The sequence below is a fragment of the Dolichospermum sp. UHCC 0260 genome (assembly GCF_009711985.1).
Taxonomy (GTDB): domain Bacteria; phylum Cyanobacteriota; class Cyanobacteriia; order Cyanobacteriales; family Nostocaceae; genus Dolichospermum; species Dolichospermum lemmermannii.
Window position 1 is genome coordinate 1 of record NZ_VIKZ01000023.1, and the last position, 50,824, is coordinate 50,824.

43 protein-coding genes and 4 pseudogenes are annotated in these 50,824 nt (G+C 36.7%); 22 read left to right on the forward strand and 25 right to left on the reverse strand.

Annotation, left to right across the window (positions count from 1 at the left end; translation table 11 throughout):
* The first annotated feature begins 78 nt into the window (after positions 1-78).
* From glyQ to FJR08_RS10835, 4 genes are all read left to right on the forward strand, one after another.
* The gene (glyQ, locus tag FJR08_RS10820) at positions 79-963 is read left to right on the forward strand and encodes a glycine--tRNA ligase subunit alpha (protein ID WP_148761621.1); all 885 of its coding nucleotides are present in this window, start codon (positions 79-81) and stop codon (positions 961-963) included.
* A gap of 481 nt (positions 964-1,444) precedes the next feature.
* Entirely contained in the window at positions 1,445-2,539 is a 1,095-nt protein-coding gene (locus FJR08_RS10825) for an SMEK domain-containing protein (protein ID WP_168633160.1), read from the forward strand.
* Between the two features lie 338 nt (positions 2,540-2,877).
* On the forward strand, positions 2,878-3,366 hold the full coding sequence (locus FJR08_RS10830; protein ID WP_148761625.1) for a DUF4079 domain-containing protein: 489 nt from the start codon (positions 2,878-2,880) through the stop codon (positions 3,364-3,366).
* A gap of 106 nt (positions 3,367-3,472) precedes the next feature.
* Complete coding sequence (locus FJR08_RS10835) at positions 3,473-5,827, forward strand: ComEC/Rec2 family competence protein (RefSeq protein WP_168633161.1); 2,355 nt, start codon at positions 3,473-3,475, stop codon at positions 5,825-5,827.
* A gap of 119 nt (positions 5,828-5,946) precedes the next feature.
* Here FJR08_RS10835 and FJR08_RS10840 read toward each other — a convergent pair whose 3' ends face one another.
* Positions 5,947-6,420, reverse strand: coding sequence for a TspO/MBR family protein (locus FJR08_RS10840; RefSeq protein WP_015079478.1), 474 nt, complete (start codon positions 6,418-6,420; stop codon positions 5,947-5,949).
* Between the two features lie 157 nt (positions 6,421-6,577).
* Here FJR08_RS10840 and FJR08_RS10845 point away from each other — a divergent pair, with 157 nt between their 5' ends.
* Entirely contained in the window at positions 6,578-7,864 is a 1,287-nt protein-coding gene (locus tag FJR08_RS10845) for a glycosyltransferase (RefSeq protein WP_168633162.1), read from the forward strand.
* A 60-nt stretch (positions 7,865-7,924) separates the two neighbouring features.
* Here the strand turns inward: FJR08_RS10845 and FJR08_RS24015 are convergent, their stop codons facing one another.
* From FJR08_RS24015 to FJR08_RS10855, 3 genes are all read right to left on the reverse strand, one after another.
* The gene (locus FJR08_RS24015; RefSeq protein ID WP_256369719.1) at positions 7,925-8,050 is read right to left on the reverse strand and encodes a hypothetical protein; all 126 of its coding nucleotides are present in this window, start codon (positions 8,048-8,050) and stop codon (positions 7,925-7,927) included.
* A 52-nt stretch (positions 8,051-8,102) separates the two neighbouring features.
* Entirely contained in the window at positions 8,103-9,488 is a 1,386-nt protein-coding gene (locus tag FJR08_RS10850) for a cytochrome P450 (RefSeq protein WP_015079480.1), read from the reverse strand.
* A gap of 73 nt (positions 9,489-9,561) precedes the next feature.
* The gene (locus tag FJR08_RS10855; RefSeq protein WP_168633163.1) at positions 9,562-10,350 is read right to left on the reverse strand and encodes a TIGR01548 family HAD-type hydrolase; all 789 of its coding nucleotides are present in this window, start codon (positions 10,348-10,350) and stop codon (positions 9,562-9,564) included.
* A gap of 163 nt (positions 10,351-10,513) precedes the next feature.
* On the opposite strand from FJR08_RS10855, the gene FJR08_RS10860 reads away from it, so the two are divergent.
* The 3 genes from FJR08_RS10860 to FJR08_RS22980 all read left to right on the forward strand — a co-directional run bounded on the left by FJR08_RS10860 (position 10,514) and on the right by FJR08_RS22980 (position 11,589).
* Entirely contained in the window at positions 10,514-10,849 is a 336-nt protein-coding gene (locus FJR08_RS10860) for a hypothetical protein (protein ID WP_015079482.1), read from the forward strand.
* Between the two features lie 20 nt (positions 10,850-10,869).
* Positions 10,870-11,106 carry a DNA-directed RNA polymerase subunit omega gene (locus FJR08_RS10865; protein WP_015079483.1) on the forward strand — a complete coding sequence of 79 codons (237 nt, stop codon included), beginning with the start codon at positions 10,870-10,872 and terminating at the stop codon, positions 11,104-11,106.
* A gap of 114 nt (positions 11,107-11,220) precedes the next feature.
* Positions 11,221-11,589 carry a hypothetical protein gene (locus FJR08_RS22980; protein ID WP_174783066.1) on the forward strand — a complete coding sequence of 123 codons (369 nt, stop codon included), beginning with the start codon at positions 11,221-11,223 and terminating at the stop codon, positions 11,587-11,589.
* Positions 11,590-11,676: 87 nt separating this feature from the next.
* Here the strand turns inward: FJR08_RS22980 and FJR08_RS10875 are convergent, their stop codons facing one another.
* A complete protein-coding gene (locus FJR08_RS10875) occupies positions 11,677-12,579 on the reverse strand; it encodes an alpha/beta hydrolase (RefSeq protein ID WP_168633164.1) in 903 nt (300 codons plus the stop codon).
* A gap of 366 nt (positions 12,580-12,945) precedes the next feature.
* Between FJR08_RS10875 and FJR08_RS10880 the strand changes: the two genes are divergently transcribed.
* Positions 12,946-14,442: an HlyD family efflux transporter periplasmic adaptor subunit gene (locus FJR08_RS10880; protein ID WP_168633165.1), complete on the forward strand. Its 1,497-nt coding sequence runs from the start codon at positions 12,946-12,948 to the stop codon at positions 14,440-14,442.
* A gap of 285 nt (positions 14,443-14,727) precedes the next feature.
* Positions 14,728-15,504 (forward strand): alpha/beta hydrolase, encoded by a 777-nt coding sequence (locus tag FJR08_RS10885; RefSeq protein WP_168633166.1) that lies wholly within the window; start codon positions 14,728-14,730, stop codon positions 15,502-15,504.
* Positions 15,505-15,586: 82 nt separating this feature from the next.
* Here FJR08_RS10885 and FJR08_RS10890 read toward each other — a convergent pair.
* From FJR08_RS10890 to FJR08_RS23620, 7 genes and pseudogenes are all read right to left on the reverse strand, one after another.
* Positions 15,587-15,820 (reverse strand): annotated as a pseudogene (locus FJR08_RS10890) (carotenoid oxygenase family protein); the annotation flags it as partial.
* A 42-nt stretch (positions 15,821-15,862) separates the two neighbouring features.
* Complete coding sequence (locus tag FJR08_RS10895) at positions 15,863-16,570, reverse strand: DevA family ABC transporter ATP-binding protein (RefSeq protein ID WP_168633168.1); 708 nt, start codon at positions 16,568-16,570, stop codon at positions 15,863-15,865.
* A 36-nt stretch (positions 16,571-16,606) separates the two neighbouring features.
* A complete protein-coding gene (gene devC / locus FJR08_RS10900; protein ID WP_168633169.1) occupies positions 16,607-17,776 on the reverse strand; it encodes an ABC transporter permease DevC in 1,170 nt (389 codons plus the stop codon).
* A 41-nt stretch (positions 17,777-17,817) separates the two neighbouring features.
* Complete coding sequence (locus FJR08_RS10905; protein WP_168633170.1) at positions 17,818-19,125, reverse strand: ABC exporter membrane fusion protein; 1,308 nt, start codon at positions 19,123-19,125, stop codon at positions 17,818-17,820.
* Between the two features lie 415 nt (positions 19,126-19,540).
* A complete protein-coding gene (locus FJR08_RS10910) occupies positions 19,541-22,912 on the reverse strand; it encodes an SDR family NAD(P)-dependent oxidoreductase (protein WP_168633171.1) in 3,372 nt (1,123 codons plus the stop codon).
* 35 nt (positions 22,913-22,947) lie between these two features.
* Entirely contained in the window at positions 22,948-25,191 is a 2,244-nt protein-coding gene (locus tag FJR08_RS10915) for an acyltransferase domain-containing protein (protein WP_371415554.1), read from the reverse strand.
* A pseudogene (locus tag FJR08_RS23620) lies at positions 25,168-25,988 on the reverse strand (beta-ketoacyl synthase N-terminal-like domain-containing protein); the annotation flags it as partial. The pseudogene FJR08_RS23620 and the gene FJR08_RS10915, both read right to left, overlap by 24 nt.
* Positions 25,989-26,495: 507 nt before the next feature.
* Between FJR08_RS23620 and FJR08_RS10920 the strand changes: the two are divergent.
* Positions 26,496-27,869 (forward strand): annotated as a pseudogene (locus FJR08_RS10920) (RNA-guided endonuclease InsQ/TnpB family protein).
* Here the strand turns inward: FJR08_RS10920 and FJR08_RS10925 are convergent.
* Positions 27,800-28,087, reverse strand: a pseudogene (locus FJR08_RS10925) (IS701 family transposase); the annotation flags it as partial. The pseudogenes FJR08_RS10920 and FJR08_RS10925 overlap by 70 nt on opposite strands.
* 87 nt (positions 28,088-28,174) lie before the next feature.
* On the opposite strand from FJR08_RS10925, the gene era reads away from it, so the two are divergent.
* The gene (gene era, locus FJR08_RS10930) at positions 28,175-29,149 is read left to right on the forward strand and encodes a GTPase Era (protein WP_168633172.1); all 975 of its coding nucleotides are present in this window, start codon (positions 28,175-28,177) and stop codon (positions 29,147-29,149) included.
* A gap of 16 nt (positions 29,150-29,165) precedes the next feature.
* Positions 29,166-29,699, forward strand: coding sequence for a dihydrofolate reductase (locus FJR08_RS10935; RefSeq protein ID WP_168633173.1), 534 nt, complete (start codon positions 29,166-29,168; stop codon positions 29,697-29,699).
* Position 29,700: 1 nt separating this feature from the next.
* On the opposite strand, the gene FJR08_RS10940 is transcribed toward FJR08_RS10935, so the two are convergent.
* A complete protein-coding gene (locus tag FJR08_RS10940; RefSeq protein WP_168633174.1) occupies positions 29,701-30,501 on the reverse strand; it encodes a tetratricopeptide repeat protein in 801 nt (266 codons plus the stop codon).
* Positions 30,502-30,661: 160 nt separating this feature from the next.
* Here FJR08_RS10940 and FJR08_RS10945 point away from each other — a divergent pair, with 160 nt between their 5' ends.
* Positions 30,662-30,961, forward strand: a complete 300-nt coding sequence (locus FJR08_RS10945) for a 30S ribosomal protein PSRP-3 (protein WP_015079494.1) — start codon at positions 30,662-30,664, stop codon at positions 30,959-30,961.
* Between the two features lie 52 nt (positions 30,962-31,013).
* On the opposite strand, the gene FJR08_RS10950 is transcribed toward FJR08_RS10945, so the two are convergent.
* The gene (locus FJR08_RS10950; protein ID WP_168633175.1) at positions 31,014-32,756 is read right to left on the reverse strand and encodes a protein kinase; all 1,743 of its coding nucleotides are present in this window, start codon (positions 32,754-32,756) and stop codon (positions 31,014-31,016) included.
* Between the two features lie 198 nt (positions 32,757-32,954).
* Between FJR08_RS10950 and FJR08_RS23625 the strand changes: the two genes are divergently transcribed.
* Positions 32,955-33,197, forward strand: a complete 243-nt coding sequence (locus tag FJR08_RS23625; protein WP_254435737.1) for a hypothetical protein — start codon at positions 32,955-32,957, stop codon at positions 33,195-33,197.
* 246 nt (positions 33,198-33,443) lie between these two features.
* Here FJR08_RS23625 and FJR08_RS10955 read toward each other — a convergent pair whose 3' ends face one another.
* Positions 33,444-36,107, reverse strand: a complete 2,664-nt coding sequence (locus tag FJR08_RS10955; RefSeq protein WP_168633176.1) for a DUF3536 domain-containing protein — start codon at positions 36,105-36,107, stop codon at positions 33,444-33,446.
* Between the two features lie 349 nt (positions 36,108-36,456).
* On the opposite strand from FJR08_RS10955, the gene cax reads away from it, so the two are divergent.
* Both cax and FJR08_RS10970 read left to right on the forward strand, forming a co-directional pair.
* Entirely contained in the window at positions 36,457-37,554 is a 1,098-nt protein-coding gene (gene cax / locus FJR08_RS10965; protein WP_015079498.1) for a calcium/proton exchanger, read from the forward strand.
* Between the two features lie 510 nt (positions 37,555-38,064).
* On the forward strand, positions 38,065-38,625 hold the full coding sequence (locus FJR08_RS10970; RefSeq protein WP_254435738.1) for a peptidoglycan-binding protein: 561 nt from the start codon (positions 38,065-38,067) through the stop codon (positions 38,623-38,625).
* Positions 38,626-38,788: 163 nt separating this feature from the next.
* Here the strand turns inward: FJR08_RS10970 and map are convergent, their stop codons facing one another.
* Complete coding sequence (map, locus tag FJR08_RS10975; RefSeq protein ID WP_168633194.1) at positions 38,789-39,616, reverse strand: type I methionyl aminopeptidase; 828 nt, start codon at positions 39,614-39,616, stop codon at positions 38,789-38,791.
* Positions 39,617-40,336: 720 nt separating this feature from the next.
* Between map and FJR08_RS10980 the strand changes: the two genes are divergently transcribed.
* Positions 40,337-40,516, forward strand: coding sequence for a hypothetical protein (locus FJR08_RS10980; protein ID WP_168633177.1), 180 nt, complete (start codon positions 40,337-40,339; stop codon positions 40,514-40,516).
* Here the strand turns inward: FJR08_RS10980 and FJR08_RS10985 are convergent.
* A complete protein-coding gene (locus tag FJR08_RS10985) occupies positions 40,474-41,076 on the reverse strand; it encodes a hypothetical protein (RefSeq protein WP_096666057.1) in 603 nt (200 codons plus the stop codon). The genes FJR08_RS10980 and FJR08_RS10985 overlap by 43 nt on opposite strands.
* Positions 41,077-41,194: 118 nt before the next feature.
* Positions 41,195-41,512, reverse strand: coding sequence for a helix-turn-helix domain-containing protein (locus FJR08_RS10990; RefSeq protein ID WP_168633178.1), 318 nt, complete (start codon positions 41,510-41,512; stop codon positions 41,195-41,197).
* A gap of 51 nt (positions 41,513-41,563) precedes the next feature.
* On the opposite strand from FJR08_RS10990, the gene FJR08_RS11000 reads away from it, so the two are divergent.
* A complete protein-coding gene (locus tag FJR08_RS11000) occupies positions 41,564-41,740 on the forward strand; it encodes a hypothetical protein (protein ID WP_168633179.1) in 177 nt (58 codons plus the stop codon).
* Positions 41,741-41,853: 113 nt separating this feature from the next.
* Here FJR08_RS11000 and FJR08_RS11005 read toward each other — a convergent pair whose 3' ends face one another.
* The 4 genes from FJR08_RS11005 to FJR08_RS11020 form a co-directional block, all read right to left on the reverse strand.
* Entirely contained in the window at positions 41,854-42,267 is a 414-nt protein-coding gene (locus FJR08_RS11005) for a cupredoxin domain-containing protein (RefSeq protein ID WP_371415553.1), read from the reverse strand.
* An 89-nt stretch (positions 42,268-42,356) separates the two neighbouring features.
* Positions 42,357-45,188 carry a pitrilysin family protein gene (locus FJR08_RS11010; RefSeq protein ID WP_168633181.1) on the reverse strand — a complete coding sequence of 944 codons (2,832 nt, stop codon included), beginning with the start codon at positions 45,186-45,188 and terminating at the stop codon, positions 42,357-42,359.
* Positions 45,189-45,339: 151 nt separating this feature from the next.
* Entirely contained in the window at positions 45,340-45,762 is a 423-nt protein-coding gene (locus FJR08_RS11015) for a VOC family protein (protein ID WP_041458305.1), read from the reverse strand.
* Positions 45,763-46,011: 249 nt separating this feature from the next.
* Complete coding sequence (locus FJR08_RS11020; protein ID WP_148761658.1) at positions 46,012-46,527, reverse strand: TIGR02652 family protein; 516 nt, start codon at positions 46,525-46,527, stop codon at positions 46,012-46,014.
* 238 nt (positions 46,528-46,765) lie between these two features.
* Here FJR08_RS11020 and FJR08_RS11025 point away from each other — a divergent pair, with 238 nt between their 5' ends.
* The 3 genes from FJR08_RS11025 to FJR08_RS11035 all read left to right on the forward strand — a co-directional run bounded on the left by FJR08_RS11025 (position 46,766) and on the right by FJR08_RS11035 (position 48,962).
* Positions 46,766-47,269, forward strand: coding sequence for a gamma carbonic anhydrase family protein (locus FJR08_RS11025; protein WP_041457827.1), 504 nt, complete (start codon positions 46,766-46,768; stop codon positions 47,267-47,269).
* A gap of 228 nt (positions 47,270-47,497) precedes the next feature.
* Positions 47,498-47,623 (forward strand): photosystem II protein Y, encoded by a 126-nt coding sequence (locus tag FJR08_RS11030; RefSeq protein ID WP_015079507.1) that lies wholly within the window; start codon positions 47,498-47,500, stop codon positions 47,621-47,623.
* Between the two features lie 85 nt (positions 47,624-47,708).
* Positions 47,709-48,962: a folylpolyglutamate synthase/dihydrofolate synthase family protein gene (locus tag FJR08_RS11035; RefSeq protein WP_168633182.1), complete on the forward strand. Its 1,254-nt coding sequence runs from the start codon at positions 47,709-47,711 to the stop codon at positions 48,960-48,962.
* 102 nt (positions 48,963-49,064) lie between these two features.
* Here FJR08_RS11035 and FJR08_RS11040 read toward each other — a convergent pair whose 3' ends face one another.
* Positions 49,065-49,337 (reverse strand): hypothetical protein, encoded by a 273-nt coding sequence (locus FJR08_RS11040; RefSeq protein WP_168633183.1) that lies wholly within the window; start codon positions 49,335-49,337, stop codon positions 49,065-49,067.
* 39 nt (positions 49,338-49,376) lie between these two features.
* Complete coding sequence (locus FJR08_RS11045) at positions 49,377-50,675, reverse strand: sugar ABC transporter substrate-binding protein (protein ID WP_168633184.1); 1,299 nt, start codon at positions 50,673-50,675, stop codon at positions 49,377-49,379.
* Positions 50,676-50,824: the final 149 nt, after the last annotated feature.

A 50,824-nucleotide genomic window follows, 5' to 3' on the forward strand; every position in this document is an offset into this window, starting at 1 on the left:
ATTCGCCTGAAAACTGCTCACTATGCTGGGTTTAGTCCACAATGGGTTAGGAATTGTTGACTCAAGGAAGAGTAGATAGTGAATTTTCAGTCGGTAATAGCGGTATTGCATCAGTTTTGGGGACAGCGTGGCTGCTTGATTGCCCAGCCCTATGATATGGAGAAGGGCGCGGGTACTAAGAATCCTCATACTTTTTTGAGGGCTTTGGGTCCTGAACCTTGGGCTGTGGCTTATGTTGAACCTTGTCGTCGTCCTACTGATGGACGTTATGGCGAAAATCCGAATCGGTTTCAGCATTATTATCAATATCAGGTTTTGATTAAGCCTTCACCGGATGATATTCAGGAAATTTATCTGGATTCTTTACGGGCATTAGGGATTCGTCCTGAAGACCACGATATTCGGTTTGTGGAGGATAATTGGGAAGATGCGACGGTGGGGGCTTGGGGTACTGGCTGGGAAGTATGGTTAGATGGGATGGAAATTACTCAATTTACCTATTTCCAGCAATGTGGCGGTATTGATTGCCGTCCTGTATCTATTGAGATTACTTATGGGTTGGAGCGATTGGTGATGTATCTCCAGCAGGTTGAGGCTATTACTAAGATTCAGTGGACGGATAACATTACTTATGGTGATGTTCATCTTCAGGGTGAGATTGAACAGTGTACTTATAATTTTGAAGCGTCGAATCCTGAGATGTTGCTGACTTTGTTTGGTTTATATGAGCAGGAGGCTAGTCAGTTAACGGAAAGAGGATTGGTTTTACCTAGTTTGGACTATGTGATTAAGTGTTCTCATGCTTTTAATTTGCTTGATGCTAGAGGGGTAATTTCGGTGACGGAACGCACTCGTTATATTACTAGGATTCGGCATTTGGCTAAGAAAGTAGCTCATTTATATGTTGAGCAAAGAGAAAAATTGGGTTTTCCATTGCTGACAGCTACTGTTGGTACGAAATAGAAATCTGATTTAGCGTTACCAGGCTTCAAAGCTGGTAACGTATATACATAGCTTGCCGATAGCGTAGCGTGGCGTAATCCATAAAAGTCTTTTCGTAAAGGTTAGGAGTCATCGAATCAGGAGCTAATGAACCACGAAGGAGCGAAGAACACGAAGGAAGAAGGAAGAGAAGAGGTGAGCAATTAGCCCTCGAATTTACGCAGTTATTTTTAGTTAAAATGCAAGGGTTTTAAACATATATTGTTAATAATCTTGCATTTTTTTGCTTGTAAAATCCTGTAAACCTTTATTTATCAATGCTTTTACTTTCTTTCAGCAAGTCCTATATAGCAATGGATAAAGCGGTTAGGACATAAACAAATGCTACAACCTAGAAAATAAAAGACTTTCAGCACTGTCACCTGCTATAGCATGGTAATGTTTATAATAATGGACGCTTTAGTTAGAATTGATTGACTTTGTAAAAAATTAGGAGAACTACGTGATTACTAGAGGTTATTTTATAGGTGAAATAATAGATGAACTAGCAAATATTGCTCACCAAGTTGATAACAGATGCAAGTTAAACTTAACAGACCTAAATAAATATCTTGAGGATTTCTTTAAAGAAATATTGAATAGATTACTTGATTTACACTTAGAAAATCTCAATAATGAAAGAAGCAATGCACCTGGTTTAGATTTAGGTGATCCTTTAAAAAGGAGGGCATTTCAAATTACATCGGAAAAAACATCGACTAAGATTAATAATACTCTGGAGACTATTTTAGATGAAGACAGAATGGCATACAGTGAAATTACTATATTAATAATTGGCTACAAGCAAACAAAATACACACCAAACGAAGAACTCTGGAATAAATTCAATTTTAAGAAAGAAAATATTTGGGATATAAATAAGATTTGCCAAGAAGCAATTATCCTCGATCTTGATACTTTACAATCTATTCATCAGTATATAAAGAAAGAAATTGTCAAGGTAAAAATAGAGTTAGAGATACCAAATAAAGAAGGTGAATTTTCTACAAGTATCAAAAACTATATTGAGCCAATCGCAAAACCGAAATTTCATGAAAATGCACTTAAAGTTTATCATGAATATCACATAACTAAATTGAAAAATGAAGGATTAGAAGCAGATGATTATTACTCAATTTATGACATAACACAGGCATTTTACTTTTTATCAAAAGAACTTGCAAAGCTACCTCGTATAACACGAGAATTTTACGCTTTTCTTCTTGAAAGGAGGGATGAAAATTCTTTAGACACATCAAGTAGTAAATTCTTTTATCGCTTTAATGGAGATAGACTGAAAAGAATCTGTAGATACAGTGATATTGATGGAGAAATTAGATTGCTTGCAAAGCATAAATTTATATATTGGAATGAACCTACTCCTATTCGTGAAGAACATTATACAGGATGGACTGAATCTTCATATCAAATTCGTATTCCGGGTAATGCTGAAAATTATACTTGTGACAATTTTATTGTAGATTTTGTAGATTTTATAGAAAATAAAAATATCGGTTATCAAAAACCTATAGTTAATCTTAACTTTAGTGATTTTTAATTTTTAATTGGGTAGTTTTAACAAAAAATCATTATAAATAAAATATTGAAACCTTTAACAAAGCTGGATTTCAAAATTAGGGAATTATTTTTTCCTCCCTAAATTGACAAAAAAGGGTTACGGCAACGGACAAGGTAGTTAGGACAAAATATAGGGTGTAATTCCCGCATAGAAGGTAATCCATATCCTAATCGTTATGATGACTGCTATACCTGAAATTATGTGTTGTTTGCTTTTGCAGCAATCATATTAAGGAATTAGAGTATGATTAAAAGCTAGTTAAATTACTTAAGCAATAAATAAGTTAAACTTGGTTAAGTTTAAGAAAGGTAAAGAAAATGGCAGATAAATTGAGTCAATTATTAGAACCGATTGCAGCTTGGTTTCGTTCCTTCGGTGTCCCTGAAGCGATTGTGCATTGGGGACATCCAGCGATGATGGGAATTGTGATTTTTGTGGTAGGGACTTTTGTGGGGGTGACGGGTTGGCGCGGAAAGTTGCTGGAGGGGAAGGATAAGGATGCAGCTATTCAAAGCCGTAATGCTCATCGTCAATTAGCTCCTTGGTTGTTTGTATTTTTGGCAGGTGGATATACTGGTGGGATTTTATCTTTAGTGATGCAGCAAAAACCACTGTTTGAAAGTCCTCATTTTTGGACGGGTTCACTGGTACTAATACTGTTGTTAATTAATGGTGTAATTTCTCTAAGTGGATTTTTTGGAAATAAAGCTGGTTTGCGTGCAGTTCATGCTTATTTAGGGTCTACAACTCTTTTGATTATGTTTGTTCATGCTGTATTAGGGTTAAATTTAGGCATTTCTTTGTGATGTTATTATTGCCAAAGTCACCAAAGATAAATTATATCTTTCCAAAGCAAGTTAAATATTGATGCTATATTTTCTGGTTTGGGCGCTTTGGCAATTATTTTGATTTATGATGCAGACGAGTGGAATAATTATCTGTCTTAGTTATATTTTGGGTTTGCTATTTACCGCAATTCCCTGGGGCGGTATATGGATTTTGCTATTGGGTGTGGTGGGAGCGGTTTTGTTTCGCCGAATATATACTAATTTGCGGCAATTTGCTCTCAAAAAAGAAAATGCCGTTACGAAACAGAAAACAGTAGTTAATAACTGGGCAGGTACTCCCCATCCTAGAATATGGTTAATAGCTGGTGTTGTGGGTTTATTGGCTACTGTTTATTTTCAATTCCGAGTCCCTCAACCGGGAATCAAAGATATTAGTCAATTTGCGGCTGGGGATAATAGTAATCTTGAACAATTGGTAATTGTACGCGGTTTGGTGGATAGTAATCCCCGGATAACTCGTAGTCAACGGGGACAATTTTGGTTAGCAGTGACTCAGTTGGATGAAGTTAAGAGTGTTACAGGATCTCTAGGGAGTAGCAAGGGGGTGACGGGTAGGTTATATGTGACTGTACCGATACTGCAATCTACTGGTTTATATCCCGGACAACAAGTTGCGGTGACTGGATTTTTGTATAAACCTACAGCGGCTTCCAATCCTGGTGGTTTTGATTTTCAGAAGTATCTGCGGCAGGAGAGGACTTTTGCGGGTTTAATTGGTAGACAGATTAATATTCTTGATGATGAACGTCCTTGGGGATGGTGGCAAGTTCGTGAGAAAATTGGGCGATCGCAAGCTCGTTTATTAGGTGTTCCTGAAGGTCCCCTTGTCAGTGCAATGGTTTTAGGTAGTAAAGCCGTTGATTTACCTTATGATATCCGGGATTTATTTGTCAGGACAGGTTTAGCTCCTGCTTTAGCTGCATCTGGGTTTCAAACTTCTCTAATTTTAGGTGTAGTTTTACAGCTAACAAGACGTACAAATAAAGCGACGCAGATTACCCTGGGTGGCTTGAGTTTAATTGTGTTTTTGTTTTTAGTAGGTTTTGAACCTGCGGTGTTAAGAGCGGAAATTATGGGTTTTGCGGCTTTGCTGGGTTTGGCTTTGGAAAGAAATGTTAAGCAGTTGGGGTCTTTGTTAATAGCGGCTACTTTATTATTGTTGTTTAATCCTTTGTGGATTTGGAATTTAGGTTTTCAATTGAGTTTTTTAGCGACTTTGGGATTGGTTGTCACTGCATCATCTATTACTCAACGTTTAGATTGGCTACCTCCTGCGATCGCTTCTTTAATTTCTGTGCCTCTAGCAGCAACGATTTGGACTTTACCTCGATTGCTGGATTTTGCTTGTGTGATTATAGTTTATAGTATACCTCTGACTATTTTGACGACACCATTTATTTCTATCATTAGTATTGGGGGAATGATTGGCGGTTTGGTAAGTTTAATTTCACCAGAGTTAGGTGGCACTTTAGCCAGTTTTTTATATTATCCCACCCATTGGTTAATTCAAATGGTGGAATTTTTCGATCATTTACCAGGAAGCCAGATACCAGTTGGTAGTATATCAATTTGGCAAATGTTGACTATCTATCTTTTAATTATTTTAGTTTGGTTAGTCCGGTGGTGGCAAAAACGTTGGTGGTTTGCAGGTTTAATTGCAGTTGTTTTGATACTTGTTCCTAGTTGGCATTCTGCTAATAATTTGGTGAGAATTACTTTGTTAGATACTAAAAATGAACCTGTTTTAGTAATTCAAGATCGGGGGAATATTACGGTCATTAATGGGGGGAATGAAGGGACTGGTAGATTTACTATTTTACCATTTTTAAGGCAGCAAGGAATAAATCAAATTAATTGGGCGATCGCTAGTAAGTTTCCTGGTTATACCAATGATGCTTGGTTGGAAATTATGCAAAGTTTACCAATTAAGAATTTATATGAATATACTCCTAAGTTAGGAGACAATATTGCAACTCAATTACTACAAAAGGAACTGCAAAAACAGCAAGGAATCTATCAAAATTTAGCAGTTGGTCAATCTATAAATAATCCGACAATTACAGCACAATTAATTAATGATGAAGTACCGATTTTAAAGTTACAAATTTTTAATCAGAATTGGTTATTGGTAGGAAATATTAAGTCTCAACAAATTGCAGAATTGATTAAGAGTGGGGATTTATCTTCTCCCCAGGTGTTATGGTGTCCATCAGAATCTTTGCAGGATTTAGTTTTAGCACTCAAACCACAAATAGCGATTGCTCCTGCTAATAATCTAGATAGTAAAGTATTATCTTCTTTGAGTAAAGGAGAAACAAAACTTTTCTCGACTGGCAAAGATGGTGCAATTCAATGGACACCCAATGGGAATTTTCAAACTTTCATTCAGACGACAGAAAATAAATCTTCTGTTTTGTAATAAATCTTGATTTTGTTTCGCGCAAAGACGCTAAGGAGCAAAGACGCAAAGGAAGAAAGAGATATAATCTATTATCAAAAGTTGAAAGTCAAACACAAAGAGACTTTCAACTTTTCTGCTTAAGCATCTTGGGGATTAAGACGACTCATTTGCCATGTGGTGTATGTACCTATGGGACTCCAAAGTAAATAGGGCAATAATAGTAATGCTGCCCAGAAGGATACTGATAAGACTGCAAGTGTGATTAACAGACAAATGAGTAATCCTGTACCACCGAGGATTGTACCAGCGATGAGACTGCGAAAACGTAACATTACAGGGCTGTAAGCTATAGTAAATATCTCTAGTAGTAGGTACAAACCCATCATTAAACGGGTTATATCAGTATTTGGGCTGTGTTCCCAAATGATGTAAGCTGACCAAGCACCACAGATAAAAATTATAGTCCAAATCAGGGGAATTACTGATTCAAAGGTTAACCATTTGGGTCTTTGTAAATGCCGAAACCATTGACTCTGGTTGGGTGTAATCCAGTTACCGATAAAGCCTACTAAGAATGCGATACTGCCAATTATCATCCAAGATTTAATCATTATTTCCTTAGTGTTGACTTCGGGGAAAGTCTGACGCAATGATATTACACTAATAAAGTATTATGAACATAGATCCAAACCTACTACAGTGATCTGCGTTGAATCTATGGGGCAGTTTTCTGGTATATATCATTATAAATAAGGAGAAAACACGATTATGACTCATTATGGCTTAATGTGTCCCGCCTCAACTGGACATTGGAACACAATACTACCCCTGGGAAAAGAACTACAACAGCGTGGACATCGTGTTACCTTAATTGGTATTCCTGATGCCCAATCCAAAGCACAAGCAGCCGGTTTAGAATTTAAAGTTATTGGTGAATCTGAATGTCCCCTGGGTTCAGCAAAAGCATCTTTTGATAAATTAGGAGAATTAAGCGGACAGAAAGCACTAGAATATACCATCTCTATTTTTAGAGATATTACTAATGTTACCTTCAGGGATGCCCCAACAGCTATCAAGGACGCAGGTATAGAAGCACTATTAATAGATCAAACTATGTCCTATGGAGGGACTATTGCAGATGTTTCTGGTCTTCCCTTTATTACTGTTTGTAGTGCTGTAGTTTTAAATCGAGAGCCAAGTGTTCCCCCCTTCATGACAAATTGGTCTTATAGTCCAGCTTTGTGGGCAAAACTGCGTAATAAATTAGGTTATAAATTATTAAATCGGGCTACTCGACCTATCACAGAATTAATAGAAAGCTATCGTCGAGATAAAAATTTACCTGCATACTTTGACCCAAATCAACGTTATTCTCAACTAGCTCAAATTAGTCAACAACCTGCTGAATTAGAATTTCCTCGACAAAATTTACCTAATTGCTTTCATTTTACCGGACCATATCATAGTGCAACTGGTAGGGAAGTTGCTGATTTTCCCTTTGATAAATTAACAGGACAACCCTTAATTTATGCTTCAATGGGAACTTTACAAAATCGGTTGTTACCAGTTTTCCAGAATATTGCCGCAGCTTGTCAAGAGTTAGATGCACAATTAGTAATTTCTTTGGGTGGTTCGGCTAATCCTGAAGTTCTCGAAGGAATAGCAGGAAATCCTTTAGTGGTTCGTTATGCACCACAATTACAATTATTAGAAAAAGCAGATTTAACTATTACTCATGCAGGAATGAATACCACATTGGAATGTTTAACGAATGGTGTACCAATGGTAGCTATTCCCATTGCTAATGACCAACCAGGAGTAGCTTCGCGGATAGTTTGGTCAGGATGTGGGGAAGCTATTCCTGTGAAGAAAGTTAATGTTAATAATTTGCGGACTGCTATTAAAAAGGTGTTGACGGAAGATTCTTATCAAAAGAATGCTGCTAGGTTGCAAGCAGCAATTCAGAAATCAGGGGGAACAAAGCGAGCAATTGATATTGTCGAACAGGCTGTATCTACTGGTAAGCCTGTTTTAGCGACAATAAAGGAATCTTGATCTAATTCCAAGTATCTGCCCTAATTCTTTGAATATCTTCAAACAAAGCTGACTTGAATTCTAATCCAAGTCAGTAAGTACCATTGATCTAGCTTCTTCTGCCTGCGTTGGGCTTAACACATCAGGAATGAGAACATAACCATTTCCTTCTATAATTTCGTATGTCAAACTTAAAACGTCTTTCATGGTAAATGCTTCCCTAACAACAGGTTATTTTACTAAAAAACTCTACCCTGAACTAACGCGCTTTTTGCAAAATAGGCTGATTTTTCTCTCTTTTCCCCTTCACAATCATTTTCACACCCCCACATGGACCCAATAAAGCCCCCTTCCGTGCCGGTTGTACTGGTTGAGTATCAGCCAATTCTAGATTCCAATTAGATAGCACATTTGCCAAGACAAGTTTCATTTCAAATAAAGCAAAAGCCATGCCAATACAGCGACGATTTCCACCACCAAAAGGTACAAACTCAGTAGGAGAAAATTGCCGTTCTAAAAAACGCTCTGGTTTAAACTGTTGAGAATCAGGATATAAATCTTCTCGATGATGAGTGAGATAAATACAAGGAATAACAATAGTTCCTGCTTCTAAATTATAACCCATCAACTCAAAGGGTGATTTTACCAATCTATTTAAAGCCAACATGGCCACCGGATATATTCGCAATGTTTCTGAACAAACAGCATTTAAATAGGGTAATTTAAAAATCTCATTCGCATCTGGATTTTCACCTAAATTATCCAATTCTTGCAATAATTTTGCTCGTACCTGTGGGACATGATTAATCCAATAAAGCGCCCATGTTAAAGAAGTTGCAGTAGTTTCATGACCAGCTATCAATAAAGTAATCAATTCATCTCGTAATTCAACATCACTCATAGGTTGACCATTTTCATCTCTAGCAGCCATCATCAAAGATAATATATCACTGCGAGATGAATCGGGTTTTTCTTGACGTTCCTTAATTTCCGCATAGATAACTTCGTCAATTTCAGCTTTTAACTGTAAGAATTTGTGCCAAGGACTCCACGCACCTAGATCCTTTTGCAAGAATGGAAAAACTAACATCATGGCTCGCAAAAAAGGTTGTTTAGGATTGAGAATCTTTAATAAGAATGTCTTCAATTGCTCATAATGTGAGCCATTCTGTAAACCAAATACAGCTTTTAAAATCACTTCAAAAGAGATTTCTTGCATAGAATAAAGGATATTAAATGTTTGTCCAATTTGCCATTTATTAGTAACTTGCTGAGTAATTTCGCTAATTAAATCACCATAAGCCAACATTCTTTCTCCATGTAAAGGAGGAGTTAATAATTTACGTTGACGTTGATGAGGTTTCCCTTCTAATGCTAATAAAGATTGTCTTCCCAATAAAGGGGCTTGAACTCCTGCTGGTTCACCGGAATCTAACTGTTTGGTATCTGTGGTGAAAATTTGTTGAATCCCTTGGGGGTTGCTAATAAATATCTGCGGAGTGAAAACTGGACCAACTCTCAAAGTAAAAATATCACCATAGTTTTTAGCACATTCTTCCATATATCCCAAAGGATCTTTTAACCATTGATATGTCTGTATCCAAGGGTGGGTTTTTGGTCCATCAGGTAGTTTTAAATTAGACATTTTGATGAATTTCCTATGATTACAAATTACATGAATATCGGGTAGTTAATGAAAAAAATCTCATTTAATGAGATCACAATTCTAATTTAGAAATTGTCCTAATTGTTAATTCTTGGACATTATTCAACACTATCTTTGCCCCAGCTTGTATTAGGTTCTGTGTATAAGCTTCACATCCTTCTACTGTTTCCTGAACATGGGGAGGTAAAACTCCTACACCTAACCAAGTCCGAGAATTATCTACAGCTTTTGCTTTTTCCACAGTGTGCATATCTGCTACCGTATCACCTACATATACAACTGTTGGTTTTTGATTACTACCATTTTCTAATATATTAATAGTAGCAAAAAGTCCAGTCGGATCTGGTTTACCAGGTGCGTCTTCCATAGCAATTAAAACAGGAGATTGTAAACCCAAACGTTTTTCTAAAATATAGTTAGCACTCAAACGAGTAGCACCACTAAAAAAACCCCAAGCAATACCAGATTTTGTTAATTCTTGAAAATAACTCGGCTGCGCTAATAAAGGTTCATGACAAATATAGCCATTCCAATTTTTGGTATCTGTACCGCGATAACGGCTTTGAAAATAAGTAACTATGTTGGCATAATCTAATTGTATTTCTTGCCGCTGCTGTCCTTGACTGATAAAATGACGGTAAATTAATTCCTGGGAGGCTTCCCAATCGTTATTCCAAATTCCTTCAGATTTGAGGTGATCAATGTCTACAGGTGTGGGACGATAGGCTTGGGTAGTGAAATACTCTACTGTATCGGAGATAGCGCGACGATATGAACCGCTCACGTCACGGATAACCCCGTCTATATCAAATATAACTATTGCTTTTGTGTTTTCGGTCATGGAAGAAATTGGCAAAGGATGATTTATAAAATTCTATAGTAATCCTATTTGATTTTTTCAGCAGCGTCATGCCTCAAAATAAAAAAGATCCCCAGATAAAAAGTGACAATGCTGATATAATAGACCTACAATTTTGATTAAATCAGTGGCAAACAACATAAAAATGGTAACTATCGTTGTCCTGATTAATATCCTTATTTCCCTCATGCTCCTTTATCTAGCTCAACAATTACGAAAAGCAAAAGATACTTTAGCATTTATAACAGATACATTTAATCAATATGAACGTGCTAGTTATGCAGCCCTACATACAGTACCAGATAATATTTATATCGGTAAAGAAAAAATTCGCAATCTCCGATTAGAGAACCAAATACTTAAACAGCAAATTCAACAAATGCGCCAAATTCTCAGTTTGATTCTCTTAGTTAGGCAAATTTCCCAAGGATCATTTTCCTTTCCATCTCTAAAATTGAAAAATCCGAGTAAACTGGGATAGAATCTCCAGAGTTATCAATTATGCTTAAACGTTCTAAGTTCGAGACAACTCAGTCTCAAATCATGCACCGTGCAGAAGAATTAATTAGTGCTGCATCAAATCGCTATCGCATTACGGTACAAGTTGCAAATCGTGCTAAACGGCGACGTTATGAAGATTTTGAAAATAACGAAGATTCCATAATGAAGCCTGTTCTCAGAGCAATTATTGAAATGTCTGATGAATTAAATCAGCCAGAAATTATTGGGGAACTATAAAAGGTAAACTAATCACCGTCATACCTGTCAAGGGTTTGGCGGTATTTTGGATAATGAAGAAAATACTAATTTATTTTGAGTCTTCATGATTAAAATATTTTACTTTACTAGAATATGGCGGATAAAAATTTAGAAGCTTTAATCGTCAAAATTGTCAAAAAGGTAATTAGAAAAGAGATCAAAAATCAAAATCAGGATAATTTGCCAATTGTCTTGGCTGATTCTAATTCTCCATTAGATAATTGGCAAAATGCAAATCCTACAGAAGAATTGATTGATGATTTAGAGATTAGTCCTTATACCAGATTACCTGATAAAGAAGATATAGAGCTTGAGCGTAAATTACGAGAACTCAAGTTTAAACAAGAATTGAGAAAAGATTGGATTTCCTTTTTAGTGAAAGATGTAATTGTTTATTCTGCAACTACGATTTTCATTTTTACACTTGCTGGCTTTTATCTATTTCGTATTCCTAGCCATTAGACATCTATGAAATATCAATGTGTATTTTTGGAAATTCTCATAGAGACGTTATTTGGAACATCTCTATTTTAAATTATTTACCGCCTATTATTGATTATTCACTGATTTTAATGGTACTACCGCAGCAGGTAAATGTTTATCCATCCAATTAACTAAATCAGTGATTACCTCAACATAATTAATATCGTAGTGTAAATCATGATAGCCTCCAGGGTACTCAATTCTTAACTTGTCTGGATAGGTAACATTTTGATAAAAAGTTGCACTTCCTGCTGGTAAAGCGATTCTATCAGCACCACCATGTAAAATTAATAGAGGTATTTGCCATTTTTCAGCGTGAGTATGAATCCAATCTACTGTAGTAAAAAACTCTGTAGATAACCTAGCAGTAGCGAGAGTATGGCGTAATTTATCTTGAGTATAGGAATTTAAAATTTTCTGATCTCGTGAACCTGCGCTAAAATCCAAGCCAATATTCAAGGAAAAACGCGGCCACACCTGGGAGAGTAACTTACCTAAAATTACACGACTCAGCGGTACTCCTACTTGACCAATGCTGGGTGCAAAAGCAATCACACCTGACAACTCAGATTTATTTTGTACATAATGAAGAGTATAATCTAATGCAATCACTCCCCCCATACTATGTCCCAATAGAAAAATTGGGCATCCTGGTTGTTGTTGTTGAATCAAATTGAGGAAACTTTGCAAGTCATTACGAAATTCTGCCCAGGTATTAATATAACCTCTTTGACCAGATGAACGTCCGTGACCACGTAAATCAAAACCATAGATAGCATATTCTTTCGGTAACAAATGCTCAACTATGGTCTTGTAAAGTCCGCTGTGTCCTCCGAGTCCATGGACAATGGCTAAGATTCCTTTGACTTCACCTCCAGGATGCCAACTTTGGTAATATAAATCAAGTCCACCCACACCTGGAAATTTGCCTTCTTGACGAGATGCAATTGTGTCGCTGTGATCAATCATAAAGTTAATTTTTACTTCCTTCGCCAGTAAGCTACTAGCTCATTAACGTATATTGTAGATAAAATTGCTTCTAACTGTAGGAAGAAATACAGATAATTTCTCTAAAAACTATTATGTATAGAATAGATCCCCGACTTCTTGAAGAAGTCGGGGATCTGGATAAAGTAGTAACTTACATGACAATATTTGATATTGAAATAGATTAATATTAAACATTTAGTAATTAGTTATTGCTCATATTAATTCTTAATGCAGCTTCACAAAATTACCAGATTAAGCCTTTTTTCCTTGAGAAATTAGTTTTATTAGGCTTACATGAAATTGGGATCACTCAATAAAAAAAACAACTAACAAAACTGACAAATTATGAAATTTTCCCTAGCTGCAAATGCTGTGCAAGCGCGTCAAACGAAAGAGAGATTTGCTAAACCAGAAGAACAATTATCCTATGAATTGGGTAAAGCTGTACAGGAATTACCACCGCTTTACACAAGATTATTAGCGGGAACAATGAGTTTTGTGATATTTGGAACAATTTCCTGGGCGCATTTTTCAGAAATTGATGAAGTAGCGACAGCAACAGGAGAATTAATTGCTTCTACTCAAGTTAGACCAGTGACAGCTTTGGGTAATGGTTCTATTTTAGCAGTGAAAGTGAAAGAAGGCGATCGCGTGACTAAAGATCAAATTCTCATTCAACGTGACCCCAATTTTCAACAAACTGATGTTAACCGTCTAGCTAAATCTAGTAAATTAATTGAAGATGATTTACAAAGATTACAAGCTGAACGTTCTGGAGGAAAAACTGCGGGAACAATTTTGCAAGATGAACTTTTAAACTCCCGGTTATTAGACTATAAAGCCAAACAAGCAGCAGCAGCAGCAGAAGCCAAACGTCAACAATCAATACTTAATCAAGCCAAAGTTCGTTTGAGTCGCTTACAAGAAAATTTGGCAAATGCTAAAGTCAGTTTTACCAATGTTCAAAAAAACTTAGAGAATGTCAAAAGTCTCCGTTCTATGTTAGATAATAATTTATCTATTGCTCAACAACGAGAAGAAAATCTTCGTACCTTGGTTGAACCAGGGGCTTTAACGAGAGTTGATTATTTAGATGCTAAAGAAAGATTAAATCGTGCTAATGCAGATATTATCAGAAATTCCGATGAAATTACTAAAAATCAAAATAATTTAACAGAAGCGAAAGATAAAATTGCTTCTTTAGAAAAAGACGCGGCTGCTCAATTTCAAGAAATTAATCAAGCAGAACAGGCTTATCAAACAGCGCGTAATCAAAATATCCGGTTAACCTCAGAACGTCAAAGTGAAATTCTCACCCAAATCAACAAACGCAAAGAAGAATTAACTACTGTTGCTGGTCAATTAGAACAAGCTAGACAACAAAAAGACGGAGAAACTATCAAAGCCCCGGTTGCCGGCACAATTTACAAAATTAAAGCTACCAAAGGTCCAGTACAATCTGGAGAAGAACTACTATCAATTTTACCAGAAGGAGAAGAAATGCTCCTAGAAGTAAAAGTTCTTAACCGTGATATTGGTTTTATTAACCAGGGAATGAAAGCAAAAGTCAAAATCGCCACTTTTCCCTTTCAAGAATTTGGTGTAGTTGAAGGTGAAGTATTACAAATCAGTCCCAATGCCGTAATTGATAAAGACTTAGGTTTGGTTTTTCCGACAAGGATTAAGTTAAGTAAACATTCTTTAAATGTGCGCGGACAACAGGTAGAATTTAATCCAGGTATGGCTGCTAACGCCGAAATTGTCACCCGGCAAAAATCAGTTTTGACATTCATTATTGAACCAATTACTCGACGGTTTAGCGAGGCATTTTCTGTGAGATAATGGACACAAATCATCTAAGGATGATTAAAGACAGGAGTTTTTGTTTAAATGCAGTTTTCCTGTCTTCCTTCTTTTGCATCTGAGCGCGAAATAGAAATAAGATATGGATAAACAGCAATTTAAAAAACTACTTATTGGTGATTTAAGTAGGTGAACTGAAAAATTTAAAGGTATGTGAAGAAAAGTAAAATCGCCCAAAACTCTCTTCCTGTTCCCAGTTAAGAGTTCCCTGTTCCCTTGCCCCAACGACAATTTTCAACGCCAACCTACTTAACCTGGAAGCGAATGTTAAAATCTCTAATTTTTATTTACGCATTTTTTGCTGTCTATGTTTATTTTCGTGCTGACAGCATGATTTTTGTGCCTCAACCATCTAGTTATCAAGATAATCAAGATATTCTCAAAATAAAAACTGGAGATGATAAAAATATTTCGGCAATTTATTTACGAAATCCTCAAGCTAAATACACTATTCTTTATGCTCATGGTAATGCTGAAGATTTGGGATATATTAAATCACGGTTAGAAAAAATCCGAGATTTGGGTTTTAGTGTCTTTGCTTATGATTATCGGGGTTATGGAACAAGTGAAGGAACTCCTACAGAAAAAGCTGCTTATCAAGACATTAATACTGCTTACAATTATTTAACTCAAACTTTAAAAGTTCCTCCCCAAAAAATTATAGTATTTGGGCGTTCCATTGGTGGTGGTTCAGCCGTAGATTTAGCATCAAAAAAACCTGTAGGTGGGTTAATAGTTGAAAGTAGCTTTACTTCTATTTTTCGGGTAGTTGTTCCTGTGCCACTTTTACCTTTTGATAAGTTTACGAATCTGGCAAAAATCAAAAAAGTAAAATGTCCAGTTTTGATCATTCATGGTAAAACTGACGAAATTATTCCTTTTAGTCATGGAGAAAAATTATTTGCTGCTGTATCATCTCCCAAACTTTCTTTTTGGGTAGAAAAAGCCAGTCATAATGATTTATCTTTTGTTGCGGGAGAAAAGTATTGGGAAATATTAAAAAAGTTTGCTGATTTAGTTGAGAAAAATCCTACCAAGTAGGTTGGGTTAAGCGACAGCGCAACCCAACAAAAGAATTGATAATGACAATGTTGGGTAACATACGTCAACCCAACCTACTCAATTAGGAAATCCAAATACCGTGGAATCCATAGGGTACACGTTGAGGAATCATTACCCGCGCTATCGGTTCGCTGGTGATATCTTGCGCGTTGATAACTACGAGTTCTGATGTTTGGGAATTTTCATCATAAATAAATGTTACCAGCCATCCTTTGTCTTCTACTGTAGAATTAGGATCTGGTGCAAATACTGCTTCTCCCCCATAACGATTTTTGCCAAATTCATGGGTTTGGGATATATGAATGTAAAAACACAAGTTATGACCTTCTCAAGGTTACTATTGTTTTTGGTTTGTCACCAATAAATTTGTATTCTTCTCCAGTCTTCCATCTTCCATGTGAATAACACGATCAGCTATGTCCAAAATTCGATCATCATGGGTAACAAGTAAAATAGTACAATGTTGCTCTTTGGCTAAAATTTGCATTAAATTAACTACATCTCTACCTGTTTTTTTATCTAATGCTGCTGTAGGTTCATCTGCTAAAACTATGCTAGGATGACTTACTAAAGCACGAGCGATCGCTACTCTTTGTTTTTGTCCTCCAGATAAATTATCAGGATAATAGTTTATTCTTTCACCTAAACCAACTTCTTTTAGTATAGCTTCTGATTTAGCGATCGCTTGTTTTTTGCTAATATTTTCATGAAGTTCTATGGACATTTGTACATTTTCTCTTGCTGTTAAAAAAGGTAATAAATTATGTGCCTGAAAAATATAACCAATATGACGACGTATTTGGACTAATTGCTCTTCACTTGCTCCATATAATTCTTGATTTAATTCTTGTAAACTACCATTTTGTACTGAGCGTAAAGCACCAATTAAAGAAAGTAAAGTTGTTTTTCCTGAACCAGAAGGACCTGTCAAAATTACAATTTCTCCTGCTTTAATTTCTAAATTAATATCAAATAATACCTGTTTTGTTAATTCTTTTTCGCCATAAAAATGGTTTAAATCCTCAATTTTTATACTTGGGTTCATAACTAGTTAAAACTCCTCAAAACTGTTAAAAAACTATTAAAAAATATCAGCAGGATCGGCAGATTTTAATTTAGCAACGGCAGTTGCACCAGAAATAAAACACATTAACATTGTTGCGATGAAGACAAATATTCCTCTTTCCCAAGTCATAACTATAGGTAAAAGAGTAGCTGCTTTTGTAAAATGATATTGAATTATGGCAATGAGAAAGCCGGGAATATAGCCTAAAATAGCAATTAAAACAGCTTGTTGTAATACCATTGATAGGAGGTATTTATTACGATAACCAATGGCTTTTAATGTAGCATATTGAGGTAAATGTTCAGAAACATTAGAATAAAGAATTTGATAAACAACGACAATTCCCACAATAATTCCTAATGCAACTCCTAAGTTAAAAATAAAGCCAATTGCTGTGCTAGTTTGCCAGTAATTTTTTTCAAAGTTAATAAGTTCTTGTTTACTTAAAATTTTCACATCTTTGGGTAAATACTGTTTAAGTTTTTTACCAAAATATTCTAAATTTGCATCAGGTTTTAATTTAATAAAACCAATATCTATTATGCCTTTTTTACGGTTAGAAAAAATCCTTTGAAAATTCAAATGACTGGTGATTAAATTACCATCTGAACCAAAAGATGTACCTAATTGAAATAAACCAGCTACTGTGATTTTCCGATTATTTCCACTAGCTGTTATTTCAGTATTTACTGTTTTTTGTTTTTTAAATTCATCAACAACTGGACCAAATTCACTTCTTGAACCTTGATCGAATAATACTTTATCGGGTATTTTTAATTTATCTATATTTTCATGAACACCTGGTAAATCAAAAATTTGATGTCTAATATCAAAACCAATAACAAAAATATTCCGCCAATTATTTCTGGTTTGAGGATTTTTCCATTGACCAAAACCCAAATAAATTGGAGTAACAAAATCTACTTCTGGAAAAGCTAAAGTTTGAGTTAAACGACGTTCAGGAAAACTTTCCATAGCAATTAAAGCGGTACTACGAGGACTAATTAAAAAATAATCTCCATTTAATCCTTGATGTAAATGAACAGCACTATCAAATAAAGCATCACGAATACCTAACTGCATAAAAACAATAACTACTGCGAAAATTACGCCAGAAAGGGCGACAATTAGTCTAATTTTTTGATATCTTAGTTGTAGCCAAGCCGTTGGTAGTTTGTTAAACATGATTGATTTTATGAGTGATGATTGAGATATTAAACAAGATATTAATTATCAGTTTTTCCAGGATTAATAATGACATTAACTTGTAAATTAGTCAACCGAGAAACTTTGATACTGTCTTGGGGATTTAATTTAATTTTTACTTCCACAACTCTAGCATCTGCGTCTGCTACTGGATCTGTGCTTAATACATTTTTGCTACTAATTTCTAAGCCAATTTCATCCACAATCCCCGTTAATCCTTCAACAATACCATCAGCTTTTATGGTGGCAATTTGCCCTAATTTTACTTTATTAATATCGGTTTCATATATTTCAGTTGTGACATACATTTGTTGAGTATTACCAATCGCAACAATGCCTTTATTACTAATAAGTTCACCTGGCCAAGTGTGAATTTTAATAATTTGCCCATTTTGAGGGGAACGAACATAGGATAAATCTAAATTAGCTTGAGCAGTTTTGACGGCTTTTTGTGCAGCTTCCAATTGTGTATTTGCTAAAATTACATCTGTAGGTCTTACTTCTGATACTGCGGCTAAAGTTGCTTTTTCTTGATTAATTTGACGACTAACTGTGTTAATAGTACGATTAAGATTTGCGGTAGCTTGATTAATTTGTTCCTGTTTAGTGGTAATAACTTGATTTAAAGTTGATTTTGCTTCTTTTAGTTGATTTTCTTTGATTTCTTTTTGCAGACAAATGTTATCTTTTTGAGAAGTGGAAACAGCACCATCTGTATATAAATTTTCATAGCGACTACATTCTGTTTGAGCATTTTTTAATTCAGATTCAATTCTCTGAATGACAGCTTTTTGAGTATTTTTTTGCCCTTCTAAATCGTATTTTAAACTAGCAATGGTGGCTTTTTGGGTGGTAATTTGTCCTTGTAATTCGGCTTGAGTTGCTTGAAATTTGGATTTTTGAGCAGTAATTTCGCCTTGTTTTGCACCAGCTTTTATTTGTTGTAAACGGGCATTGGCAACTTTAACATTTGTTTTAGCTTCTTCTAAAATTGCAGTGAGGCGATCGCTATTATCAAGAATTGCAATGATTTGTCCAGCGTTTATTTGTTGTCCACGGTTAACTAAAAGTTTTTTAACTCTTGCACCTTCCATAAAAGCGGGGGCTGATAGTTGAATGACTTCTCCCTGGGGTTCTAAATATCCTAAAGCTGCTATTGCTTGAGGAAGATTCTGATTTTGTGAAGAAGTTGGTAAAGATGTCTTAGTCGGTAACTGTTTTTTAACTATAGAGTAGGCGATCGCCGTTACAAACCCTAAACTAACTATAGCCATAATTAAGGTAGTTGTACCGCTCTTTTTGAAAGAATTGAATAGTTGTAAATTCATATTTTCTCACGTTTTTAATTGCGTTATTATCTTAATATACCTTTAAGTTGTATTTTAATATTGAGAAATTTATGAACTTCTCTAGCACATAAATAACCACTTATAATAGTTCCTGCAAACCTATGCAAATTTTGCACCCGTAGTTAAGCCTCCTAATCCTGCTACGATGATAATAATATCGTAATTATTGTTAATTGAAGGTTCTATTTGTTGTTGATTTTGTGGGTTCATTTTTGATTACCTCTGTTACTTTTACTGTAGTACAGGCATCCTATCTGTATTTTTGAATTGTGACAGGCAAGATGCCTGTCCCACATTGATTGATTACAATAATTTCTGGAAATAATCCTGGATTATTGTTGGTAATTCACAAGCTACTGGTTTAGCACTTTTATGATCACGCAAAGCCCAAATTCTAGATCAGGACGAGGTTTTGTCGATGAACTAAACTAGCTACAATAACGATATTTTTGTGCCAAATATTCACAGGAAATGTTAAAACATGAAAAGAATTATTCACTACTTGAGCAGTAAAAATAACTCCTTTTTGGCTTTTCATTTCTACTGTAATTAATTGGGGAAAAATACCCGTAGCTTTGAAAATTGACTCTTTGACACACCATAATCTTGTAGCAAAAGAGCAAAGAGTATCATCATAATTTTTAAATTCCTGCAATAAAGTTTGATACTGATTTCCGAGTAAATCTAGCCATTGCTCTAGTGTTCTTTGTTCCACAAATTCTAAGTCGCAACCTTGAATATTTTGCCCAATAGTCATTAACAATAAGGTGCGACTATGAGCTATAGAAATTTGTAAATTACTGTTAGCAATTTGTGGTTTTCCACTGTCTAACCAAGTTATTTTTTCTTGATCAATTCCGTTAACAGAAGCGTATTTTTCGGTAAATACTTGTTGTTCTATCTGATGACGAGTTTCACTGTCAAGACTATTAAATAATTCAGAATATTTGTAAACAATTAACTGGGGTTTATCTGTCAATAAATGTTCATAGGATTTGAAGCCTTCTATAATTTTATTTTCAATGAAAGAGCGATCGCCAATATCTTTTGGATGTGGATATTCAGGAGTGGGTTTAAGTGATTTAACATGATAGCCGAAAATCTTTTCTATAACTTCATTATTCTCATTAACAAAGACTACATCGGCAACCGCTGTCTTATCTTCTACTTTAAGAATTGTTGTTTCTACAAAACCTCTGGTGGAGAAATTTTGAATATTAAAAATCTGCCATTCCTCTATACTGATAGGTAGGTAAACATTTTGTGTGAGGGGAAGTTGACCAGACTGTAACAGGACATCACGCAAAAGTGGACTACCTAAACTAAAAGGAGCTAATTTATTAGATGAAAAACAAATTTCAGAAGTATCAGTATAAAAACCCTTGGTTGACAAAATTACTTGATCAGAATTAAGCAGATAAACCTTGTCAATATTTTGATAGGTAGAACCTTGAAAAAGTAGCCAACTATAGATATCTGTTTTTGACTCAAGATGTAAAGATTCATTGGGTATATTCAAATTTTTTGTTAGCTTTTCATTGCTGTGATTTAAAGTAATTTCTGCTGAAAAATGAGGAGTTTTATAATTAGATTCTTCGGTAGAAATAGCTGCAAAAACTTTATTTCCATCGACTCTAGCGTAAATCTGAATTTTGATTTCTCCATTTTCAGGTACTACGATAGGACGTAAAAGAGAAATATGTTCTAATTTGACAGAATTGATATTAGTAATTCCTGTGACATAAGATGCTGCTTGTGTCATTGCTTCTAAACCAAATACTGTAGGAAATAATAGCGAACCATTGAAGTTATGATCATTCACATAAAGGTCATTTTGACGATTAAGAGAACAACGCACAATTAACTCTATTCCTGGTTCAAAATACTCTATTTTTTCCAGATAACGATTTGCAATCGGGAAGTTATAATTTTTACGTTTCCAAGTATCTAAACCACCTAATTTAGCCGCAATAACAATTTGTTGATCGTCTGCACAATTTTCTATCCAGTGCAAAAATTCTGCTACTCCAAGATGGGGAGGTATAGCATCAATTCCCATATTAGCTAATGTTTTAGTGCTGCCCATTTTTGCACCCATTCCTACTTCACTCCAAACACTATAGGCTAGAGTTATTGTCTCTGTTCCTGTTTGTTTTTTGAGATTTCTTAATAATAAATCTACCGTTTCGTTAGAAAAAGCATACCAACTATTGCCTAACATTCCTGTAACTCCAATAATAGAAGTAAAGGCAATAAAATATTTTAATTGATGGTATTTTAAGGCTGTAATTAAATTCCACGCACCAATTAATTTAGGTGCTATTTCTTGATATGCTTCGCTAGAAGATACTTGTTCTGTTCTCCGAGGTTTATTAGTACCTGCTCCGTGAATTACTGTTGTGATAATTCCTAATTCAGTTGTTACTTTTTGAATCAGTTGATTGACTGCATTTAAGTCAGTAATATTGCAAGAGTAATATTTAGCTATTAATTGAGCATCTGCGTATTTTTTGAGAGTATTTTGTACTTCATCATTGACAGGAGAACTACCAACTAAAGCCATTTTACAGTGATATTTTTCAGCAAGAGCAATAGCACATTCAGCCGTAATTCCTTTAGCACCACCTGTAACGATAATTACGTCTTCTGATGTGAGATTAACATTTCTTGATTGTGATTTTTTCTGTGCTAAGTCATAAACCATTTGACTTCTTTGCATTTCATAATTATAACCAGCTACACTATAATTATCGCTTGTGGTAAATTCAGCTTTTATTTTCTGGTTAATAATCTCCAAAGACAGTCTGTGATCAAATTCTAAAACCCGGATTTTCAGCTTAGGACGTTCTAAATGTAAACTTGCAGCAAAGGAAGCTACACTAAAAACAGAAGTAGGTCGATCATTATTTTCGCAGCGAGAAAAATAACCATTGCCAAATTGAATAAATCCTAATTCGCAGATTTTTCCAGCAGTTTTTTGAGCTACATCTGTCAATATTTCTATAGTTTCTGTTAAATTTTCCCATGTTTCTGGGATTAAAATTAACAAGCGATCAGGTATATTAAAACCATCCCATAATTGGGCTATATTTTCAGCTAATTTCTGATGAGATTTGATGCAAGCAATTGCTATTTTTTCAACTGTGTCTCTAACATCTGTTGTTAATTCTGCTTTGATAATTTCCACAGAAAAACTACTGATATAAGATGATAAATGGGTAGTTTCTGATTCTATTTTGCTGTTTTGGATAGATGATTCTTCCAGATAAGTAGTGATATTGTCGATAATTTCTGCTAAGGTACTATTGGCAAATTCTGAAGGTTCAAATTTACCTTCCAAGTGATATGTTTTAGCAATTTCAGCCATTAAAGAACCAGCTTTGATGCTGTCAAGATTTAGATCATCTAAAAGACGGTATTCTAACTTAATTACTTCTTTAGCTAATCCCGTTTTTTCTGCCGCAATTTCTACTACTTTTTCCCGTATTTGTTCCTGTATTTTAACAGGTTTACTTTCAACTACTTGACTACTTGGTAATTCGGAAATTGGTAAAATTGATAATTGTAGAGGTTCTTTTTTATCTTGATGAGAAGATGAAGTAATGTTTGATTTTGATTCTAAACTTCCCTGTAAATGGCCTAAATTCCCTAAATCAGCAAGAATGACTTTAGCATAAAAACCACTACGTTGTGCAAGTAATCGAGTTAAAACTTCCAGTAGTTCTTGTTTATTAAACCGATTTTCCAAATTAGTTGAATTTTTCATGGTTTTCTCTTTGATAATTGTTTTGTTTATGTATTTTAGAAAAATGGTAAAGATTCCAAATCAGCTTTTATCAATTCAGCTAAAAAAGCTCCTCTTTCTGTTAAATAACTAGAGAGTAAAGTTTCTAACTCTTCATTATTTATTGCAAGTTGTGATGGCATCGTTTGAAAACCCACTTTTTTATCTAATATTTGTTCTGGATTTTCATAATCAATGGAAACATTAAAATTACGTTCACAAGGATTGTCAATAAAAATCTTTTCTGCTGCGGGAATAAAAGAACGAACCAGACGATTTTTGTAAAGTTCTTCCCATTTAATATTACCTCCATGAACAAAATAATAAGCTAAAAAGCTGTTTAAATCTGAATCATTTCCAGGTTTTGACTCTAAGGGAAAACACTGACAAATATTAGAAATATTACTAACTAATCCTGATAGTACCCTTCCTGATCCTACTTCTACCATCAAGTCACATTTAGCAGTCATATTTTCTACAAGTGATATAAAATCAACTTGGGAAATTACTTGATTAGCAAAATGTTCTTGCAAATTAATTCCTGTTTTAATTTCTAATCCATTAATACTAGAAAATAAAGGTACAGCAAGATTGGTAAGTTGTTCTGGAATTGTTGCATTATTTTGTAAATATTCAGCCGCATTTTTAACTTTTTCCGAGTGAAATGCGTTGGAAACTGGTAATAAATGAGTCTGAATATTTTGTTGTTTAGCAATTGTAATTGCTGCGTCTATAGCAGAGCGATCTCCTGAAATTATAGTTTGATTTGGACTATTAATATTAGCCACAATTGCATAACCTTGAACTTGTGATAAAATACTTTTTGCTGTTACTTGATCACAAGCTAAACTAGCCATACTACCTGCATTTTCTGAAGATGCAGACATAGCTTGACCGCGCATTGCGGCTAAACAAATTAAGGTTTTTTCATCATAAGCACCTGCATTATAAAAAGCAATTAATTCTCCTAAACTATGACCTCCTACTACTACTGGTTGAATACCTAAATTTTCCAAATAACGTATCCATATTAAAGAAGTCAGACATAAAGCAGGTTGAGCAAACTCTGTACAAGCTAATAATTGTGACCATTCTTTAATTTCTTCTTGATTGATAGCACGTTCTAAAGAATAATAAATAAATTGACTAATGGGTGCAATTCCTATTTCTTTCAGCCATTCATCTGCTTGATTTACTAATTGCTTTGCCCAATCATAGCGTTGTACTAAAATACGCGCCATATTTAACTTTTCTGAACCTTGTCCGGGAAATAAAAACCCTATGCGATCACCTTTGATTTGATTGGCAATATAAATATCTTTTCTCGGGGAAATTATTACTTCTCCTTTTGTTAATGAATGATTATTCAGTATTTGCTTAATTCTGACAAGACTATCTAATAATTGAGTAGGATTATGGGCAACAATTGCCGCTCGTATAGGTAAAGAATCTTGATTTTCTTGAGCAAGTTTAGCAGCTAAATCCACCATTTCTGCTATGCTCATACCTTGAGCAAGCTCAATTAATATTTGAATGCGTTCTAACAAATCTTCTACAAAAAACGCACTCATGATAAATATTTCCGTATCCTGATTAGATACTAATAAAGATGCTTCTCTAACAGAAGATTTCAGATGATTAGCAGGTGCATCTCCAGAGGAAATTGCTACATGACAATTAATACCACCAAAACCTGCCCCAAAAATCCCCGCTTTTAATGTTTCATTAGGGTTGCGAATTTCACCAGTTAAAACAGGATAAAGACATTGTGCAGATGTATCAAATATTGGATTAGGTTCTTGGCAACCTGCCGTGGGTGGTAAAATTCTTTGATTGACTGCTATTACTGATTTAATAAAAGCACCTATTCCTGAAGCTGCTTTTGTGTGTCCAACTATGGATTTAAACGAGGTCATTCCTACTGAACGAGGTACAATTTCACCATGTTGACTCATTGCTAAGGCAATACCTTCTAATTCTGTCCTATCACCTACCGCAGTTCCAGTTCCATGTCCTTCTATAAAATTAAGAGTATGAGGACTATAACCAGCTTTTTGATAAGCTCTTAATAATGCTTTTGATTGACCAATTTTAGAAGGTGCTGTGATTCCACCTTTACCATCAGAAGAAATTCCCCAACCATTAATAGTAGCATAGATATAATTGCCATCACGTTGAGCATCTTCTAAACGTTTTAGCACCACAAAACCACAACCTTCACCCGGTAGAAAACCACTAGCACGTTTATCATAAACTGTCATATCACTAGCAGTTAAAGCACCAGTTTTCGCAAAACCAATCAGTTCAAATGTGTCTAAACTTACGTCTACCCCCCCGCTAAGACAAGATTTAATTCACTACTAATGAGCTTTGTACAAGCGTCTGCTACTGCAATTAATGATGAAGAGCAAGCACCATCAACCGTATAACCACCACCATCAAGGTTAAAGAAATTACATACTCTTCCAGCAATAGTATTAGAAAGTCCACCTGCTAAAGAATCTTCGGTAATGGGAGGAAAAACAGACTTGTAAAATTTTTCCATAGTTTCTACAAGAGTTTCTATAGTTGCAGGAGGTAAACCTTTAGCTTGAGCAGATGCACGTAATGTTTTTCTTACAAAAGGCCAACGTAATCTCAGTCCAGAACTTCTGGTTTGTTCACCGGTTAAAGTGTTGCCTAAAATTACTCCTGTTAGTTCAGTAGGTACTGTTTCACGGGAATAACCTGCATTTTCTAATGCTTTCATGGCTGTATCAAGAGCCAACCATTGCACTATATCAGTAGAATCTATGGTACTTTTAGGAATGCGATGTTTGCGCCAATCAAAGTCAAAACCATCAATCACAGCCATCCGACTTCCATAAGTATGATCTGGTGTTTGGGGATTTGGATCATAATATTCAGATAAAGGTAATCTTACATCTGGATTGGAACGAAATTGTTGTCTACGGGTAAGTATATTTTCCCAAAGTTCTAATAAAGTTTTAGCTCCGGGATAGCAGCAACCCATTCCTATTACAGCAATATTTGAATGTGAGTTCTTATTACTACTCATAATTACTTACTTTTATCTGTATGTAGGTTATCATATCATCAATGCTAGACAATAGGAATACTTAATGAAAGTTTAAGGATTGGCTATTATTACTGGGACTTACGCATTGACAAAAAAACGAATCTATGTTCATGAAGCTACATAAGCATTGGTAAGATTGTCCACAATGTAGTCGCGCACAACTAAAGTGAATAAGTTTCTTTGCACTTCATAGAACCTCGCGGTAAGTGGGAAACTCAGACACTTTAGTGCTGAGAGGAAAACGGCACGAGCGGTTTTAACCGCTGTGGTATTTTCTACTCTAGCTTGTATTCTCTGATCAATCTTTGCGTAGCCGATGACTGAGACACTCCCCAGTTTGCGGCAATTCTTTCTAACTTTGCCTTATCTTCGTCAGACAAATAAATAACAGTTCCTTTTTTTCTAGACATACACTCAATCTGCTATTAATATGATTATATTGTCACAGCATTGGCGGTCGAAACAATGTCTAAACTCAAAAAGTCAATGGGAGTGCAGCAAGTTTTGTTGTCTCCCGATCATGAAACAAAAGCAGTATTAGAATATCTTTGCCAACAATCTGGGAAATTGTATAACAGCGGTATTTATTTCGCTAGACAAACTTTCTTTAAAACTTGAAAGTTGTTAACAGGTAAATTTGATTTAGCTTACGAACCTTCAGTTTCTAAAACTATGGTTGCGAAATCTTTGCCTTCTACACCCGCACAACAAACTTTATTGTCTGTAATTGAGGCATTTAAATCATTTAAAGAATTGCGTTCTTTGTTTCTTAAAGGACAATTACACTTTCAACCCAAAGTACCCGGATATCTAACAAGTTCTAAACTTTTTAAATTCGCCTATCCTAATAGCGGTGGACAAAAACCAACTCTAGTTAATGGACAACTTAGATTTTCGTTGGGATTAACAGTTAAAAGATGGTTTGGAATTTCTGAATTTTTTCTACCAATGCCGTCAAATTTAAACATAGCCAATGTTAAAGAGTTTACTATCATACCTAAAAATGGTACTTTTTATTTAGAGATGTCTTACGAAGTCGAGAAACAACAGCATGATTTAGACATTAATCAAGCTCTGTCTATTGACTTGGGAACGGCTGATAATTTAGCGGCTTGTGTTGATATATTGGGTAATTCCCTATTGATTGATGCCCGGTCAATGAAAGCCATGAATCAGCTTTGGAACAAGAAAATATCAACAAGAAAAGAGGGGAAATCAGAAGCTTATTGGGATGCTTGGTTAGACCGTGTAACCCGTAAACGTAACCATCAAATGCGTGATGGTATTAATAAAGCAGCGAAACTAATTATTGACCATTGCTTAAAATATGGCATTGGCACATTAGTAATTGGTTGGAACGAAGGCTTTAAATCTAATGCCACCATGGGTAGAATCAATAACCAAAAGTTCGTTCAAATGCCTTTGGGTAAACTCAAAGATAGGTTGAAACAACTTTGTGATTTGCACGGTATTAGATTTCAAGAAACTGAAGAAGCATATACGTCAAAAGCTAGTTTTCTAGATGGAGACTCCCTACCCAAGTATGGCGAAAAGCCAGAAGGGTGGAAAGCATCAGGAAAGCGTCTTAAACGTGGCTTATATCAGTCAAGTAATGGCTCAATAGTTAACGCCGATTTAAACGGCAGTGCGAATATTTTAAAAAAAGTAGCCAGCAATCTAAGCTTAGACTTAGGCTTACTGGGTAGACGGTGTTTGACGACCGTAGCGAGAATCAGGCTTTGGGTGTTACCCAAGTCTATTCTGTCCGCAGAATCTCAGTGGCTTGGCTCCCTGAGAGTGTCAAACCAATTAGAAAATATGTTTTCAGAGCGCATTTTTTCTAAACGAACAAATGCTTGAAGTGAACAAAATATGTGTGTTTTGATTGCTTGGCTATCTCTCACCATAAATCGACAAATTCCACATACTTGTTTAATGGCTCTGTGAAAACTTTCAATTCCCAAATGGGTATCATGAATTGTTACAAATTCGCTTCTGGTTATTTCCTGGAGAGATTCTTCATCTGGTAGATATAATATATAGTGCCTAGAGTCTTGTTTTTTGAAGTCTTTCCTAAACTTTGCATAAATATGCGATAATTAATGTATCTCTAAAAGAAAATTTCCATCAAAGTCAAAATAATCTATTAATCATAACTGTAAACAATGCAAGTAGAATCACAAGTCTCTAATATTGATAATAATATTTTTACTGATTTCGGTGGGGTAATGATTCCTCAAGCACCGGATGGGTTTAAATCAGGTTTTATTGGCATTATCGGTCGGACTAATGTGGGTAAATCCACTTTAATGAATGAATTAGTCGGACAAAAAATAGCCATTACTTCCCCAGTATCCCAAACTACTCGCAATCGGTTAAAGGGGATTGTAACTACAGAAACAGCCCAGTTAATTTTTGTAGATACACCGGGTATTCACAAACCCCATCATCAATTGGGAGAAGTGCTGGTAAAAAATGCGAAAATTGCCATTGAATCGGTAGATGTGATATTATTTGTAGTTGATGGCACTGTTGCTTGTGGTCCAGGCGATCGCTATGTGGCAGAACTACTAATTAATAGTCAAACACCTGTAATTCTGGGGATTAATAAAATTGATGAACAACCAGAAGATTATCAAAAAATAGATGATAGTTATATTCAATTAGCTAATAGCTATCAATGGCAAAGTGTGAAATTTTCTGCTAAAACTGGGGCGGAATTATCGCAACTCCAAGATTTATTAATTAGTCATCTCCAACCAGGACCATTTTACTATCCACCCGATTTAGTTACAGACCAACCAGAACGGTTTATCATGGGTGAATTGATTCGAGAACAAATATTATTATTAACCCGTCAAGAAGTTCCCCACTCCGTAGCGATCGCCATTGATTTAGTCGAAGAAGCTCCAAAAATTACCCGTGTTCTTGCCACAATCCATGTTGAGAGAGATTCTCAAAAAGGGATTCTCATCGGCAAAGGGGGAACAATGCTCAAAGCCATTGGTAGTGAAGCTAGACAACAAATTCAAAAGCTAATTGCTGGGAAAGTTTATCTAGAATTATTTGTCAAAGTTCAACCTAAATGGCGACATTCACGAGTGCGGTTAGCAGAACTGGGTTATCGGGTAGAAGAATAATAAATAGGGGTAAATTATGCCTTTGATTAGTCTCATTGCTGCCATTTCTGAAAATCGAATTTTATCAGACTCGACAAAAGAACATATTCATGCGGGTATTCCTTGGAATATTCCCAGTGATGAACTTTATTATCGGGAAACTATCCGACGACATCCTGTCATTATCGGGCGCAAAAGTTATGCCACTTTTAATAAACCAATTCGTAATTGTACAACTATCATTCTTACCAGAGACACCAATTTTCAAGCATTCGGTTGTATAGTTTTGCATTCATTAGAAGAAGCAATTGCATGGGCGAAAATGAGTGAAACAGAAGAGATATTTATCTCTGGTGGTGGACAGATTTATACTGAAGCAATCAAATTGGCCGATAAACTTTATTTAACCATTGTTGAAGGTAATTTTGTGGGAGACATATACTTTCCTGAATTTGCCGATTTTGGAAAAGTCACCAAAGAGAAGAAAATGCAGGAAAATGGCTTTCAGTTTAATTTTGTAGAAATTGAAAAGTGCGTTAATGAGGTAACGTCACCTTCAATAACTGGCTAATTTATTGTAATTTCAAAAATCTATCCAAAGCTGCTACCATACTTGGTGGCCAGCGACGGATATTCGTTACCCAATTCATATCCTTATAACGGGTATCTAGTCCATAGGCTGCTACCCAATTACTTTCCGCTTCTCCTTTATTTCCTGTCACCCAATAAGCGGCTGTTAAAGCGGCACGCATATCAGCAAATCGAGGATATTTACGGACTATATTCCGCATTTCGCGGATAGCTTTTTCCCTTTGACTGGTTTCATATAAAGCCAGAGCATAATTGGCTCTAGCAAAGGCAAAATTGGGGGTAATTTCTGTGGCTTTTTGGAAATCTAAAATCGCTTCTTGCCATTTCCCTAAACCTGTTTTAGCATTACCACGATTATTATAAGCCATAGCATCTTGAGGATCTAATTCTAATACACGATTATAATCAGCGATCGCATCCTCCCATCTTCCCAAACCCTCCAACGCCGTCCCCCGATTCAAATAAGGATCTGTCACATTAGGCGCAAGTTCTACAGCTTTGTTATAATCCATCAATGCGGATTGTAACTTATTCTGACTGACACGAGAATTACCGCGATTACTCCATGCTCCCGCATTGGTAGGAAATTTTTCAATAATTTCTGTCCAATAAGCCTCCGCCGTCACAAAATCGCCTTGATTCGTAGCTGCAAAAGCCTTAGTCGCTAATTCATCCCCTGCTTGCAACTCCTCGGCGGTAATGGGTTGAGATTCTGCCATAACTGGTGTATTCCAGCCAAAAACCAGCAACAGACTCAGGAAAATACTAATTAGTTTAATCATCTAACTCTGACGTGATAGGCAACAAAATTAATCATATAGCAACAGCTAACAAAGAAGATTCCCAAATTTCTTCATTCATTGGTCAATTAGTCAAAGATTGAGTTAAAATAGGAGGTCGCAAACTAAGTAAGTAAAACCCGGATATTCCCCGGAGGTGTAATTGACCAAGTTCATTTTAAAAATTCTCTGGTTAGACGAAAACGTCGCCCTAGCAGTTGATCAGGTTGTTGGTAAAGGATCTAGCCCCTTAACCAAATACTTTTTTTGGCCCAGAAATGATGCCTGGGAAGAGCTAAAAAAAGAGTTAGAATCCAAACACTGGATTACAGATGTTGATCGGGTGGAGTTACTCAACAAAGCCACAGAAGTGATTAACTACTGGCAAGAAGAAGGCAGAAAACGTCCAATGGCAGAAGCACAGTTGAAATTTCCAGAGGTTGCCTTCACAGGTAGCGCCTGATGATTTTAAGTTGGTAATTGGTAGTTGGTAATTGGTGATTGGTCATGGGTAATTAAGTAAAATTATCACCTATCACCAGTCCCCTTTGCCACAATTTAATTGTCTTGTCCTTACTACCACTGGCAATCAATTTTGCATCATGACTCATAGCAACGCTAGATACTGAGTCTGTATGACCTACAAGACTAGCAATTTCTTTTTTTGTGCTGATTTGCCAAATTTTTACCGTTTTATCCCAACTGCCACTAATCAGCGTTTCTCCGTCAGCACTAAAAGCTACAGCCACCACTGACCAAGAATGACCTGAAAGTGTGCTAATTAATTCACCAGTGCCAACATCCCATAATTTAATTGTATTATCACCGCTACCCGTTGCCAAAATTTGACCATTGGGACTAAAAGCAACTGTTAAAACTGCCCAAGTATGACCGGAAAGAGTTGTTAATAAGTTAAATTTTCCGTCTTCTAATTGCCAGATGCGAACTGTGCGATCATAACTAGCACTTGCTAAAAGTCGTCCTTGGGGACTAAAAGCTACAGCATTTATTTGTAATTTATGCCCAGTTAAAGTATTCAGTCCTAAACCTGTATTCACATCCCAAATTTTAATAGTTTTATCCCAACTTCCACTAGCTAAAATTTGCCCTTGGGGATGAAATGCTAGAGATTTAACAGCGTGTGAGTGTCCAGTCAGAAGATGAATTTTTGCTAATGTCTTCACATCCCACAAATTGATAGTTTGATCATCACTAGCTGTGGCTAAAATTGTATCATTATGATTGAAAATAACTGATGTTATAGCTTGAGTATGTCCGGGAAAGTTTGCTATTAATTGCCGATTGATTAAATCCCATAATTTAATACTTTTATTATCTTCCCCACTGGCTAATATTTTACCATCATGACTTAATGCCAGAGTATTAATAGAACTATTGATTTGATTTTCAAGAGGATAGGAAAGTTGCCATAAAGGATGATTAATTGGGGATAATAAAGGCAAATAATGATCTTTAATTCCCAAAGTATAAATAAGTTGATCTGCTGATTGCCAGCGTTCTTGTAAATTATATTTTATAAGTTTATCAAGGGTTTGTCCTAGATGTTCGCTAATTTGATTGGTGAGATAATCTCGCCATATCCAGCTATTATTAGTAATATCAAATAATTCAAAAGGTGGTATTTGAGTTAGTAGATAAATACAAGTTATACCTAAACTATAAAGATCACTGACAAAAACAGCTTTACCTTGTATTTGTTCTGGCGAAATATATTCTGGACTACCAACTAAATCATCTTTAGATTCATTGATATTGACAAATTTCATTGCAGCAAAATCAACTAAAACTAGATTATCTAATAAATTTTGACTTTGATTTACAGTCCGCAAAATAATATTTTTTGGTTGAATATTCCGGTGAATAATTTGATGATCATGAATAAACTTGAGAACTGGTAATAAACTTTTTAAAACTTGCCAAATCTGAGTTTCATTAAAAACACCTTGCTTTGCTAATAAACTAGCTAAATTATCACCTTCAATAAATTCTTGAATTAAATAGTAATATTCATTTTCTTTAAAATGTGTGATTAGGGAAGGAATTTGCGGATGTTTACCTAATTCCGTTAATTTCTCTACCTGACATTGAAAATTTTCCAGTGTTTGATCTTGAGATGAAAATTGGTGAATAACACAAGGAATTGGCGGAAATTGACTTTCATCTACAGCGAGAAAGGTTTGACAAAATCCCCTTTTACTAATCTGCTTGATTAAATGATAATCTTCTTTAATTAACACAATTTATTTTCTAGATTCCTCTTTCTGTTTCTGGATGATAAAAATAGTTCCCATTGTAATACTCCTTAGGTTAAGGAAATGTAGGTTGGGTTGAGTGATAGCAAAACCCAACCTACGACATAACTATTTTTAACCTTAACCTAATCAAAACCATATTTTGATTTTTAAGCTATAATAGACATTGGGTTTACCACTTCTATGCCTAAAAAAATCAATTTTCAGTCCCGCAAATTTCCTAAAGCTGTAACTTTTTCTTTGTATCTCTTCGGTGTTATGGCTGTTCTGATAGTGTCTTTTCCTTGGCTTTATGAAATCAAAACAAAAGCCGGAATTAATATCTCAAAAAAGTACCATACTGGACCTTTTTTAGAAAAACATACTCATGGACTCTTTAAATGTCAGTGGCTGTATCCATACCATTGTAAACCTCCCCAAGATTAAACCGTAAGATCATGGTGGGCATTGCCCACCCTACAAATTTAAATCAATTTATCTAAATAGGGCTTGCTGAATAAACCGAAAACCTAGATAGATTAAGAGTTTCCCGGTTAAAAAAGTGAATTAGGTGCAAGGAATAAGGATTGAAACCATTAAAAACCTATCACTTTCTGAAATTTGAGACTATTCTTCTCTCCTTCTAATTCTTCCTCCTGACTCGGTGACTCCTGACTCGGTGACTCCTAGCCCTCACGAAAAGACTTTTTCAGCAAGCCCTAAATAAGGACTGACATCAACCGCTAATTTTTGTCCTAATTTTAGCAATTGACGACATTGAATAGTTTCGGCTTCATTATCAATACTGGTAATTCGTGGCAATATTTGACTGTGTAAACAACTCCAGTAAAGTTCTTGAGAATGGTTTAAATTAATGCCAAGATGTAATTTATGACCAACATCAATCAATCGTTCTAAACGTTGGATATCTGTATCTATTTTGCTATTGGCATCATACAATAATTGCCACAATAACCGGACTATCAATTGTTCTAGAATTTGATTACCATCGGGGATATTTAATTGACAACGGAGATGTTTGGCTTCAGTAGCGATCGCTTCTAATTCTACAATCAGATTCCAGCTTAATTGTAGTTCGCTAATATCTTGTTCTAGGGATTTTAAAGCTGTTAAACAACGATAACCCAAAGCAATCTCCGCTGCTACCTGTAATTCTCGTGGTACTTCCAATTCATCCCGATGAAAGGCCATAATTACACCGTAATTATCCCTATAGGCTTGAGTATATAACTGGTCTAATCGTGCCAGTGTTTCCTGACTCAACAACCGCATAATGCGGTGACGTTCTTCCGCAAATAAAGTTTGCAAACTAAAGGCTTCATCACCAAATAGTTGAGTCATCACCAAAATAACATGAGCGATACTAGCCTGTTGCAAGGCTGCAAACAGCTTTTCTCTGATTTGACTATAGTTACGTCGTCCTTCAAACTTTTGAATACAGCAATGAAAATCCCAACCACCCAAATGCAAAACCGCAAATACTAAATTTTCATTTTCCCAAGTAATATTTGACACTAGCTGCAAATGCCCCACCGCCATAGTTAATGGTCCCAGGCTTTGCTTATGATAATCTAGCTCATGAGCATCATAACAATAAACACGCTGATGATGATTATGAGGGTGTTTATCTGTCTCTTGTCCAGGGGCAGTATTTTGGTGATGATTAAATAGGGAAGTAATAGCGTAATGGGCAGCAACTTGTTTAAAGCCAATTTGGGCAGTTAGCACCAACCGACGATATATCTCAGCCCCATGTTTAAACTCTTCCACATTGCTAGGGGCTAAACCTAGACGTTTAAGAAACTCCTTTTCTAATTGGATACCTGCCACATCTCCGGCTAATTCTAAAGCACGGGAGGCATAACGCAAAATTTGTGTTCCCTCTGGACGGGAAATTTCCTCAAAAAACCAGCCGCAACTGGTAAACATCAGTAAAGAGTGACGCTGCATTTCCAACAAGCGTAAAGCTTCTACCTGTTCAACCGCTTGGAGTTTGCGAGTTTGATGGCGGGATAGAAACCGGTTAATATTAGCGGGAGTGCGATCGCCCATGATATGAACATATTCGTCCCGCGCTTGCCAAGGATCACGAAATAATGTACCGCCATATTCCTCATAAACATCAATTAACTGATCCCGCAGCCAATTTAAAGCATTTCTTAACGGCCGTCGCCATTTTTGATGCCACACGCCTCCTTCACCACCACAACCACAATCATCTTGCCATCTATCCACACCATGGGCGCAACTCCAAGCCGTCACAGACTTGATTTTTACTTCCCAAGAGGGAGGATTTAAACTCAAATAATGGGCAAAATTGGTGACAGTCCAACCATGACGGGGAAACTCACCAATAAAAGCATAGGCTAAAGTCTTTTCTGTGCCTTTTTTGTGATGTCCAAAGGTTTCCCCATCTGTAGCTACAGAAATTAATTGGGACTGACGATGATCCCCGCGAATAGCTGCCCCAATGCGTCCCGCAAAATGATGGGAATTGTAGACAACATCACTAAAACCCATATCCCGCGAAATCGGACCATCATAGAAAAAGATATCAATATAGGCAGTTGATTTGTTTGCAGATTCATCGCTATCTAAATAACAGCGATAAGGACGAGTAGGATCAATCTGATTACCCCCCACCTCATGCCATTGACCACCAGAATCATCTCCTGTGGGGATTAGACGACAACGCTGGGCTTGAGAAGGGGCTAAAATGATAAATTTAATGCCTTCCGCTACCAAGGCTTCTAAAGTGGCATAATCTACGGCTGTTTCTGCCAACCACATTCCTTCAGGATCACGGCCAAAGCGAGAACGGAAATCTTCCTTACCCCAGCGAATTTGTGTATGTTTATCTCGTTCATTGGCTAGGGGGAGGATAATGTGATTATAGACTTGAGCGATCGCATTCCCATGACCATTGAGGCGATCGCAGCTTTTAGCATCAGCCTCCAAAATCCGCTGATAAACAGACCCATCGTAGCGTTCTAACCACGACATCAGCGTTGGACCAATGTTAAAGCTCATGTATTCATAATTATTCACAATTTTCACAATTTCGCCTCGGTCATTTAAGATTCTAGCAAAGGCATTAGGACGATAGCACTCCCAATGAATGCGCTCATTCCAGTCATGAAAAGGACTAGCACTGGGTTGACGTTCAATCGCATCAAGATAAGGATTTTCTCTAGGAGGTTGATAAAAATGACCATGAACCGTGACATAAACACCCTGAGCAGTTTTCAGGGGATCATGTTCAGGACTGGATTTAGGCTCTTGATCTAATGGTAATATTGAGCCAGAACTACTGGGTTTTTCCGCTGCCAAAGTCATATATTTTTATCCAAATAAATGTGTAATTTTGCAGAATATTCTTACTATATCTACATTTCTACAATTGTTTTCTCATAGAATCAGTTATAAATAACACCTGTGAAACAAAACTAAATTTTAATAGAAGTCAGAAATCAGAAATCAGGAATCAGGAGTCAGAAAGAAGAACAAGGAGGAACAAGGAAGAAAAATAATCTCCAACCCCAATTACCAATTACCAATTACCAATTACCAATTACCAATTACCAATTACCAATTACCAATCACCATCCTTGACAGATATGATAGGTGTTCAAATGCACATAATGTTTTAGTCCCTGTGCAGATATCCCCTGAACTAAAGGTAAAAATGTCAATCAAGAACATTATTTTCAGCGTGCTGCTGTTGTTTATACCCATATCTCTAACAGCCCACTTTTTAGGATGGGGAGACTTGATAGTTTTCATCACCGCTGCATTAGCTATACTCCCCCTAGCAGCTTGGATGGGTACAGCTACGGAAGAAATAGCTGTAGTTGTTGGACCAGGAATAGGCGGATTTTTAAACGCGACTTTTGGCAATGCCACAGAATTGATTATTGCCTTAGTTGCCCTGAATGCGGGCTTAATTGATGTCGTCAAAGCCAGTATAACTGGATCAATTATCAGTAATTTACTCTTAGTCATGGGTTTATCCATGTTATTAGGCGGAATTCGTTACAAAGAACAAACATTTGAATCAGTTATAGCTCGTGTAAATGCTTCTTCTATGAATTTGGCGGTAATTGCCATTTTGTTACCAACAGCAATGAACTATACCTCCATAGGGATTAGTGAAAAAACCGTACAGAATCTTTCCCTAGCTGTAGCTGTCGTCTTAATTCTAGTTTACGGCTTAACACTGCTATTTTCCATGAAAACTCATGCTTATTTGTATGATGTTGGTGTGGCAGATATCGAAGAGGAAGCAGAAGCAGTTGTCCATAAAAAACCAAATGTTTGGTTATGGAGTGGTGTCCTTTTAGTTTGCACCCTGTTAGTTGCCTTTGAGTCAGAACTACTAGTTGGTTCATTGGAAGTCGCTACATCTCAACTAGGTTTAAGCGCCCTATTTACCGGGGTAATTTTAGTTCCTATTATCGGTAATGCTGCTGAACACGCTACCGCAGTTACCGTAGCCATGAAGAACAAAATGGATTTGGCTATGTCTGTCGCTGTGGGTTCAAGTATGCAAATTGCCCTATTTGTGGCCCCGGTTTTAGTAATTGCCGGTTGGGTAATTGGCCAACCCATGGATTTAGATTTTAACCCCTTTGAATTAGTCGCTGTTGCTGTATCAGTTTTAATTGCTAATAGCATTAGTTCTGATGGTAAATCTAATTGGTTAGAAGGGACATTACTCCTAGCTGCTTATACTGTCTTGGGTTTTGCCTTCTACTTCCATCCAGTTGCCAACAGTATCGGTTAAAATATCTTACCTGATCAAAAGTCTAAAATTCCCGATCTCATAAATTGGGAATTTTTTCTCTTCTACCAAGTCCTAAATATTTTTTCAAAAATAACTCCCTTAAGATAGATGAATAAAATCAATAATTCTTATAGTGTCAAATCAGATCATTCTTTTGATATCAAGCTATAGATCCCACATTCCGCACCCCCCAGTGTCATAATCGGTAATTTCGGATTTTTGAATACCTTTAATGATAATTTTGATACAAAATCGTCGAAATCTTAGGTGGCTATCGCCAATCTCAAATCCCCAAATGACCATTTTTCCTTGTGTGACAGTTTAGGGTGCGGAAGGTGGGATAGATTTATGATATATCAATTTCCCTAAATATTTTTTACTATTTGATCATAGTAATTACATATATAGGACTAATATTTGATTTTTCAAAAAACTCAGTGCCAGTTTATATCCGTTCTTCTCTGCTTTTGCCATTTCCCATTTTATAAATAAATACAATTATAAAAGACAATGAATGAAATCGGACTGCTGATGATGGGTGTATTTAATCAGAAATCACTAACTATACCCCATTTTCCATTAAACCAAACCTTGTTTAACCTAGAAAATGGTGTACAGCTAACAAATCATCAATCAAATAAGTTAGTTTCTTCTGCTCAAATTACACCACCAGAATTTATCCACATAAATGAAACTTCCCCAACTAATCTCTCAATTCTCTCATTCCGACGACACCAAATATTTAACCAAATCACACAAAAACAGACATCCAGCAGTTCTTTTGAATTAGCTGATGCTGGGGATATCCCTATGACCAATAAAAAAGATGTTCAATTATCAACAGGATATCGCACAACCCAGAATAAACCTATGCCCGTAATTGGTTTTGGTAATTCAGGCATATCTGTGAAAGTTTTACAAAAATTGTTAATGTCTAATGGTTATGGACTACCTATTGATGGAGTTTTTGGACCAGTTACCGAAACTGCTGTCAAAGCCTTTCAAAATCGTCGAAGTCTATCAACAGATGGTGTGGTTGGTCAAAAAACTTGGTGGGAACTAACAATTTAATTGGTCAGTTGTTAGTTGTCAGTTGTCAGTTGTCAGTTGTCAGTTGTCAGTTGTCAGTTGTCAGTTGTCATTTGTTAGTTGTTAGTTGTTAGTTGTCATTTGTCATTTGTCATTTGTCATTTGTTAGTTGTCATATAAATCATCTAAATCAAAAGAATCATAGTTAAAGATGATTTCTATCAGTCAAAATTTCATAACCACTATCTGTCACTAATACAGTATGCTCAAACTGAGCAGATAAAGCATTATCAACTGTTACCGCAGTCCATCTATCAGCTAAAATTCTGGTATTTTTAGAACCAGCATTTAAAATTGGTTCAATTGCTAAAGTCATTCCTGAACGCAATTTCACATTCGGTATTTCACGAGTTCGATAGTTAAAAACCGCTGGTTCTTCGTGTAAATTTCTACCCACACCATGACCAGTAAATTGTTCCACCACTGTAAAACCATTGGCTTTGACATGATCTTCAATTGCACCGGCAATCTCCGTTAAATGGACACCAGCTTTTACCTGTTCAATCCCTTTATATAGAGATTCCTCGGCTATTTTAATCAGTCTTGCGGCTTCACTCGTCACACTACCCACAGCGATAGTAATGCAGGAATCACCATGAAAACCTTGATAATAAGCACCTGTATCAACTTTTAATACATCTCCTGTGTGAATTACCTTTTTATGGCTAGGAATTCCATGGACAACTTCATGATTAATGCTAGAGCAGATGGAAGCGGGAAACCCATGATATCCTTTAAAGCTAGGAGTTGCATCCATTTCGCGGATGCGTTTTTCCGCATAAGCATCTAAATCGGCCGTGGTCATTCCTGGCTGAACTAGGTCAGAAATTTCCTTGAGAACAGTTGCCACAATCTTCGCTGATTGTCGCATAATTTCGATTTCACGGGTTGATTTAATTTCAATCCCTCGGCGTTGTTGTTTTTCGGGTTTTGGCTGGGCTGGTTGCGAAAGCAGGTTGGTGAAAATATTCATCATGAAGTTTAGGAATTAGGGGTGCTTTTACCGGTTAGCTGTGAAGTTGTTGAGATTTATTGGCAAAAAATATCTATATTTACGTTAACTTATTTTTGCATCTTTAGAAAAACACAGATAAGTGTACAAAATTAATTACCAACTAATTTTTATGTTCCCTGTTCCGGTGTTCCCTCTCTCAACGAGTGAATTTAATTTTGTCTGACTACTTATAATCTACTGATCTAGCTGCAATAATTGTGTGGTTTTGATCTCCTATCATCCTTAAATACCCTGGTTCGTTCGCGTCAACATTGGGGAGCGATGGCAGGTTTATGTATCTCTGACGGAGGCGTTAGACATGGTGTGGCCTATCCCTTTGGGAGCATAAGGTATCAGCCATAACCCAACATTTATAAGCATTTGTTGAGTTGCGCTGTCTATTAGACCTCATCGTTTGATGATAATTAAGTTTATACAATAGCTAGTGGGAGTAATCGTTCACGGGGTAGAATATTCCTCTAAATGCCTAAAGTGCTTGTATAGCAAGGATTAGAAGTTATTTATGCTATGAGCTAATCGTGACCAAAATGCCCAAAAAACCATTTTACAAACCAGTATAGCAATTTTGCTTATTCAAAATAACTTTTAAAAAATCAAATCTCTACTGGTTATTGTATTGATTTCGTTGAATTTCATATATGGCAACTTTCCATTTCTTTACAGGATGGCGACGGTGAAATGAATACTTTCAAAATGCTTGCAGCATTCGCTATCGCACTTCCTACATCTCCAAAATGCGATCGCTTATCTTTCATCAAAGCCATTTTACCGGAAAGCGATCGCTACTTCCTGACTCAACAACCCCAACGCCTACCTCAGCCATTCTGGGACATCCAAATCAGAAAGCTCAAAATTTGATCAACTGGTGGTACTGGATAATCATTCAAGTCAATGGTTACTGTTTGTCCTTCTAGTTGGAGAAACCGCCAAACCGTACCACTTGTCACCGTTCCGTAAATTGTGGAAATCGGCTGCTGCTTCTGTTGATTAAAGCGTTGTGCTGCTACCATTTCGGCTAAACATTGTCCCAGTCCTGGTTTTAGGTCTTCTTTTTTCGCTTCCACCAAAACCACTGCCGGGGCTTTAATATACAATTGCTCTGGAGAGCGACTAATCAGAAAATCAACATAACCCGTCAAATCAACCTCTGGCTGCACGTTGAACTCTTCGCCGGAAAAGACACTAATTTGTCCATGAAGCTGACGTTTGACTTCTAGTAAAACGGGATTGATAATGCCTTCAGAACGCGCTTTTTCACTACCTACTGCAACTGCCCAAGGTATGGTTTCTTTCAATGTATCTTTGAGCAAAGAACTCGGATTAAATGGGGAAATCTCTGGTAGAAAGCGATCGCCTTCAACAATTGTCAGTTGAAAATCATCTACAGCTTTACTCAAAGTAAATTTACTATAAGGCATAAAAGTTTTCTCGATAATTGGTAATATAAAGATATTTTACCGAAAAGCGATCGCCTTGATCATGGGAAATTGAGGGGCGTAGCCCGTCCTAGACATCGCGCCAAAGTGTGACAAGTTCCTATTCTTGATAATCACTCAGAAGTATAGGTTCTTTATTCGGAACTCTGACAATAATTTCGATAGTTCCACCCAAAGCATTCACAACCGCTCGCAGCGTATTTAATTCCAGATTTTGCCTACGTTCTAGCTTGGATACTGCTGGTTGCTGCACCTCAAGCCGCTCTGCTAATTCTGATTGAGATAAACCGAGTTTTTCTCGCAGATGTTTCAGTGTAATTTCTTCCAGATGAATCTGGGAAGTTCTTGTTTCAATCAGTTCTCGTCTCTCTTTGGGAAGTTTATTTAACTCTTCAGATAGGGTTGTATATTTTGTCATTAATTTTCCTCCTTAAGTATTTCTAGATATTTTTCATACCGTTGATCTGCGATGGGAATATTTTCCTTGTACCACCGCTTATTACAAAAGAAGGGAACAGGGAACAGGGAACAGGGAGCAAATAAGAAACTTTATAAGTGCTTTATCGGAATTGCGATCGCCCTACTTATCCCCAAGAGCGATCGCTTTTTTGTGGAGGGATGGGCAATTATCGCTCCATTTATATGATTAAGCCGTGTTGAGTATAATAGTCCAAGTTTTAACCGTTTAGAGTATATTTTATTAACATTGGGATATTATGGTTTGGGGAGTATTCCGAGGTAAGCGATCGCTTATGATTATCACCTAATCACAATTTCTCCTTTCATTCCAGCTTCTGTGTGTCCAGCTATAGTACATCCTAAAGCATATTTACCTGGTTTCATGGGGACAAATACCCATTCTGCTTCTGCACCAGGTTTAAGTTCTAATTCGTGAATATTCCCTTTAATTTCTACATTGCCGGCTTCGACTTTTTGAGTCCAAATTGCATCAGCAAAGTCTTTAGCGGTAAAATAATGTTTTTGTGAGCTAGGATTATTTAACTTGAGATTGTAGCGTTTACCAGAGGTAAATTCTAAATGATTTGGCTCAAATTTTAATTCATTAGCAACATTACCCAAGCTAACTGTAATCTCTATTGGTGGTTGTTTGAGGAGATTACTAGATAGATTCTCTGCTGTTGCTGGAGACGTACCCATTATTACTATACTCATTAGCAGAGAGAATAAACAAATCAAAAAGTTACTCATGGCTCAATGGATAATTGTCAATCACACCTGTTCCCATTATCCATGAACCACATTCATTTAATCTTTTTATGTGCCAGAATTTGTGGCCCTGCGGTGACAACAACAATTTTATCAGGGTGAAGTAATTCACGAGCGGTTTGATTGACTTGATTGAGATTGACTTGTTCTATTTTGCTGATAAATGAGCGCAATTCTATCTGATTCAACCCGTAAACTTCATTCATCACCATTCTCTGGCTTAACTGTTCGGGATTGGCCAAAGAAATATTATAATTGCTGATTAAATTGCGTTTAGCTGTTTCTACTTCCTGTGCTGTCACACCTTGTTGATGAACTTGCTTCAGGAGGTTGCGGGTACTGGAAATTGCTTTGCGTGCGTCTTCTGGACTGGTTTGCATTTCAATGAGAAATGTACCAACATTCTTACCTGTGATGAAATTGCTATAAATTCCGTAGGTTAGGCCTTGGCGATCGCGCACTTCTGCCCCTAGTCTACTCGATAATGTATCACCGCCGAGAATTTGATTCAAGATCATCGCCGCATAAAATCGTTTATCTTGACGGTTAATGCCGGTGTAACCCATGTAAGTTATCGCTTGGGGTTTACCAGGGACAACAGGATTAACATTAATTACATTTTTTGGCATCCCCACATTGGGATATTTTACCGTTGGTGGTTTGCCGTTTACTTGCCAATTTCCTAATTTTGCTTGAATGAGCGATCGCACTTTGGTAACATCAAAATCGCCGACGATTGCTAAAACTGTGGTATCAGGACGATAATGTTGGGCTTTAAAAGCCATTAGATCTTGACGTTGAATTTGTTCAATACTTTTCGCAGTTGGGAAGGTATGTAATGGGTGTTTTTTCGGATAAATAGACTGCACAAAGATACGATTTGCAACCTTATCAGGATCATCTAAATCTGAATCTAGGGAAGTTAAAGCTTGTTGACGTGAAAGTGCAAACTCTTTTTCTGGGAATGTACTATCTCTAATTACATCCGTCAATGTCCCCAGCAAAACTGGTAAATCCACCGCTAAACTACTACCTTTAATCCGTACACCTTCACGAGAGGCTTCAAAGTCCAAATTTGCGCCTTTTGCATCTAATCCTTGGGCAATAGTTCGCATATCTTTGGTTTTCGTGCCATTCATCAGATTTGCTGCCACTAAAGACGCTAATCCTCCTTGATTATCTGCCTCAAATTCTGTTCCCGCTTTGATATATCCGCTCAAAGTCACTGTTGGTGTAGTTTTGTCTGGTAACAGTAACACGCGTAACCCATTAGCAAGCTGTAACTGTTGGGGGATTTGTCTTTGTTGGGTTTTGGGTAATATATCTAGAGGTGGTAAATACTTCTTGACTTCCGCTGGAACTACAGCCACATCAACAGCAAAATTATCTTCTGTTTGCGTTGAGTAAGATGAACTTTGGTTAGTTTCTGCTTGCTGAGTAGGTTCAAAAAATCCGACTTTTCGGGCTGCTGGTTGTAGATATTTATTGATGACATTCATCACATCAGCAACTTGGACTTTCCGAATATTTACTAAGTGATCTTCTGTATATTGATAATTATCCGTCGTGATTTGATCATTACCCAATTGCATAGCTTGATTGGTAATATCACGGTTATTTAAAATAACTGAAGCTGTTAATTGAGTTTTTGCTCTTTCTATCTGTTCGTCTGTCACAGCGACTTTGGTAAGTTTTCCTAACGCCTTTATTACCGCTGCATCAATTTTATTTAAGTCCTGATTTCCTGAACCTGTCACTAATATTTCATACCAACCACCCCCACGTAAACTAGCAACATTTCCCGAAACATTATTAGCTAAACCCGATTCTACTAATTCCTGATACAAGTAAGCATTTTTACCCGCAGTCAAGATATAATCCATAACTTCCAAAGCGGGAATATCTGGTTGATTGATTTGGGGAAGTGGGTAAATTAGTTGGAGTAATGGATTTCCCCCCGGTTCTTGTAATTTAATTGCAGGTGTAGGAGTAGCGGCAGGTAATGGAGTTATGAGATGATGGGGTGAATATTGGCGTTTGGGGATTTTCCCGAACACAGTTTGCACAGTTTTCAAAGTTGGTGCGGTGTCAAAATCTCCCGCAATTACCAAAACAGCATTGTCAGGACTATAGAATTTTTGATAATATTCTCGCACTTGCTCAACTGTGAATTTCTCCACATCAGCCTTAGTTCCCCCAATAGGTAATCCATAGGGATGATCTGGAAAAACAGACAGCATCACAGCGCGATTTAAACGATATTCGGGGCTATTTTCATAACCTTGTAATTCAGAAATAACTACTCGCTTCTCACTAGCTAACTGTTGAGGATCAATCAGCGAGTTTTTCATTCTATCTGCTTCTAGCGTCAACAGAGCCGTGAGTTTATCCCGTTCCGCAGTATTGTAATATGCGGTTTGGTCATAACTGGTAAAAGCATTAGAATCACTGCCCAAAGCACTAAATAACCGCCCAAATTGGATAGGACGATTGCTAGTACCTTTAAACATGATATGTTCTAATTGATGGGCAATACCATTTACCCCAGATGCTTCCTGACCTGATCCAAATTTGTACCATAATTGCACTGTCACCACAGGAGCATTATGAACCTCCTTAGTGATCACAGTTAAACCATTATCAAGGACTGTTTTATGAACATTTGCTGTAATAGCGAGATTTGGTGTTTCTTTAGCGACTAATGTTTTCTGAGATTTTTCTGGGTTGGAGTTGTGGGAAGAGGTGGAAAAATCCGCCCTTTCTCCGCTAAAAGCAGCATCTTGATTTAACACAAAAACGGCTATGATCCAGATACTCAAGATGACTAAAGAAAAGCGATGTCGTTGGGCGATAGAGAAAAAAGACATATCTTTGGCGAATAGATATATGTAATTTAAGTTACATATATTGAGTGACTAAAAAATTGGGCAAATGTTTCTGTACCTCATGGAAACTAGAAATGTACCTGAAAAGGAAAAATATTGTATCACCCCAAGGGCATAAATACTAATTTACAGCCTATTTATGCAAAAACCGTAAAAATTCTAGAGGTAATCCGTCAAAATCAGCGATAAATGCGACTTCTAAGATTTTATCGCCAATTTGCTGCTGTGTAGGTTCTAAAAGAATTTTCAGAGGTGGTAAATTTTCTATTGTCGCTAACCGTGTTTTTAAGCTTTCCAACCAAGTTGGTAAATCTGGTGTGATCTGAGTCACATCAAAAGCAAGATGATAATAGCCGACATAATGTTCATCATTAAAAGCATCTGGGGCTGGTTTGGGTTGAGGAATTTGGATGAGTTCAATTCTCCCGCCCAAACCTTCCATCCAGCAAGCTAGAGTATAACCGGTGGTGAAGCGATCGCCCACCGTAAACCCTATCTGCTCATAAAAAGCGATCGCTAGATGGATATTTGCCGTTCTAATGGAAGCATGGTGCATAATTTTGTCAGTTGTCAGTTGTCGGTTGTCGGTTGCTAGTTCTTTATTACCACAAACCACAAACCACTGTACGGGCGAAGCATTTGGAGAAATATTTTTGGCAATGACCGATAATTTATCTTCCAAATGCTTCGCCCCTACTGACCACTGACCACTGTACGGGCGAAGCATTTGGAGAACTATTTTTGGTAATGACCGATAATTTATCTTCCAAATGCTTCGCCCCTACTGACCACTGACCACTGACTATTACTCAAACAACCGGAAATATGGGTAACGCACTGGTACACCAGGTTCTTTATCCAAATCAAAGTTAATCACTTCCCAGCAAGGTTCTGTGGCTGAATCAGGGCTAAACTCTACAGGTAAACCATATAACCGCGCCCCCGTAGCAACTTCCCCTTGTCCAGAACGCCAAGGTGTACTCCGTTCCAAATAGCCACTCATTAACTCCTGATAACGGTTAGCGACAATTATCTTCGTAGCCCGATAACCTTGAGTATAAAGCTTGTCTAAAGCTTCGTGAATTTCAAACCGAATCCCATCAGGATGAGTATGTTGACGATACCATTCACCATCCCATCTGCGCCAATGACGACCAGACTGTAAATGGACTAACTCCCCAGTTTTGGGTTCAGCTTCAAATGCGCCATGACGGGGACACAGATAAGTATCCGTCAATGTTAAAGCCGAAATAGTTTGGCGACAGTGAGGACACTGTATTTCAGGGCCAAATATCGGGTACTGAAAGCCTGGATTTATCATGAAGTGCGTATAAACATAGTATTGTTTTTTGCCAGCACCAGTAGGTTTAAGATTACACTCCTGCTCCACTACTTTAGATAACTTGCTCACTGCTACATAAAAATGAAGATAGTGCCTGAGAACAAGTTTCACAACCGTCTGACGATAGAAGTCTAACGCTGTGATATTCTGGTTTGGCAACCAGCCCTAAAGGTTGGAGTTTCTCCAGTGTTCCTGGGTACCATATCCATATTCTATCGTGTCTATCTCTTGTGACTGGAAATCTGCTGAATTTTCTCAAGCTGCTTTTGTGGCAGCCAACGCTGTAATCATTGGTTCTGTAAGCATAGCAGCCAGAGCCAGCGTTTGGTATGGATCTGTGGTTAGAGGTGATGTAGAAAGAATTGAAATTGGCGAATGTACAAATATTCAAGACGGCGCAATTCTCCATGGTGATCCAGGCGTACCCACAATCTTAGAAGATCATGTCACTGTCGGCCATCGCGCTGTGGTACATTCTGCCCACATTGAAAGTGGTAGTTTAATTGGTATTGGTGCTATTATCCTAAATGGTGTAAGGGTCGGTACAGGCAGTATTATCGGCGCAGGTGCAGTAGTCACTAAAAATGTCCCTCCCGGTTCTCTAGTCATGGGTGTTCCCGGTAAAGTAGTCCGTCAACTCTCAGACACAGAAATCACCGAACTCATAGAACACGCTGAAAAATACTATCAATTAGCCCTGCTTCATGCTGCTAATGGGTGATTGGTGATTGGTGATTGGTGATTGGTCATTGGTCATTGGTCATTGGTCATTGGTCATTGGAATAAACTTCTTACCTGCTCCCTGTAACCTGTCACCTGTCACCTTTTCCCTGACTTTTAATCAAACTTTACATAGAAGCTTGAAAAAATTCCCCACTTCAGATCACAATAAAAGTTGAGAACTGTTGATAAAACTTAAGATTTTTGAATTTAGAGAGGATTTCTCGATATGGACTTTGATAATCGTGTATTAATTGTTCTAGCACCTGTAGCGATCGCTGCTGGTTGGGCTGTTTTCAATATCGGTGCTGCTGCTCTTAGACAAGTCCAAAACTTTTTGAGCAGAGAAGCATAATTTTAGGTAATGGGTAATAGGTGATTGGTAATGGGTAATAGAGAACAGGGAAGTTATTTATCCAAATTACCAATCACTAATCACCATGAACGTAGATTCTTTACTCCGACCTTTTCAGCATTTTGGTGTGAATTTGGGGTTATCCCGGATTGTCGATTTATTGGCAAAGCTGGGAAATCCCCATCACCAAGTACCAATTATTCATGTCGCTGGGACTAACGGAAAAGGTTCTGTTTGTGCTTACCTGTCTGCGGTACTTACTGAGGCTGGTTATAAAACCGGACGCTACACCTCTCCCCATTTGGTTGATTGGACAGAAAGAATCTGTGTTAATGAACAACCAATTGATAGTAATGAACTGTGTGAATTAATACTGCAAGTTCAAGCAGCTATTAACCCAGAGGAAGAATCACCTACCCAATTTGAAGTAATTACCGCTGCGGCTTGGTTATATTTTGCCCAGAAACAAGTTGATATTGCCATCATTGAAGTAGGATTAGGAGGGCGTTTAGATGCCACCAATGTCTGTGATAATCCTTTGATAACAGTTATTACTTCTATTAGTCGAGAACATTGGCAACAACTTGGACCCACTTTAGCCCATATTGCCAAAGAAAAAGCGGGAATTATCAAACCAGGATGTCCTGTGGTTATGGGTTCATTGCCAGCCGATGCCGAGAAAGTCATGCAATCGCGTATTCTAGAATTACAATGCCCAATTTTTACCCCGCCACCATCTCGACAAATTAATCAAAATTGGGCAGAATATCAAAAAATAGAAAGTTCTGAATTTATAAAATATCCATTACCATTACAGGGACAAATTCAATTACATAATTCAGCTTTAGCATTAGCAGCTTTGGAAATATTGCAAAAACAAAATTGGCAAATTTCTGAACAAGCTATTATTCAAGGAATGGCTAAAACCAAGTGGCCAGGGAGAATGCAATGGATAACTTGGAAAAGTCATAAACTCCTCATTGACGGCGCACACAACCCAGCTTCAGCCACAGTTTTACGTAATTATGTAGATAGTCTCAACACCAAAAATATAACTTGGGTAATGGGAATGTTAACCACTAAAGATCATGGTGAGATTTTTCATGAACTTCTTAAACCAGGAGATAAATTATATTTAGTTCCCGTACCAGATAGTAATTCAGCAGATTTAGCAGAATTAGCTAAGTTAGCAACATCAATTTGTCCAAATTTAAATTTTTGTCACACCTATTCAGATGTGTTGTCAGCCTTAGATGCTGCTTTTATTGCTACAGATAATCAAGTTGTATTATGTGGTTCTTTGTATTTAATTGGTTATTTTTTGGCAAATGGAATTTAAAAAAAGAAAGTAAGCGATTTTTTTGTCAGAATCAGGATGTCCAGGATTTGAGGATGTACAGGATTGTAATTTATGAATTTTTTGATTGATATTTTCTATCATTCAATCTTTCCTGTCAGAATCAGGATGTACGGTTACTGAGCGAAGTCGAAGTACAGGATTTGAGGATGTACAGGATTGTAATTTATGAATTTTTTGATTGATATTTTCTATCATTAAAAAATCCCTATTTCCAATAGTCTCATCAACAATAATATCCTGTAAATCCTTTAACTTACCTTTGGGGTTAAAGTCCCCTGCTTCTACAAGCAGCGGGTTTTGCGTCGGGGTAAAATCCCCGTTGCAAAACGTAATTCTAAATTCTAAATTCTGCATTCTTTTAATCCTGGTTATCCTGATTCTGAGAATTACCGATTACCGATTATCCCACTGCTGGGCAGCATCTTCCACAGCTTTATCTACAGTTTTTTGTCCTAACATTGCCGCTTGTAAATTTTCGTAAATTGATTTTTGCAAAACTTTAAAATCTTTGAGTTTGGGGGTTAATACCTCAGCCTGTTTTAATTGTGTCGCACTAATTACCCGCCCCTTTTCCGTCGTCGTAGCATTAGCGGGAACTTCCTTAAAGTAAGTATCCGACAAAGCCTTAATTGTCGAAGGTAGGACGTTAGCAGCTTTAGCAAAGGCTAATTGGTTTTCGTCATTCGTAACAAATAAGGCAAATTTAACCGCTTCATCAGGATATTTACTATCACGAGGAATCACGATATTCATCACAGCAACATTTTTCTTACCTGTATCACCCGTAATTTGTGGGGCAATTGCGGAAGCTTGGGCAACCTTGGGGGCATTATTAGCAATGGTTTTCAGAAACTCAGGCCCAGAAGCTAAAAAAGCCGTTTCTCCAGATTGGTATAAATCTATGGCATGACGATGCCCTTGGGTTAAAGATTCTTTCGGTAACAAACCTTTTTTATACAAATCTACCCAGTATTGAAAAGCAGCTTTTCCTTTATCCGTATTAAAACCAGCTTTACCTTCAGCATTAACTAGGGTGACACCCATTTGTACCAAGGATTCCAACACCTCACCAGAGTCTTGGGGAACAAAGGTAGCGAAGAAAGCATACTTACCAGTTTTATCTTTAATTTGTTGCGCTGCTTGCCCTAATTCTGCATAAGTGGCAGAAGGTTTCGTAATACCCGCTTGTTTTAGTAAATCGGTGTTATAAATAGTTAGTCGCGTGGTGAGATACCAAGGAATGCCAAAACTCTTACCATTGAGGCTACTTGCTTGCCAAATATTTGGCAAATAGGTGGAACGGACTTGACTGGGAATTTTGGCATCCAAATCTAACCAAGCATTTTTACCCGCAAGTTGGGAAGCAAAGTCGGGATTAAGGTTAACAACATCTGGTGGGGTTTTTGCGGAGACTGCTGTTAAAATCTTATTCTCCATTGCCGACCAAGGCACATCTACCCATTTAACTTTTATACTTGGGTTTTGTGATTCAAAAGTCGTAATTAGACTTTGAAAGTAGTTGGTAAATTGCGGTTGGAGTTGCATTGTCCAAAACTCAATCGTGACAACTCCAGTTTTAGCAGGTTTGGGATTATTGCCAACATTACCTATGCCGCAGCTAACCAGCCAACTAGTAAATAAGCCTAGTAATGCCCAACAAACCAGTTGTTTAAATTTTTGCAATCGAATCATCGTAGTAGGTGATAGTATTTTTAGAATTAATCTGGGTAAGAAAAAGGATAGTGAATTGTGGAGACTATAGGATATATCAATTTTGGTAATGGGTAATAGGTAATGGATAATAGGTAATAGGTAATGGTTAAAAATTCTTGCCTGACAAC

Excerpts from the sequence above, each read along its gene's own strand:
- FJR08_RS10885 (WP_168633166.1), top strand. The coding sequence starts at position 14,728 with ATGTTAAAATCTCTAATTTTTATTTACGCATTTTTTGCTGTCTATGTT.
- FJR08_RS10910 (WP_168633171.1), bottom strand. The coding sequence starts at position 22,912 with ATGAAAAATTCAACTAATTTGGAAAATCGGTTTAATAAACAAGAACTA.
- era (WP_168633172.1), top strand. The coding sequence starts at position 28,175 with ATGCAAGTAGAATCACAAGTCTCTAATATTGATAATAATATTTTTACT.
- FJR08_RS11030 (WP_015079507.1), top strand. The coding sequence starts at position 47,498 with ATGGACTTTGATAATCGTGTATTAATTGTTCTAGCACCTGTAGCGATC.
- FJR08_RS10840 (WP_015079478.1), bottom strand. The coding sequence starts at position 6,420 with ATGATTAAATCTTGGATGATAATTGGCAGTATCGCATTCTTAGTAGGC.
- FJR08_RS10880 (WP_168633165.1), top strand. The coding sequence starts at position 12,946 with ATGAAATTTTCCCTAGCTGCAAATGCTGTGCAAGCGCGTCAAACGAAA.
- FJR08_RS23625 (WP_254435737.1), top strand. The coding sequence starts at position 32,955 with ATGCCTAAAAAAATCAATTTTCAGTCCCGCAAATTTCCTAAAGCTGTA.
- FJR08_RS11015 (WP_041458305.1), bottom strand. The coding sequence starts at position 45,762 with ATGCACCATGCTTCCATTAGAACGGCAAATATCCATCTAGCGATCGCT.
- FJR08_RS10865 (WP_015079483.1), top strand. The coding sequence starts at position 10,870 with ATGCTTAAACGTTCTAAGTTCGAGACAACTCAGTCTCAAATCATGCAC.
- FJR08_RS10835 (WP_168633161.1), top strand. The coding sequence starts at position 3,473 with ATGATGCAGACGAGTGGAATAATTATCTGTCTTAGTTATATTTTGGGT.
- FJR08_RS10980 (WP_168633177.1), top strand. The coding sequence starts at position 40,337 with ATGAATACTTTCAAAATGCTTGCAGCATTCGCTATCGCACTTCCTACA.
- FJR08_RS10855 (WP_168633163.1), bottom strand. The coding sequence starts at position 10,350 with ATGACCGAAAACACAAAAGCAATAGTTATATTTGATATAGACGGGGTT.
- cax (WP_015079498.1), top strand. The coding sequence starts at position 36,457 with ATGTCAATCAAGAACATTATTTTCAGCGTGCTGCTGTTGTTTATACCC.
- FJR08_RS11045 (WP_168633184.1), bottom strand. The coding sequence starts at position 50,675 with ATGATTCGATTGCAAAAATTTAAACAACTGGTTTGTTGGGCATTACTA.
- FJR08_RS10955 (WP_168633176.1), bottom strand. The coding sequence starts at position 36,107 with ATGACTTTGGCAGCGGAAAAACCCAGTAGTTCTGGCTCAATATTACCA.
- FJR08_RS10850 (WP_015079480.1), bottom strand. The coding sequence starts at position 9,488 with ATGTCTAATTTAAAACTACCTGATGGACCAAAAACCCACCCTTGGATA.
- FJR08_RS24015 (WP_256369719.1), bottom strand. The coding sequence starts at position 8,050 with ATGAAAGACGTTTTAAGTTTGACATACGAAATTATAGAAGGAAATGGT.
- FJR08_RS10970 (WP_254435738.1), top strand. The coding sequence starts at position 38,065 with ATGAATGAAATCGGACTGCTGATGATGGGTGTATTTAATCAGAAATCA.
- FJR08_RS11005 (WP_371415553.1), bottom strand. The coding sequence starts at position 42,267 with ATGAGTATAGTAATAATGGGTACGTCTCCAGCAACAGCAGAGAATCTA.
- devC (WP_168633169.1), bottom strand. The coding sequence starts at position 17,776 with ATGTTTAACAAACTACCAACGGCTTGGCTACAACTAAGATATCAAAAA.
- FJR08_RS10985 (WP_096666057.1), bottom strand. The coding sequence starts at position 41,076 with ATGCCTTATAGTAAATTTACTTTGAGTAAAGCTGTAGATGATTTTCAA.
- FJR08_RS10905 (WP_168633170.1), bottom strand. The coding sequence starts at position 19,125 with ATGAATTTACAACTATTCAATTCTTTCAAAAAGAGCGGTACAACTACC.
- FJR08_RS10830 (WP_148761625.1), top strand. The coding sequence starts at position 2,878 with ATGGCAGATAAATTGAGTCAATTATTAGAACCGATTGCAGCTTGGTTT.
- FJR08_RS10940 (WP_168633174.1), bottom strand. The coding sequence starts at position 30,501 with ATGATTAAACTAATTAGTATTTTCCTGAGTCTGTTGCTGGTTTTTGGC.
- FJR08_RS10895 (WP_168633168.1), bottom strand. The coding sequence starts at position 16,570 with ATGAACCCAAGTATAAAAATTGAGGATTTAAACCATTTTTATGGCGAA.
- FJR08_RS11000 (WP_168633179.1), top strand. The coding sequence starts at position 41,564 with ATGGGAATATTTTCCTTGTACCACCGCTTATTACAAAAGAAGGGAACA.
- FJR08_RS10990 (WP_168633178.1), bottom strand. The coding sequence starts at position 41,512 with ATGACAAAATATACAACCCTATCTGAAGAGTTAAATAAACTTCCCAAA.
- FJR08_RS11020 (WP_148761658.1), bottom strand. The coding sequence starts at position 46,527 with ATGATAAATCCAGGCTTTCAGTACCCGATATTTGGCCCTGAAATACAG.
- FJR08_RS11035 (WP_168633182.1), top strand. The coding sequence starts at position 47,709 with ATGAACGTAGATTCTTTACTCCGACCTTTTCAGCATTTTGGTGTGAAT.
- FJR08_RS10860 (WP_015079482.1), top strand. The coding sequence starts at position 10,514 with ATGGTAACTATCGTTGTCCTGATTAATATCCTTATTTCCCTCATGCTC.
- FJR08_RS22980 (WP_174783066.1), top strand. The coding sequence starts at position 11,221 with ATGGCGGATAAAAATTTAGAAGCTTTAATCGTCAAAATTGTCAAAAAG.
- FJR08_RS10935 (WP_168633173.1), top strand. The coding sequence starts at position 29,166 with ATGCCTTTGATTAGTCTCATTGCTGCCATTTCTGAAAATCGAATTTTA.
- FJR08_RS10915 (WP_371415554.1), bottom strand. The coding sequence starts at position 25,191 with ATGACAGTTTATGATAAACGTGCTAGTGGTTTTCTACCGGGTGAAGGT.
- FJR08_RS11010 (WP_168633181.1), bottom strand. The coding sequence starts at position 45,188 with ATGTCTTTTTTCTCTATCGCCCAACGACATCGCTTTTCTTTAGTCATC.
- FJR08_RS10875 (WP_168633164.1), bottom strand. The coding sequence starts at position 12,579 with ATGATTGATCACAGCGACACAATTGCATCTCGTCAAGAAGGCAAATTT.
- FJR08_RS10845 (WP_168633162.1), top strand. The coding sequence starts at position 6,578 with ATGACTCATTATGGCTTAATGTGTCCCGCCTCAACTGGACATTGGAAC.
- map (WP_168633194.1), bottom strand. The coding sequence starts at position 39,616 with ATGAATATTTTCACCAACCTGCTTTCGCAACCAGCCCAGCCAAAACCC.
- FJR08_RS11040 (WP_168633183.1), bottom strand. The coding sequence starts at position 49,337 with ATGCAGAATTTAGAATTTAGAATTACGTTTTGCAACGGGGATTTTACC.